Raw genomic sequence first — 54,598 nt, forward strand, 5'->3', positions numbered from 1 at the left:
TGGCGCGCGAGGGGGCGCACAGCGGTGTCGTCGCGTGCCCGCGGGTGAACTCGACGCCTCGGCCGCCCAGCCACGCGCGCGTCCTGGGCAGTGCCCACAGCGTCTCCTTGGGCTGGTCGTCGGTGACGATCACGAGGATGTTCGGCCGTTCCCCGGCCCGCCGCGCCGGGGCGGCCCCGGCTGCGGTGCCCGTGGCGGCCACGGCCGCCGCCCCGGTGAGGAACCCCCGCCGCCCCAAACGCCGTTCCATCCCCACAACGCCACCTCTCCGCGCGCGCCACCCTACCGGAAATCACACGAAGCATACTTTTCCGGTAGGAAAAGAACAAGGCGTGATCGCGCGGCCGGTGACGGCCGGGGGGAGGACGCGGGCGGGTCAGCCCTCCTTGCCGGTGAGCATCGGGACATTCGGCGAGAGCCACCCGGGAGGCGTCCAGCCCGTCCAGCCGTGGATCGCCTCGAATACCGCGCCGTGCCACTGGAGGAACCCGACCGCCGCCATGACCAGCAGGAAGACGGCCATCACCGCGTAGGAGCCCGCGTCGGTCGTGGTGTGCTCGGCCACGACGGTCCGCGGGTCGGACCGCAGATAGCGCACCGGCACGATGTCGGACGGCCCGACGGGTGCCTCCTGCCCCGCGACTGCCACGACCTCGGCGCCGTGGACCGTCGTGAACCTGACCCGGGTCCGGTAGGGCTCGGCCAGGGCGACGTCGGCAGGGGTCGGCTCGCACTCGAGCACCTCGCCCGACGTGTGGGAGACCTTCTCGCTCAGCCGTGCCCGCGCGACGGCCTGCAAGGCCGCGTAACCCGAGCACGCCAGGAGCGCGCCCACGACCACGACGCTGACCAGCACCAGAAGTACCTCGATGAACACCGCACACCTCCATGGGGGACCGCCTCACACGCTAAGCCCGCTCCCGCGCCCGTTCCAGGGACCGGGGTCCCCGTCGGGCGGCCGGAAGGGGACTTCCGTCCCGCCCGGCGATGACCGTCGTCCCGTGGGAGCCAGGTCCCACCGGGAAGGACCTCGTTCGGCAGAACCAGCCGTCGGCGCCCTGGGAGACGTGATGAGCACAGCGACCGAACGAGGCATCCTCCACCACGACACCGGACCGGTCCGGAGCACCGAGAGGGGGACCGTCCGGCTGGTGTGGGCCGCGCTTCGGCTCGCCCTCGGCTGGATCTTCCTGTGGGCCTTCCTCGACAAGGCCTTCGGACTCGGCCACGACACCGAGTGGGAGGCCGCCTGGACCAACGGAGGCAGCCCGACCGAGGGCTTCCTCGCACACGCCGCGTCAGGCCCGATGCAGGGCTTCTACCAGGGGCTCGCGGGCCACGCCGCCATCGACTGGCTCTTCATGGCGGCCCTGCTCGGCGTCGGCGCCGCGCTCGTCCTCGGCATCGCCCTCAGGCCCGCCGCGGCGGCCGGCGGCCTCCTGATGGTGATGATGTGGAGCGCCGTCCTGCCCCCCGCGAACAACCCCTTCATGGACGACCACCTCGTCTACGGCCTCGCCCTGGCCGCTCTCGCCCTCGCCGACGCGGGCGGCACGCTGGGCCTGGGCGCCTGGTGGGCCCGCCTCCCCGTGGTGAAGAAGCTGCCGCTCCTCCGGTAGGACGGCTCCTCGAAAGCAGGGCCGCCCCCGCATGGGGGCGGCCCTCTCCCGTCAGGCGAGACGGCCCGGGTCAGGGCAGGGAGATCTCCGCGGCCTCGGTCCAGAACAGGTGGGCGGAGGGGTTGGGGGAGCGGGGGAGCATGACGAGGCGGAGAGAGGTGGTCGAGGGGGAGGAGAGGGGGCGGATGACGGTGCCCCGGTAGCGGGTGCGCAGGGGCTCGGGGAACTCGCCGTAGGTGAGGAGCCCGCGTTCGGTGGCGAAGGCGCTGAGCGCGTCGGGCATGGCCTCCGGGCCGGTGACGAGGACGGCTCCGGCGTCCTGGAGCGCGGTGTAGCGGGCGTCGTAGAGCTCGGGGTTGAGGGCGCGGTCGAAGGTGGCGACGCGGTGGCCGGACAGGTCGGCGAGGGCGAGCGGGCCGGTGTCCGCGGCCAGGGGGTGGCCTTCGGGGGCGGAGACGGCGTGGACGAGGTGGTCGACGGCGAAGGAGCGCAGGCCCGAGGCGTCGAAGGGTTCCGAGGCGAAGGCGAGATCGAGCTCGCCTTCGCGCAGCAGGTCGAGGAGGCGCGGCGTCCAGTGGTAGTCGAGGTGGATCGGGATGTCGGGGTGCGCGGCGATGAACCGGGAGACCGCGCGCCGCCTCCCCGGGTACCGGGTGGTGTAGAAGGGCGCGCCGACGCGGAGGCCGTCGCCGCTGCGCCGTGCGGCCCGGGCCTCGGCGGCGAGGTCGCGCGCCGCCTCGACCAGGCGACGCGCCGCCGGCAGCAGCCGGGTGCCCGCGTCGGTGAGGCGGACGCGGCGGCGCGAGCGGTCGAACAGGACCACGCCGAGGTCCTTCTCCAGGCTGCGGACCTGGGTCGAGACCCACGGCTGAGCGAGCCGCAGGTGCTCGGCGGCCTCGATGAAGGAGCCGCGCTCGGCCACCGCGAGGAAGCAGGTGACCCGCGAAAGGCTGAGCTGGAGACCGGCCTCTGACGCCATGACCAGAGCGTATACGAGATCGCTATAGGTCGGGCGCGAACCCGTATTGGACGGGAGGCCCCCCGGCGCGCTGGACTCGTCTTCCCACCCCCGACCCCACGCACGAGGAGGACGCCCCATGACCGCAGGCGGCAGGCCCCTTGAGGGCCTCCTGGTCCTCGACTTCACCCAGGTCGTCGCCGGCCCCCTGGCCGCGATGCTCCTCGCCGATTACGGCGCCCGCGTCATCAAGATCGAGCCGCCGCAGGGCGACGCCGCCCGCCAACTCGGCCCCAACCCCAAGCGCGGCTACCTCGGCGGCATGTTCGAGACCTACAACCGGGACAAGGAGTCCATCGTCCTCGACCTGACCGACGAGGAGGACCGCGCCCGCGCGCTGGATCTCGTCAAGCGGGCGGACGTGCTCCTCGAGTCGTCCCGCGTCGGCGCCATGGACCGGCTCGGGCTCGGCGCCGCGGCGATGACCGAGCTGAACCCCGGCCTGGTGTACGCGTCGATCACCGGGTACGGCGAGCGGGGCCCGAACGCGCTGCGCGGCGGGGTCGACATGTCGCTCCAGGGCGAGACGGGCTGGATGTCGATCACCGGCGAGCCCGACGGCCCGCCCACCAAGCTCGGCGCGGTGCCGATCGACGTGTCCACTGGCCACGTCGCGGCCCAGGCGATCCTCGCGGCGCTGCTCGGCCGGACCCGGCACGGCAGGGGCGACATCGTCCGGGTGTCCCTGTTCGACGTCGGCTGCCACCTGCACGCCCACGACTTCACCGACTACCTGATGATGGGCTGGACCGCCCGCCGCACCGGCAACTTCCCCGCGGTCACCGCGCCCGCGGGCGTCTACGAGACCGCCGACGGCTCCCTGGTGCTCGCCGCGTACATGCCGCACCACTGGAAGGCGGCTCTCGCGGTGTTCGACGACTCCCGCCTGGAGGACCCGGCCTTCGCCACGATGCGCGACCGGGTCGCGAACCGGGCGACGCTCGTGCCGATCCTCCAGTCCGTCCTGAAGACCCGCACGACGGCCGAGTGGGTATCCCGCTTCGACGCGGCCCGCCTCACCACCGGCGAGGTCCGCGACACCGCGCAGGCCGCCGAGTCCGACCAGTTCGCCGCGGCGGAGATGGCGCTGGAGTTCGGCGGCGACGAGGGCAAGGACGTCCGCACCGTGCGCGCCCCCGCCCGCTTCGCCTCCTTCGGCCCGCGCGAGCACACCCGCGCCCCGCGCCTCGACGGCGACCGCGCGGGCGTCCTCACCTGGCTCGCCGACTGAGACGCCCCGCGGGGACGGGCGGCGCGCGCCCGTCCCCGCCGGGTCAGCCCGTGATGGCGCGGGCCCGCTCGAACAGGCCCAGGGTCATCGAGTGCAGCAGGTCGCCGGTCTCCTTGGGGGCCTTGCCCGCGCAGGCGCGGGCATGGGTGCCCTCCAGGACGATGCCGAGCTTGAAGCAGGCCAGGACCTCGTACCAGTCGACCGCGTCCAGAGCGCGGGTGCTGCGCTCGGCGTAGGCCGCGATGAGCTCGTCGCGGGTGGCCAGGCCGCCGGCCGCGCCGAGCGGGCCGGCGATCGAGACCGCGTCGCCGACCGGCCACGTCGCCAGCAGCCAGCCGAGGTCGAGCAGCGGATCGCCGATCGTCGACATCTCCCAGTCGACGATCGCCGCGACCTCGGGCCCCGTGGGGGAGAACATCAGGTTCGCCAGGTGGTAGTCGCCGTGCATGATGCCCGGCCGCCACCGCGACGGCCGGTGGTCCTCCAGCCAGGACGCGACGCGCTCCAGGCCGGGGATCTCCGGTCCCGGGTAGCCGTCGAGCTTGCCGTAGCCCTCCAGCTCGCTCATCCAGCGCGGCACCTGGCGTTCCAGGAACCCCTCGGGCGAGCCGTAGCCGTCCAGCCCGACGGCCTCGTGGTCGACGGCGCCGAGCTTCGCCAGGGCGGCGACGGCCTCGATGCCCATCCGGTGCCGGATCGCGGCGTCCCCGGCATGGAGGTCGGGCAGGTAGGTGGTGGCGTTGAACCCGTCGACGGGCGTCATCAGGTAGAAGACCGCGCCGCCCATCACGTTCTCGTCCCCGCAGACGGCGATGATCCGCGGCGCGGGCACGTCGGTCCCGTCCAGGGCGGTGAGGACGCGGGCCTCGCGCCGCAGCACGTCGTTCGTGCGCGGGCGCAGGTGACGCGGGCCGCGGCGCAGCACATACGTCGTGCCGCCCCGCCGGAACCGCAGCAGGATGTTCTGGGTGCCGCCGCCCAGCTCCTTGAGGTCCTCGATGGGGCCGGGGGCGAGGCCCTCCTCGTCCATCCAGGAGGCGAGTACGGCGAGGTCGACGGCTTCCGGCTGGTTCTCCGGCGGGGTCATGAGCGGCTGCCTCAGGTCGGGGCCGGTCCGGCGTACTTGGCCCGGGCGGCTTCGCGCCGGTCGGGCAGGTACTGGGTCGGCCATTCGGTCGGGGACGGCTCGTGGTCGGCGAGCAGGCGCCGCGCGATCGAGCTCTGGTGCACCTCGGTGGGCCCGTCCATGATGCCCATCAAAGGCGCCTGCTGCCAGAGCCGTGCGAGCGGGGTGTCGCTGGAGACGCCCAGCGCGCCGTGCAGGTGCATCGCCTTGTAGACGACATCGTGGAACACGCGCGCGGCGGCGACCTTGCACATCGCGATCTGGGTGCGGGCGTCCTTGGTCGAGGACTGGTCGATGAGCCACGCGGTGTGCAGGATCATCAGCCGGAACTGCTGGATCTGGATGTGGCAGTCGGCGATCGTCGCCTGCACGAGCTGCTTGGAGGCCAGCGGGCGGCCGCCGTAGACCTCGCGGGACAGCGCCCGCTCGCACATCATGTCGAACGCGAGGTTGACCGCGGCGACCGTGCGCATCGCGTGGTGGATGCGCCCGCCGCCCAGCCGCGCCTGGGAGACCGCGAAGGCCCCGCCGCGCTCGCCGAGCAGCGCGTCGCCGCCGACCCGCACGTCGTTGTAGCGGAGGTGGGCGTGGTGGCCCTGCCCGGACCGCTCGCCCATGGTGGCGACGTTGCGCAGGATCTCGATGCCGGGCGTGTCGGTCGGCACGAGGAACATCGACATGCGCCTGCGGGGGTCGGCGTCGGGGTCGGTGACGGCCATGACGATGAGGAAGTCGGCGATGTCGGCGTTGGAGGTGAAGTACTTCTCGCCGCGGATGACCCAGCCGTCGCCGTCGGGGAACGCGGCGCACTTGAACATGCGCGGGTCGGCGCCGCCCTGCGGCTCGGTCATCGAGAAGGCGCTGAAGCAGCGGCCGTCCAGGAGGGGCTCCAGGTAGCGCTTCTTCTGGTCCTCGGTGCCGAACATGGCGATGATCTCGGCGTTGCCGGTGTCGGGGGCCTGGCAGCCGAAGACGAACGAGGCGAGGTGGGAGCGGCCGATCAGCTCGTTCATGAGGGCGAGCTTGAGCTGGCCGTAGCCCTGGCCGCCGAGCTCGGGGCCGAGGTGGCAGGCCCACAGGCCCTGCTCCTTCACCTTGTCCTTGAGCGGCTCGATGATCGGGCGCAGGTCGCCCTTGAGCCCCTGGTGGACCTTGCCTCCCCAGACGAGTTCGAGCGGCTCGACCTCGTCGCGGATGAACGCGTCCATCCAGTCGAGCTTCTGCTGGAACTCGGGGTCGGTCGAGAAGTCCCACATGGGCGCCTCCTGGGGGTGGATCACGGGCGGTTCACCGGGCTTCGCGAACGTATAATACGTCTGCATTAACGGTCAATGCGGTTGTAGGGAGAGGCCTGTGGAGGGCACCCGGGAACGGCTCATCACCGCCGCCGAGGAGCTGTTCGCCGCCCAGGGCGTCGACGCGGTGAGCCTGCGGGAGATCGTGCGCAGCTCGGGGGCGCGCAACGCGACGGCGTTGCACTACCACTTCGGCGACCGCGACGGCCTGGTGCGGGCCGTCCTGGCCAAGCACACCCCGGGCGTCGAGGCGCGGCGGCACATCCTCCTGGACGCCTACGAGGCCGCGGGGGAGCCCGACGTGCGCGCGCTGGCCGGGGCGCTGGTCCGCCCGCTCGCGGCCAAACTCGCCGATCCCGACGGCGGGCCGTCCTACCTGCGGCTGCTCGCCGACCTCGCCAACCGGCCGCGCCCCTGGATCGACCCCGCGGCGATGGAGGACCCCGCCAACAGCCTCTACCGGTGGCGCGCCCTGCTCACCCCGCTGCTGGACGAGACCTCCCTCCAGCTCCACCGCCGCTTCGTCGCCTACCGGTTCACCATCACCGAGCTGGCCCGCCGCGCCCAGGCCGCGCCGAGCGCCGACGCCCGCCTGTTCACCAGCCACACCGTCGATCTCGTCGCCGCGCTGTTGCGGGCGTCGCCGTCGCGGGAGACCGCCCGGCTCACCGAGGGCCGGCCCCGCCCCTGACCCGTACCGGCGTGCCGCGATCGCGGTCGTTGCCCGGATCGTCGCTCTACGTGATCATCGGATGATGAAGATCAACTACACCGTCCGCGGCGTGATCGGCATCGCCGTCGCGGGCGCGCTCGCCGCGGGGGCAGGCGGGATCGCGGTCGGCGCCGTGGGCGCGGCCCCCGCGGCGGCGCCCCGCGCGGCGGTCGAACCGCTGGCCGGGGCCCTGGGCTTCAACGTCGTCGTCGAACGGGACGCCCGCGTCACGAGCAACGAGAACGAGGCGACGCTCGCGATCGGCGGCGACCTCGTCATCGGCGGCACCTACAACGTCGGCAACGAGGGCAGGGGAGGCCACACGTTCACCGGCGACGCCGAGCCGACCGGCCTGCTCGTCGGCGGCGCGGTCGACTTCGACCACAGCCTCCAGAGCGGCGTCGTGCGGGTCCTGGACAACATGTACGTCAAGGTCGGCGCCGTGTCCAGCGCCGACGTGCTGATCAGCGACGCCAACAACGCCCGCGTGGACACCCGCGTCGTGGACGAGGGGGACGGCTACGACGGCACCCCGCACGTCGAGCTGACGACACGGCAGCCGGTCGATTCGGTCTCCCGGGCCACGGGCCTGGACTTCACCGCGCTGTTCGCGGGCTTCCGCGCCAAGTCCGACGAACTCGCCGCGTGCGAGAACACGGTGGTCCTGCGCGACTCCAGCGGCACGCCGCTGCCCGACCAGAGCGACGTGCCCGACGGGAGCGACGTCAGGATCGAACTGGCCGAGAACACCACGAACGTCCTCGACATCACCGCCGAGAACCTCTCCCACATCGCGAACATCGTCTACGACCCCGCCCCGTCGGCGGACACTCCCCTGCTGGTCAACGTCGACACCAGCGGCGTGGAGGACGAGTTCATCTGGTCGGTCGGCACCGACAACATCTCGAACACCAGCGCGCCCTACGTCCTCTGGAACTTCCCCACCGCCACCAGCATCACGATGCCGCAGGGCGGCGACAGCCTTGAAGGCACCCTCTACGCTCCGCGCGCGCACCTGACCGACCTCGACTCCTCCAACATCGAGGGCGACATCGTGGTGGCCGAGCTGACCCACGGATCAGCCATCGCGAACGGCGGCGAGTTCCACTACGCCCCGCTGGCGGCGACGTTCGACTGCGGGTCGATCACACCCCCTACGGACGATCCGACAGAGGAGCCCACCGACCGGCCCGCGGGCGGATCCGGGGGCGGCCTCATGGTCGAGAAGCGAGCCGACCGCACGCACGCCGACGTCGGGGACCTCATCGACTTCACCATCACCGCGACCAACGTCACCGATCGAACGAGGCAGGAGACCCTCACCGACGATCTGACCGATCTGCTCAGGTCCGCCACCGTCGTGGGCACCCCGACGGCGTCCCTGCCCGCGCTGACCTACGACCCGCCTCTGCTCGCGTGGAACGGCGAACTGGATCCGGGCGAGAGCGTCACCATCAACTACACCGTCCGGACGAGCAAGGAAGGGGAGATCCGCAACGTCGTCACCTGGCCTGGCGGCAGCGACTGCCTCGAGGTCTGGGTCTGGGACCGGGACCGGCCGGGACCCGACCCGACGGGCGGGCCCTGCTACGCCCACGGCAAGCCGCCCAAGAAGCCGGGGCACTGGCACCCCTCGGACCCCTCGCAGTAACGCACAAGGCACCGCGTCCAGGGCCGCGCATCCTCTTCGAGGAGGCGCGGCCCTGTCGCGTCACGGGTCAGCCGGGGAGGCCGGCCCGCTCGCCGAGCACGGCCAGCACCCGGCCGAGGGCCGCGCGCTCCCGCGCGGTGAGAGGCGCGGTCAGTTCGGCGTCGAGGGCCCGGGCCGTCTCGGCGCAGGCGGCGAGCAGCTCCCGGCCGCGCGAGGTGAGGGTGAGGACCTGCCGTCGCCTGTCGGCGGGGTCGCGGACGCGCTGGAGGGCGCCGAGGCCCTCCAGGTGGTCGGCGAGGGAGACGACGAGGCTGGGCGCCACCCCCATGGCGCGGGCCACGTCGAGCTGTGAGGCGCCGCAGCCCGCGTCGAGGAGTGCCAGCAGGCCTGCGTGCTTCGGCTTGAGGTCGAGGGGTGCCAGCGCCGCGGCGAAGCGGTCGGTGACGACGGAGCCGAGGGTGCCGAGCCGGAAGGCGACCGTCTCCGCCAGCGCGGAACCGCCCTTGACATCGTTCATGTCTGACATGGTAGCTTCCCAAATCATTTAGTGGCTGAATGATTTGGTATGTGAATGCCATGGTCGGCTCCGCGCGCGCGGCCCGACCCGAGGAGAACGCAGATGCTCACCGGACGTCCGCTCTACGACGCCAACGAAATCCTCGCCTTCCTCCTGGAGATCGTCTCCTTGGGCCTGCTCGCCTGGTGGGGCTTCACCAGGGAAGGCCCGGTCCTGCTGCGCGTGCTCCTCGGCGTCGGCGCGCCGCTGGTCGGCGCAGTCTTCTGGGGGCTGCTCGCCGCGCCCAAGGCGAGGTTCCGGCTTCCGATGCCTGCGGTGCTCGGTGTGAAGACCGTGTTCTTCCTCGCCGTCACGCTCGCCCTGGCCGCGGTGTGCGGCACCACGGCCGCCGTGGTCTTGGCGGTGGTCGTCGCGGCCAACCTCACCGTGGCGACCGCGCTGCGCTGAGCCGCCCGGCGGTGTCCCGGGTGACCCGGGAGGGCCCCGCCGGCGCCGGGACGCCGGGCGGGTTGTCCCAGGCGGGACGGGACACCGCTCCCGCGAGCGCGGGCCGCCGGGAGTGGGACGCTGGGCGGGTGCCTCCCGACAACCTCCCGGCGCCGAGTCCGGCCGACCGCGTGCTGCGCGCCGCCGCGGTGCTCGCCGCGGCCTCCTCGCTCGCCGCGGGCGCGGCCTCGGCGTGGCTGTCGGCGGCGAGGCCGCCCGGCCCGGTCCCGGGAGCACTGGACTGGGGCTACTGGAGCTCGCTGAGCGCGGGCCTCGCCTTGGTGGTTCCCGGGGTGCTCCTCGCGCTGCGGCTGCCGCGGCTGTGGCTGGGCTGGCTGCTCATCCTCGCGGGCGGCAGCTCCGTCGCCGCCGCCTTCGGCGGCGGGTATGCCGTCCACTCTCTCCTCGCGCACGGCGGAGACCTGCCGCTCACCGGCCTCGCGCTCTTCGCCGGGGGCAGGTTCGGGCCGATCATCCACATCGCCGTCCCCGCACTGCTCGTGCTCTACCCGACCGGACACCTCCCGCGCGGCCGGACCCGGTTGCTCGGCGCCGCCTCGCTGATCACGATCGTCGGCGCCGTCGGCATGATCCTCATGCTGCCGTGGGCGACCTACACCGCGCAGGACCCGCCGGGACCGGACCTCGGCCGCTACGACCTCGACCTGCTGACGCCGCCGTTCGTGCCCGACGCCGTCTGGGACTCGTACGCCTCGCCCGTCTTCGTCAGCGTCGCCACGGCCTCGCTGTTCGGCGGCATCGCGGTGTTCTTGGGCCGGTTCCGCGGCGCGGACGCCGAACTGCGCGCGCAGCTGCGGTGGATGCTCCTGGCCGGTGCGTTCGTGGTCGGCTCGATGGTCGGCACGATGCTGCTTCAGATCCACTTCCCCTATGACGGGAAGGACGGGTTCAGCGTCTTCGTCGACGCGGTGTTCGTCCTGGAGAACGGGCTGCTGGCGGGCGCGGTGCTCGTCGCCGTGACCCGGTTCCGGCTGTACGACGTCGACCTGCTCATCCGCTGGACGCTGCTGTACGGGGCGCTCGCCGCCGCCGTCGTCGGGATCGACCTCGCCGTCTTCGTCGGCGTCGGCGCCCTGGTGGAGGACAGGGTCGCCGGGGTTTTCGCCGCAGCCGTCGTGGCGGTCCTGTACTCACCGCTCCGGGTCCGGCTCCAGCGGCTGGTCCGGCGGATCCTCACCGGCCGCGAGGAGCCGTACGACGTGGTGTCGGCGCTGGCGCGGCGGCTGGAGGAGTCCGCGGGGCCGGACGACCTGCTGGAGGCGACGGCCCGGAGCGTCGGCGCGGCCTTCCGGTCCCCTTACGTCAGGGTCGAGCTGGACCGTCCGGACGGGGCCGCGGTCGTCGTCGAGGAGGGCGTACCGGGTCCTGGCATGGTCGTCCTGCCGTTCGCCTACCGGGACGTGCCCATCGGCCGGCTCACGCTGGTGCCTCGGCCTGGCTCGCCGCTGTCGGACGCCGACCAGCGGCTGCTCGCCGACGTCGTCCGGCAGGCGGCCGCCGCCGCGCGCGCGACGGCGCTCACCGAGGAGCTGCAGCGCAGCCGGGAGGAATTGGTGAAGGGGATCGCCGAGGAGCGGCGAAGGCTGCGGCGGGACCTGCACGACGGGCTCGGGCCGGCCCTCGCCGCGGCCGGACTGAAGATCCATGCGGCGCGCAACCTCGCACGGCGCGACGCCGCGGCGGCCGACCGGACCCTGCACGAGGTCGGCGGTGACCTCGGGACGGTCCTCGCCGACGTCCGGCGCCTCGTTCACGACCTGCGCCCGCCCGCGCTCGACCAGTTCGGCCTGGTGGGCGCGATCGAGCAGCAGGCCGCGCGCTTCACCGGGGGAGCGCTCGCGATCGGGGTGGTGGCCGAAGGGGACCTCGGGGCGCTGCCCGCCGCGGTGGAGGTCGCCTTGTTCCGGATCGCGGGAGAGGCGCTGAGCAATGTCGCGCGGCACTCGGGTGCGGGGCGCTGCACCGTAAGGCTGGACATGGAGGAGGGCACGGTGCGGGTGGAGGTCAGCGACGACGGCAGGGGCGTGCCCGAGCGCGCGCTGGCCGGGGTGGGCCTTGTCGCGATGCGCGAGCGGGCCGAGGAACTGGGCGGCAGGTGCGCGATCGCGCCGCGGCCCGGCGGAGGCACCCTGGTGCGCGCGGTCATCCCGGTCGGCGGTCCGGCATGACCCCACGCGTGCTCATCGCCGACGACCACCCCGTCTACCGCGACGGCCTGCGCCTGATGCTGTCCTCGACCGACGAGGTGGAGGTGGTCGGCACCGCGGCGGACGGCGCCGAGGCGCTCGCGCTCGCCGCCGAACTCGTCCCGGACGTGGTGGTGATGGACCTCCAGATGCCCGTCCTCGACGGTGTGGAGGCGACCCGCCGCCTGGTGGCGTCCGCGGACGCGCCGGGGGTGCTCGCGCTCACCATGCACGACGACGACGAGAGCGTCTTCGCGGCGATGCTCGCCGGAGCGCGCGGCTACCTGGTGAAGGGCGCCGACCAGGACGAGATCCTGCGCGCGATCACCTCGGTCGCGCACGGCGAGGTGATCTTCGGTCCGGCGCTCGCGGCCCGCGTCACCCGCTACTTCGCGCTGCTCGCGACGGCGCGCCCTCCGGAGGAGGAGCCGTTCCCGCAGCTCACCGCGCGGGAGCGGGAGGTGCTCGAGCTGATCGCGGCGGGGCTGGCGAATCCGCAGATCGCCGAGCGGCTGTTCCTGTCGCCCAAGACGGTGCGCAACAACGTCTCGGCGGTCTTCGCCAAGCTTCAGGTGGCCGACCGCGCCCAGGCGATCGTGCGGGCGCGCCAGGCGGGCTTCGGCCGCTGAAGCCGAACCTTACTGGGTAAAGGCGCGCAGCTCGGCACTTCGGCAGGAATCCCGCGCCTTGGGAGATCTTGACGGTGAAGTTCCCTCATGTTTCGATCCCGATTGCATGGTTTTCCTACTGGGATTGTGGGTGAGTCGCGGTGTCCGTGTTCCGTAAGCTCGTGGCCGGGGCGGCCGTCGTCCTGGCGACGGGACTGCTCAGTGCGGTGCCGGGGGCCGGCGCCTCCGCCGTGCTGCCGACGGCCGCGGTCGCGGTCGGCGACAGCTTCATCAGCGGCGAGGGCGCGGGGAACTACCAGAACGTGACCGATGTCCAGGGCGTCTCGCAGGCCTTCCCCGGATGGTCGGCGGCCAACTCCAACGCCTACTTCTGCCACCGGTCCGCGAACGCCTCGATCAACAAGGCGACCCTGCCGGGCATCCAGAACCGCTACAACATCGCGTGCTCGGGCGGCAAGCCCGCCGACATCGCCACGAACTCGATCGCCCGCGACAAGGGCCGCAACGTCACCGCGCAGCTCACCCAACTGCGGGCGATCGCGCAGACCAACGACATCGACGTCGTCCTGGTCGGCCTCGGCTCCAACAACAGCTCCTTCACCTTCGGCGACGTCGCCATCGGCTGCGCCACCCGGTTCGCCGCCGACGCCTGGACCGGCTGGTGGGAGTTCTGGGCCTACCTGAACGGCCCCGTCGAGCAGGAGCCCTGCACCGACGACGACCTCGCGACGACCGCCGAGTTCGCCTCCGCCACGTCCGAGACCACCGCGGCCTTGCGTCAGCTGCTCACCACGCTCGACGAGATCGACGCCGACGGCCAGCACCGCGTCGTCTTCCAGGACTACACCAACCCGCTGCCCTTCGACGTCGCGACCGACTACCTCACCGAGGCCGACGCGGTCGGCGACGAGCGCGACGACACCCGCGACAAGTTCCGCGCCCTCGGCTCCGAGCGCTACGAGGCGGGCTGCCCGATCCACCGGGCGAGCCTGGCTCCCGGCCACACCTTCTCCACCCGCCTGGGCGGCCTGGTCAACGCGGCGTTCACCACGCTGCGCGCCGAGTACCCGGGCGACGACCTGCAGTACCTGAACGTCCAGCAGGCCTTCGACGGCGCCCGCCTCTGCGAGAAGAACGGCAGCCCGGCCAACGCGCTGGCCAGCCCGATCCGCCTCCAGGACGGCGCGACCGGCACGTTCCTCACCACCCTCGACGGCTTCGACAAGATCGACATCCAGCGCATCGCCAACGCGTGCGTCTCCTACTACCAGACCTGCCAGGAGTCCTGGCACCCCAATGCCGCGGGCCACGCCGTCCTCGGCCAGTGCCTGAGCGCCGCCGTCGCCTCGACGACCCGCTCCGTCAAGTGCGTGCGCAACTCCACGACGGGAGCGCTCACTGTCTCCTGACCGTCCGCCTCCCGGACCCGGCCGACGCGATCGCGCGGCCGGGTCCCGGTGTCTCCGGGCCCTTCTGCGCTCGGAGTTCTCCTGGGCCGAAGGCCTGCCGCGCCTCAGGGGCCCTCGGCGGTGTCCCGCTGGGCGTGCCAGCGCGCGACGATGGTCGACAGCTCGGAGTCGAGGAAGAGGAAGAAGTCCTGCATGTCGGCGAGGCGGCGGCCGCCCGGGGTGTCGGGGCCCGCGGCCTTCACCCCGTCCTGGGTGAGCGTGGCCAGCACCGCGTAGAAGCCGCCCTTGGCCGTCACCTGGTACCAGGTGTCCTCGTAGAGGCTGTAGGCGTGCTCGCGGGAGCCGGGCAGGGGATGGCGCCGCAGCATCTGGATCTGGATGAGGTAGCGGACCGCGCCGGAGATGGCGCCCGCGCTCGCGTCGAGGATCTCGCGGAGCCGCGCCGCGGTGAGGACCTCCTCGTTCGAGGCCATGAACGTCATGAGCACACGGGCGGCCATCTTGGGGAAGCCCCAGTCGGCCCACACGAGCGCCATCCGTTCGACGAAATCCCTGACCGCCGCGTCATCCCGCTGTTCCATGCGGCCATTTTAGCTTGTTCAGAACATTCACAAGTTAGTGAAAGCAGAGTAGCTTGTGCATCATGAGCGATGTCATCGAGGTCTCCGGCCTCGTCAAGGACTTCGGCCCCACCCGGGCCCTCGACGGCCTCGACCTGGCCGTCGTCCCGGGCGAGGTCCACGGCTTCCTGGGCCCGAACGGCTCAGGGAAGTCGACGACCATTCGCGCCCTCCTCGGCCTCCTGCGCACCGACGGCGGCACCGCCCGCCTGCTCGGCGGCGACCCCTGGAAGGACGCGACCCGCCTGCACCGCAGGCTCGCCTACGTGCCCGGCGAGGTCACCCTGTGGCCGCACCTGTCGGGCGGCGAGACCATCGACCTGCTCGGAAGGCTGCGCGGGGGAGCCGACCCGGCCAAGCGCGCGGCCCTGCTCGACAGGTTCGAACTCGACCCGCGCAAGAAGGGCCGGGCCTACTCCAAGGGCAACCGCCAGAAGGTCGCGCTCGTCGCCGCCTTCGCCTCCGACGCCGAACTCCTCATCCTCGACGAGCCCACCTCCGGACTCGACCCGCTGATGGAGGAGGTCTTCCAGGAGTGCGTCCGCGAGGCCCGTGCCGCCGGGCGCACGGTCCTGCTGTCCAGCCACATCCTGTCCGAGGTGGAGCGGCTCTGCGACCGCGTCACCATCATCCGGTCGGGCCGGGCCGTCGAGTCCGGGACGCTCGCGTCCCTGCGCCATCTGACCCGGACCTCCGTCGAGGCCGACCTCGCCTCGCCGCCGGACGGGCTGGCGTCCCTGCCCGGGGTGCACGACCTCGTCATCGAGGGGAACCGGCTGCACTGCCAGGTCGACACCGACCGGCTCGGCGACCTCCTCGCCACCCTTGTCCCGCTCGGCGTGCGCGGGCTGGACAGCCGGCCGCCGACCCTGGAGGAGCTGTTCCTGCGGCACTACGAGAGCGCGGAGTCGTCGGCATGAGCGCGCTGGCGGGCACCGCCCCGCTGCTGCGGATGTGGCTGCGCCGTGACCGCGTCATGATCCCGCTGTGGGTCCTCGCCCTCACCGCCACGGCCTCCGGGACGGCGAGCAGCTTCGCGTCCCTGTACGGGACCCCTGAGGAACTGCACACCTTCGCCGCGGGCATCGCGGGCAACGCCGCCACGGTCGCGCTGTACGGGCAGGTCCACGCCGAGACCGTCGGCGGGCTCGTCGCCTGGCGCAACGGCGTCATCGGCGCGGTGCTGGTGGCGGTAATGAGCGTGCTGCTGGTCATCCGGCACACCCGCGCCGAGGAAGAGGAAGGCCGCCTCGAACTGGTCGGCGCGACGGCCGTCGGACGCCGCGCGCCGCTGACCTCGGGCGTGCTCACCGCGGTCCTCGCGGGCGCGGTACTGGCCCTGCTCACCTTCCTCGGCCTGCTCGGGACGGGCCTCGCCGCGACGGGGTCGGCGGCGTTCGCGCTCGCCTGGTTCGCCTCGGGCCTGGTGTTCACCGGTGTCGCCGCGGTCACCGCCCAGCTCAGTGAGAGCGCCCGCACCGCGCGCGGCATCGCCTTCGCCGTTCTCGGCGGGGTCTACCTGCTGAGGTCGGCCGGGGACGCCGCAGACGCGCCCTGGCTGAGCTGGCTGTCGCCGCTCGGGTGGGCCTCGCTGCTGCGGCCGTTCGCCGATGAGCGCTGGTGGGTGGCGGCCCTGTCGCCGCTGCTCGCCGCCGCGCTGCTCGCCGCCGCCTTCGTCCTCGCCGGACGCCGCGACGTCGGCGAGGGCGTCTTCCCGCCGCGCCTCGGCCCGGCCGCCGGGACGCTGTCGGGCTCCGGCGCGCTCGCGTGGCGGCTTCAGCGCGGGTCGTTCCTCGGCTGGCTCGCCGCGTTCGTCATCTACGGCGGCGTCATCGGCGGGATCGCGCCGAGCGTCGCCGACCTGGTGGGGGAGAGCGAGGCGACGCAGGAGATCTTCGCGGCGCTGGGCGGGGAGGGCGCGTTCACCGACGCCTTCCTCTCGGTGACGTTCGGCATGCTCGCGCTCATCGCCACGGTCTTCACGGTGCAGAGCGTGCTGCGGATGCGCGGTGAGGAGACCGGCGGACGGCTGGAGCCGCTCCTGGCGACCGGCCTGAACCGGATCCATTGGGCGGGCGGGCACGTCGTGATCGCCGCCGCCGGGACCCTCGTCCTGCTGACGGCCGGGGGCCTGACCACCGGTGTCGTCTACGGCCTGGCGAGCGACGACCTCGGCCAGATCGGCAGGCTCGCGGCAGCCGGCGCGGTGCAGGCCCCGCCCGCGTGGGTGGTCGGCGGTGTCGCGGTCCTGCTGTTCGGCGCGCTGCCCCGGCTGGCGTACGCGGTCTGGGGCGTCTTCGGCGCCTGCCTCCTGCTCACGCTGGTCGGCCCGATCCTCGACCTGCCCCGGTGGGTCCTGGACGCCTCGCCGTTCGCGCACGCCCCGGCACTGCCGGGCGGCGAGATCGAGCCGCTGCCGATGACGGTCCTGGTGCTGCTCGCCGCGGCGCTGGGCGCGGCCGGCCTCGCCGCCTGGCGGCGCCGCGACCTCACCCCCTGAGCCTTCCGTCGATGAAACGGCCCCGCCTTGGCGGGGCCGTTTCACTTGCGCGCGGTGATCTGCTGGACGGCCCAGCCGTTGCCGTCGGGGTCGGTGAAGAAGAGGAATCCGACGTTGTCCAGGTCGTCGCCGAGGTCGGAGGGCCGCTGGCCGTGCGGGCCCAGCACCATGATGTCGCTGGTCTCCACGCCGTTCGCCAGCAGTTCGGCGTGGGCGGCGCGGACGTCGTTCACGACGAGTTGCAGGCCCTGGAGCGTGCCCGGGGCCATCGGGCTGAGGCCTTTGGCGATCACGATCGAACAGCCTGATCCGGGCGGGGTGAGCTGGATCAGCGTGCGGCCGTCGGGGAGCGGCGTCTCGTGGTCGATGTGCCAGCCGAGGCGTCCCGCGTAGAACTCCTTGGCGCGGGCGGCGTCGGAGACGGGCACGACGACGACTTCGAGGGTCCAGTTCATCCGTCGCCCCTTCCCCGGGAGCGCCCACAGTAACCTTACTAGGTAAAGGCGCCGGATCGTGCGGCGTGGCGTATGTCTGGAATCGGGTTACTTGGGAATGCTGCGCACATGAGTGACGAGCAGATCCTGGACCGGATCAAGCGCATGATCGCCGAGGAGCACGAGCTGCGGGACTCCACCGAGCCCGGCCACGCCTCCCGCGTCAAGGCCATCGAGGAAGAACTCGACGTCTGCTGGGACCTGCTCCGCCAGCGGCGTGCCGCCCGCGAGTACGGCGCCAACCCCGGCGAGGCGCATGCCCGCCCCGCCCGCGAGGTCGAGGGCTACCAGCAGTGAGCCGCGCGGCCCGGCGGGCCGGCGGCCGGGGGAGGGCTTAGACGGCAGCGGGGCAGGCGAGTCACGGACTGCATGAGCGGGACCCCTCCCTGAAGCGAGCCGCCGCCGCGGGCCGGCTCGGCGGGGTGTCGCCGCGGGCCTCGTTCGGGGGCGCCTGTCCGGCCGGCCCCGGCAAGCTCCGCCGGCGACGCGCGAGTCCGTGAAGGCGGCCAGGAGGACCTCTGCCTCAGTGCTCGGACCGGCTCGGCCCGCGGGCGCGGGTCGCCTCCGGCAAGCGGTCGACCCGCGCCCCGATGCCTTAGGAGAGGACCTGCTGGTCCTCATGTACCACAGCATGTCCGGCCGCCCCAAGGACGTGCGGATCGGCGCTCAGCGGTAGGTGCGCAGGTTCTCCGCGTCGCCGGTGAAGTGCGCGTGGTCGTTGAGGGTGAGCAGGCTGAGGCCCCGCGACCCGGCGAGCAGCGTGGTGACCGAGGTGTTGACCATCACCCGGTTCACCGCGACGACCCCGGCCGGCGGCAGGTCGAGCAGCGCCCCGCAGATCGCCGCGATGACCCCGCCGGAGGTCACCGCGATGCCGTCGCGGCCCCTTCCGAGGCGCGCGGCGAACTCTGTGACGGCGGCCAGCGCACCGCCGGAGAAGGCCCGCCACCCGTCCGGCGCGTCCTGCTCGATCCAGGCGAGCAGAAGCCGATCGAGCGTCTTCTGCGGGTCCCCGCCGCTCGCGACCTGACCGCCGGACACCAGGGTGATGAACTCGTACTCGTTCAGCCGCTGGTCCTCGCCGACCGGCTCGGCGGCCCCGACCGCCTCCGCCACGGCGCGCGCGGTTTCCCGCTGCCGGGTGAGGGATCCGGCGACGACGAGCGGGTCGCGCGGCTTGCGCGCGGCGAGGGCGCGTCCGGCGGCTGCGGCCTGCTCGGGCCCGATGGGGGACAGGACGTCGTAGTCGGCGGCGCCGAACGACGCCTGGGCGTGCCGGACCAGGTGGATGACGGGCATGGCAGAGGACCCCCGGAAGATTGGGCGCGCGGCGGCGGAGCCTTCGACGTTACCGGCGCGGCCTGGGGAGACGGGAACCGGGGGCGTCAGGCCGCGCCGCGGGGATAACCGGCCTCCGCGTCCTTGGCGCGCAACTCGTCGAGTTCCGCCCGGTCGAGGTCCGCCAGGATCAGTCCGGGCGCGGTGCGGGTGGGGGAGAGGCGGCTTCCGTCGGGGTGCCACGCGCCGCTGCCTCCGCAGGACTCCCAGTCCGCGGCGAGGCCCGCGGGTCCGCTGGGGTAGTTGGCGGCGACGGCGTACATGCGGTGGTCCATGGCCCGGGCGGCGAGGTGCAAGTCGAAGCGGCGCGGGTTGTCGTAGAGCACGGACGCGGCGTACACCTCGGCGCCTTGGCCGGCGGCGGCAGCGGCGTGGGAGGGGACTCCGGCGTCGTAGCAGATGGGGAGCGCGACGCGCCATCCGTCGACGTCCAGGAGGGGCCCGACGGGGGCGGGGACGAAGAGGTCGTTCTCCGGCCCGTGCAGGTGCTGCTTGCCCTGGACGAGGAGGCCTCCGTCGGGAAGGGCGGCCAGGGAGGCGATCCAGAGGTTCTCGGTGGAATGCCGGTAGGCGGCGCCCACGACGGCGGTGACGCCTGTTGCTCGGGCGGCCTCCCGGACGGGGTCGAGGCGTGCGTCGTCAGCGGTGACGATCTGGGCGGGGTCGGTGAAGAGGCCGAGGTCGTAGCCGGTGAGTGCCAGTTCCGGGAAGAGCACGAGCCGGGCCCCGGCCGCTGAGGCCTCCCGCACGGCGGCGGCCGCGGCGCGGGCGTTCGCGGGGATGTCGCCCGGCGCGGACGGGTACTGCGCCAGCCCGACGCGCAACGTGTTCATGAAGCTCCTCGCCTGTGCCTTACTACGTAAAGGCGCCGGGGTGCGGACAGCTCCGACGCCCCCTGAACAACTTTAGAGGACTAAAGACTCATCAACCCGGAGAAGCCGGGTGCGGGCCCTGTGACGCCGGTGCGCCACGGCGACGCCAAGCCTCGTGCCGACATGACGTCACTTCTGGCTTGACGTGACGTCACTGTGGCGTCATAGTTGAGGCATGGACCTGATGCCGTATGTGGAGAACCTTCGCCGCGAGCTCGCCGTCGCCGCGGAGCCGGGAGGGCCTGAGGCCCGCGCGCTGGCCGAGAGTCTCGGCAGCGTTCTCGAATCGGCCGCCCGCCTCACCCTGCTCGAGGCGCTCTCCGCGGCGGCGGACGAGATCACCCGCGATCTCGCCCCGGGCTCGGTCGACGTGCGGCTGCGCGGCGGCGATCCGGCGTTCGTGGTGATGGCGCCGCCATCGGCGCCGTCCGCGGAGAGCGCGATGGGCGGTGAGGCGGAGACCGCGTGGGAAGCGGGGCCGCCGCCCGCCGAGGAAGGCGCCACCGCGCGCATGACGCTGCGGCTGCCCGAGCACCTCAAGTCCCGCGTGGAGGAGGCGGCCGGACGCCAGGGCATCTCGGTCAACGCCTGGTTGGTCCGCGCGGTCGCGGCGGCCTTCGAGTCCGGTCCGCGTCCCGCGGGCCGACCACAGCAGACGCAGTCCGGGCGCGGCTACACGGGCTGGGTGCGCTAGCCCCGCCGTCCCGCACCCGCCATCTCTCATCGCCCGGCGCAGTGGCCGGGATACTCCATCGAACCCGCGAGGAGGGCTTCGCCATGCCTACTTTCGACACTCCCGAGCCGATCACCGCCGACATCGACGTCTACGTCGGCCAGGTCCAGATCCACGCCGGCGACCGCGCCGACACCGTGGTGGAGGTGCGCGCCAGCGACCCCGCCAGCGAGGCGGGTGTGCAGGCGGCCGAGCAGACCGTCGTCGAGTTCTCTGACGGTCGGCTGCTGGTGAAGGGACCACGGCCCAAGGCGCTGGGGTACCTGCGGTCCTGGCGCGGCTCCATCGAGGTCACCGTGGAACTGCCGGCCGGCTCCCGGGTCAGCGGCGAGGGGGCCGTCACGAGCTTCATCGCCACCGGCACGCTCGGCCAGACCGTGCTGAAGAGCTCCAACGGCGATCTGCGCCTGGAGGAGGTCGGCTCGCTGGAGGCCCGGGCGGCCAATGGCGAGATCCGGGTAGACCGCGTGAGCGGACCCGTCGAGGTGACCTCCTCCGTCGGCGGGATCCGGATCGGCACCATCGACGGCGCGGGCAGCGTGAAGAACTCGACCGGCTCCGTCACCATCGGCGAGGTGACGGGCGACCTCCAGGTCAAGACCGGCGTCGGTGACATCACGGTCGGCCGGCTGCTGGCCGGCCTGACCGCCAAGACCGCGCACGGCCGGACCCGGATCGACGCGGCGGTCAGCGGCGCCGTCCATGTAGAGGGCGGCCACGGCAAGGTCGGCGTCGGCATCCCCGAAGGCACCGCCGCCTGGCTCGACCTGCACTCCAAGAACGGCGTGGTCCGCAACACCCTCGCCGGTACCGAAGGCCCCGAGGCCGCCGACTCGGTGGTCGAGGTGCACGTGCACACCAACTGGGGCGACATCGACGTCCACCGTTCCTGACCTCCCACCCCCTGCTAGGAGCCCCCTCATGAACGATGTGATCACCGCCGAAGGGCTGGTCAAGAAGTACGGCGGCGTGAACGCCCTGGACGACCTGAGCTTCGGCGTCCCTCAGGGGTCGGTGCTCGCGCTCCTCGGCCCGAACGGCGCCGGCAAGACCACGACAGTGCGCATCCTGACCACGCTGCTGCCCCCCGACGGCGGTCGCGCCACCGTCGCGGGACACGACGTCGTCCGCGACGCCCGGCTGCTGCGCGCGCACATCGGGCTGTCCGGCCAGTACGCGGCGGTCGACGAGCACCTGACCGGCGCGGAGAACCTGGAGATGGTCGGGCGCCTCTACCACCTGGGCGCCAAGCGCAGTAGGGCCCGAGCCCGCGAACTGCTGGAGCGGTTCGACCTCACCGAAGCAGCCGACCGGCCCGTCAAGGGCTATTCCGGCGGCATGCGCCGCCGCATCGACCTCGCGGGGGCGCTCGTCGCGGACCCGCCGGTGCTTTTCCTGGACGAGCCCACCACGGGCCTGGATCCCCGCGCCCGCGCGGCGCTGTGGGACACGATCTCCGAGCTCGTCGCCGGCGGCACCACGGTCCTGCTGACCACGCAGTACATGGAGGAGGCCGACCGCCTCGCCGACCGGATCCTGGTGGTCGACCAGGGCAGCGCCATCGCGAACGGCACGCCCGACGAGCTCAAGGACCAGGTCGGCGGCAACCGGATCGAGCTGACCGTGGGCGGCGCCGCCGAACTGGAGGCGGCGCAGCAGATCCTCGCCCGCTTCCCGGTCGGCACCGTCCGGGCGCAGCCGGAGGCGCTCCGGCTCGTCATCTCGGTCACCGACGGCCCCGAGTCGCTCCGTCTGGTCCTCGGCTGGCTGGCCGACGGAGGAGTCCGGGTCCGGGACGCCGGGCTGCGCAGGCCCACCCTCGACGACGTGTACCTCACGCTGACCGGCCGCCAGGCGGTCGGCACCGCCCCCCAGGTTCAGGAGGCCTCCTGATGAACGCGCTCACCCTTCCGGTCGTCGACGGCTGGACCATCACCAAGCGCAACGCCCTGAAGATCCGGCGGTCGCCGGATCTGCTGGTCGGCGCGATCTCGCTGCCGATCGTGCTGGTGCTGCTGTTCGCCTACGTCTTCGGCAGCGCGATCGACGTTCCGGGGGTGTCTTACAAGGAGTACCTCCTGCCCGGCATCTTCGTGCAGGCCGTGATCATCAGCGCGCAGATGACCGGCTACACGCTCACCCTCGACCTGCAGAAGGGCATCTTCGACAGGTTCCGCTCCCTGCCGATGGCGCCCTCCGCGGTCCTGATCGGCCAGACCGTCAGCGATCTGCTGCTCAACCTCGCCGGGCTCGTCGTCATGGCGGTGATGGGCCTGGTCGTCGGCTGGCGCGTCCACACCTCCCCAGGGGAGGCGGTCCTCGGCTTCGGGTTGCTGCTCCTGTTCGCCTATGCCTTCTCCTGGCTGACCGCCACCGTCGCGCTGGCCCTGCGGACTCCGGAGAGCTTCAGCAGCATCGCCAACATGGTCTCGCTGCCCCTGGTGTTCGTCTCCAGCGCCTTCATCGACAGCTCCAACCTGCCGGCTCCGCTGCGCGTGGTGGCGGAGTGGAACCCCGTCTCGACCTTCACCCAGGCCTCCCGCGAGCTCTTCGGCAACACCAGCACCGCCGCGCAGACCTCCGACGCCTGGCCGATGCGGCACGCCGTACCGGCCTCGCTCCTCTGGATAGCCGTCATGCTCCTCGTCTTCGTCCCGCTGGCGACCCGCCTCTACAAGAAGGCGGCCAACGCCTGACCCTCGCCCCGGCACGAGGCGCCCCACCCCGGGAGCGCCTCGTTCGCCTCGCCCCCGAAGCCGGAAGACCGGCACGGCGGCTGCGATCAGGACGTGGGCCGTCGAGGTCGCTCGTGTCGCCGCGGCCCAGGCGGTGCGCGGTGGCTCCCGCATCGTGATCCCGGTGCACATCAGCGGTGCGGCGGCGGCCGGTCGAGCCGCTCGGGCGGAAAACCGGTTGGCGCGGGGGAGGGCCTCCTGCTAGCTTTCCGGAGGCCGTGCGAGAGAACGAGGAGGTGGTACCCGTGGACGCTGTATCGACATGGGTGCTCCCCTCTGGGGTCACGGTCGGGCGGTAGGTCGTCCGGGAGCGCCGTTCAAGAGCACTCCCGAAAGGCACGATCCGTGCTATTCACTTCCGAGCGGCGCCACGATGACGGTGTCCTCGAACGCGACTTCACCCTCGGAGACATCCCCGGCGTCTTGTGGACGCCCGGCTCCCTCTCCGCGTCCGCCCCGGTGCCGCTGATCCTCGTCGGTCACCCCGGCGGGCTGGACATGATGCGCCCCCGTGTGGCGGGGCGGGCCCGGCGCTACGCGGCGGAGCACGGCTTCGCCGCCGCCACGATCGAGCTCCCCGGCAGCGGTGCGCGACCCCGTTCGGCCGCCGCCGAGCAGGCCCGAGCCGACCTGCGCCGCGCGATGGCGGTCGGCGAACCGGTCGGTGAGATCGTCGACCGGCTCGCCTTGCCGCTGGTCGACCAGGCGGTCCCGGAACACCGGAGGGTCCTCGACGCACTCCTTTCCCAGCCCGGGATAGGCGGCCCGGTGGGATGCGAAGGGGGAGTGATCTCCATCGGCATCCGGCTGGCGGCGGTCGAGCCGCGCATCTCCGCCGCCGGTTTCTTCGCCGGCACCTTCGTCCCCGCCGCCCTGGTCGAGGAGGCCCGTCAGATCACCGTCCCGCTCCAGGTCCTGCTGCAGTGGGACGACGAGGGAAACGACCGCCAGGCGACGCTGGACCTCTTCGACGCCTTCGGTTCCAGCGAGAAGACCCTGCACGCCAACCTGGGCGGCCACACCGGCGTCCCGCCCTTCGAACTGGACGCCATGGCCCGCTTCTTCACCCGCCACCTGAAGTAACCCGACCAAGGCGCGCCACTTGCCACGAACCGTATAGACGACCGGACGCCGCCCGCCGCAACGCGGGCGGCGTCCCCTCAACCCCAGACGACCTATTAGAACCTTACTGCGTAAAGGTGCCGGGGCGGTCAGAGCCCGCATAAACAAAACCGACCCCAAACACAAAAGGACTAAAGACTCATTTAACAGGGGAGTCCGCCCGATTCATGCCCTGGTGTCCGTCCCGCCCTCGGCGATAGCGAAGCCTGACCAGCGTGCGCCGCCGGCGCCGCTTACCTCCGGAGGGCCAGGGCCCGGTCCGGATCGCCGCCGCAGATGTGATCGTCGCCAGGACCTCACCCCCAGATCCCCCCGCTCCCCGTCCGGTCGGCCCGGAGGACATACTCGGCGATAAACTCCACCCGACGTAGAGCTCGAGATTCAGCCAATCGGGAGCCTCCTCCCCGGCTGTCCGCTGGGTCGAGAGCTCGTAGACCGCAGTCTCGCGGTCAAACGGCACGAGCCGCTCGCCACCCAGGGGGCCGACCCGGAGCAGCTCATCGAAAAGACGCTCCAGCGCCTCCTCGGTGGTCTCCGCCTCGTCTCCTGACCTACACAAGAAGCTGGGCTGATAGGTCATCGCGAACGCTCCCGCACCCTCGTCGTGATGCCGATCTCAGCTACGTGCTGACCCCCGCGATCAGGCAGAGGGTGTGAATCCGCGGTCGTTGCGCGGCTTGGGCACCTCAGGTGGGATCCCCGTTCCATCACCGCGGAGGGGTCATGGAACGGGGATTCCGTGGCGTGGCGGCGGCAGTCGAGGACCGTGGGGCCACCGCGGTCTTGCTGTCGATGGCGGGGTGGTAGCCCTTTCGTCCGGCATCCCGGACACGGCATACCGACGGCCGCTGGCGCCTCCTGGTGAGGGTCGACGCCGGCGCCCCGCGTCCCGGGCCCGCGAGCATGAGGTCGGGTGCGGGCGGGGCGGCTTCTCCTCGGCCGGCGTGTGCCAGGGAATTGCGGGGCGTCTCTCTGGGGAGGGTGCGGCTGCTGGTGTGCGGGGGTGCTCAGGTCTCGTTTGGGGCTTGGGTCGCGGGGTCGGGTTCTCGGGTTGGGGTGGTCAGGTGGTCGAGGAGGGTGTCGCGGGTGGTTTCGGTGAGGGTTTCGCCGGTGACGAGCCAGCGGGTGATATCGAGGGTGTCGAGGAAGGGGAGGTCGTGGGAGGCGATGAGGAGGGCGCCTTGGAAGGAGGTGAGGGCTTCGGTGAGTTGGCGGACGCTGGTGGTGTCGAGGTTGTTGGTGGGTTCGTCGAGGATGAGGAGTTGGGGGGCGGGTTCGGCGAGCATGGTGGCGGCGAGGGCGGCGCGGAAGCGTTCTCCGCCGGACAGGGTGCCGGCGGGCTGGTCGGCGCGGGCGCCGCGGAAGAGGAAGCGGGCGAGGCTGGAGCGGATCTGGTTGTCGGGGGCGTGGGGGGCGGCGCGTTTGACGTTGTCGTAGACGGTGAGGGCCGGGTCGAGGACGTCGAGGCGCTGGGTGAGGAAGCGGGTCGGGACGTGGGTGCGGGCCTCCCCTTCGGCGGGCTCCAGGTCGCCGGTGAGGGTGCGCAGGAGGGTGGTCTTGCCGGAGCCGTTGCGGCCGACGAGGGCGATGCGTTCGGGGCCGTGGATGTGGAGGTGGGCGTCGGTGAGCGCGCCGTGCAGGGGTCGGACGTGGTCGAGGGTGAGGACGGTGCGTCCGGTGGGGACTGCGGTGTGGGGCAGGTCGACGGTGATGCGGGTGTCTTCGCGCAGGGCGTCGGCGGCGGCGTCGCGGCGTTCGCGGGCCTCGGTGAGGCGGTCTTCGGCGAGGGTGCGGAGTTTGCCCGCGCTCTCTTGTGCGGAGCGCTTCTTGGCGCCGGCGACGATGCGTGAGGCGCGGCGCTGGTCGTCCATCTTCTTGTTGTGGCGTTCGCGACGGGCGTTCTTGGTCTGGGCGTCGCGGAGTTCGCGCTGTTGGCGGCGGACGTCGGCTTCGGCGGTGCGGAGGGTGCGGGTGGCGGCTTCTTCCTGGATGTCGAGGGTGTGCTGGTAGTCGGTCCAGGTGCCGCCGTAGAGGGTGATGGCGCCGGCGCGGAGTTCGGCGATGCGGTCGACGCGTTCGAGGAGGTCGGTGTCGTGGCTGACGATGAGGAGGGTGCCGGTGCGCCAGGTGTCGACGGCGTCGTAGAGGCGGCGGCGGGCGTGGAGGTCGAGGTTGTTGGTGGGTTCGTCGAGGATGAGGATGTCGGGGCGTTGCAGGAGGAGGGCGGCGAGGTGGAGGAGGATGGTTTCGCCGCCGGACATGGCGCCTACGGTGCGGTCGAGGTCGAGGTCGAGGCCCAGGGTGGCGAGGGTGGCTTGGGCGCGTTCTTCGACGTCCCAGTCGTCGGCGAGGGTGGTGTAGTGGCGTTCGTCGGGGTCGCCGGATTCGATGGCGGCGAGTGCGGCGCGTTTGGCGTGGATGCCGAGGGCTTCGTCGACGCGTGCTTCGGTGTCGAGGGTGAGGTCTTGCGGGAGGTAGGCGAGGGTGCCCGGGGCGGTGATGGTGCCTCGGGTGGGGGTGAGGTCGCCTGTGATGAGGCGTAGGAGGGTGGTCTTGCCGGTGCCGTTGGCTCCGACGAGGCCGGTGCGGCCGCGGGGGAAGGTGGCGGTGAGGGCGTCGAAGACGGGGGTGTCGTCGGGCCGGTGGTAGGTGAGGTCGGTGAGGGTGATGCCGGTGGGCTGCTGGGCCATGGTGGTCTCGCTCGTCGCTGCGCGGGTGTGCGGGTGGGCGGCGTATGGCGAGCATCACGCGGCGACCTGGCCGGTGAAAGGGTGGTGTGGGTCCTGTGCGGGACGTGGGTACACCGAGGTCGCTGTTCGCGCGGCCACTCGCCTCGACGGGCGATGGGTGGCGGCGTACGGCTCGGCCGTACCGCGCGATGGTCGCGGACCTCAGATGTACAACGTTGCTCCGATCGGAGACGACAGGACCCTTCCAGCATACCTGAGGGTGTCTAGTGGCTCCAGCGGTTCCAGTGGATCACGGTTTCGGGGTCGGGGCGGGTGACGGGGCGGAAGGTGTCGCCGGTGTAGTGGGCGACGGGGGTGAGCATGAGTTGGCTGGTGGTGTCGTAGGGGATGCCGAGGAGGTCGGCGGCTTCCTTTTCCTGCTGGAGGTGGACGGAGGTCCAGCAGGTGCCGAGGCCGTGGAGGCGGGCGGCGAGCATGAAGGACCAGAGGGCGGGCATGGCGCTGGCGTAGAGGGAGGCGGAGACCCAGCCGGGCATGTTCTCGGCGCGGGTGACGCCTTCGATGCAGCCGATGACGATGGCGGGCATCTGGGGCATTTTGGCGGCGAGGTCTTCGGCGGAGGCGGCGGTGCGGGCCTGCTGGGCGGCTTCGGCGGGGTCTTCCTTGTGGATGCTGCCGATGTAGATGCCGTCGAGGCTGCGGTAGACGTCGAATCCGGCCTGGTAGAGGGCGCCGAGCCGGGTGACGAGGTCGGGGTCGTCGACGATGAGGTAGCGGATGGAGATGTTGTTGGAGCCGGCGGGGGCTTGGAGTGCGATGCGGACGCATTCGCGGAGGGTGTCGCGGGAGACGGGCCGGGTGGTGTCGAGGCGTTTGCGGACGGCGCGAGTGGTGGTGAGGAGTTCCAGGCCGGTGAGTGGGAGGGCGGTGGTGGCGTCGAAGGTGGTCATGGTCGCTCCGGGGGGTTGGTGAGCGGTTCCGCCGCGGCGCGGGCGGTCGTGTTGATCTTAGGCGGCGGTGTCCGGGTGGGCGGGGTTATCCACAGCCTGGTCGGCGGGTTGCGGGGTGGTGTGGCATCGTGTGGGTCATGGAGCCGCGGTTGGTGTTGGTGGTGGTGTACACGGAGCGGTTGGCGGAGTGCCGGGCGTTCTATGCGGGGTTGGGGTTGGGTCTGGTGGTGGAGCGGCATGGGCGGGGTCCGGAGCATTTCGCGGCCGAGCTCGGTGCGGGTGTGGTGTGCGAGTGGTATCCGGTGTCGGGGCGTGTTCCGGCGACGGGTGCGGGGTTGCGGTTGGGTGTGGTGGTGGCGGCGGGTTCGTGCGGGTTGTCCGTGGGGCGGCATGTGGTGGTGGATCCGGATGGGCGGAAAGTGGAGGTGGAGGTGGTGTGAAAGGGGAAGGCCCCCGCGCGGGTGCGCGGAGGCCTGGGCTGGTGCGGGGTCAGGTGGTGCGGAGGCCGGGGTCGCTCTGGCTGGGGCGGCCGTCTTCGATGTGGCCGGCGAGGCGGCGGCGGTAGGCGGGGGCATCGGGGGTGGTGATGGTGAGGTCGTACCAGGAGGAGGTGCGGTCGAGGCGGATGCCCTTCTTCCCTTTGAACAGCAGGCTTCGCGTGTTTCCCGGGGCGGCGGGCCCCGGCTCGATCAGGGGGTGCGGGCGGTGAGGTGGGGGTTGGCGGGGTGCATGGTGTGGGCCTTTCAGGTGCGGACGGGCATGACGAGGGTGGTGAAGCTGCCCTGGTCGGCGGAGCGGACGATGACGGGCAGGTCGGGTGCGGAGATCTCCAGGAGGGTGTCGGGGCCGAGTCCGGTCTCCAGTGCGGGGAGCAGGACGCGCGGGTCGAACGCGAGCCGGAGGGGTGGTCCGGTGCACAGGGCGGGCAGGGTTTCGTCGGGGGTGCCGGGCCGGGTGAGGGTGAGGTGGCCGGGCTCGGTGGCGAGGGTGACGGGGCCGCTTCCTGAGGTGAGGGTGGTGCGCAGTGCGGCGCGGTCGGTGATGATGCGGGCGCGGGGTTCGGCGAGGTCGTCGAGGATGCGCCGGTAGTCGGGGAAGTCCTCGTGGAGGGTGGGCAGCGGCCGGGTGTCGTCGTCGTGGCGCAGGCGGCTGCCGGTGTCGTCGGTGTTGAGGTCGACCCAGGGGTGGTGCAGCGCCCAGTCGGCGGCGGCGCGCAGTTCCTCGACGGGTACGACGCGTCGCCAGGGTGTGCCGTGGCGGAGTGCGGCGGGCAGGGCGCGGACGGCGAGGCGGTAGCGGTCGGTGGCGGCGAGGCGGATCTCGGCGTGGTCGACTTCGATGAGGATGCCGCCGAGGACGGGGTGGGCGTCGCGGGTGTCGCCGGTGGCGGCGGAGGGGGCGACCTGGCGGACGGCGCTGGCGAGGGCGGCGCCGTCGAGGCGGGCGCTGCGGGCGGGGGGTGGCGTGTGGTCGGCCAGGAGGGCGTCGATGGCGGTCTGGACGTCTTGGGCGGTGGTGCGGGTGCGGTGGGCGTGTTCGTGCAGGAGGGTGCGGGCGGTTTCGGGTGGGCCGTCGAGGATGGCGGTGGCGTCGGGGAGGGGGATGGCGGCGTCGCGCAGGCGGCGGAGGGTGCGGGCGCGGGTCTCCTGGGCGGTGCTGTAGTAGCGGTAGCCGGTGGCGGTGTCGACGCGGGCGGGGTGCAGGATGCCGCAGTCGTCGTAGAAGCGCAGGGCGCTGGGGGTGAGGCCGACCGCGCGGGCGAAGGTCCCGATGCTCATGAGCTCGTCGTCGTGGTGCATGGGGGCCGATTGTGGGCCTTCGAGCGGGTCGAAGGTCAAAGCCGCGCCGGGTCAGAGGGCGGGCAGGAGGTCTGGCAGGTCGGCGAGGGTGGTGATGCGGTGGACGCCGGGCGGGAGTTCGGCGGGTGGGTGGGGGGTGCGGTCGATCCAGATGCCGTGCAGGCCGGCGGTGTGGGCGGCTTGGGCGTCGATGTCGAGGCGGTCGCCGATGTAGGCGACGTCGGCGGGCGGGAGGCCGAGGGTGGCGCAGGCGTGGTGGAAGGCTTCGGGGGCGGGTTTGGCGTGGCCGATCTGTTCGGAGCAGGCGAGGAATTCGAAGTGGTGGCGCAGGCCGAGGGTGGTGAGTTTGCGGTGCTGGAGGGGGGCGGTGGAGTTCGACAGGACGGCGTGGCGGTGGGCGATGAGGGTGGCGAGGGCGGGGGCGGCGTCGGGGAAGGCGGTCCAGGCGGCTTCGTAGTGGGCGAGGTAGCGGGCGAACCAGGCGTCGGCGGTGGTGGCGTCGGTGGCGGCGCCGAGGTAGGCGCGGACGCGTTCGCGGCGCTGTTCGAGGAAGGTGATCTCGCCGTCGGTGTAGCGGCCGTAGTGGTGGTCGGTGAGGGTGCGCCAGTGGGTGAGGGCGGCGGTGTCGGCGGGCAGGCCTTCGGCGGTGAGGTGGCGGGCGATGGCTGCCGTGTCGGCTCCGGAGTGGTCGAAGAGCGTGTCGTCGACGTCCCACAGGATGGCTTTGACCACCCTGTCAGGGTAGTGCCTGCCGTCGCCGGCCGCCGGGAGGGTAGCTGTGCCTGTCGGGTCCGGAGGGCGGTGAGGCGGCTGCGGTGGCGATGCTGTCGGAGGGCTGGGAGGTTCTGGTGGAGCGCTTGACCCGGCCCTGACCGTGACTCCGGACGTTGGCTCTGTTTATGATAGTGACCTGAACCACGCTGGACGAAGGGGCGCGCATGGGCGGAGTCGACGGGCCTGAAGGCACCGGGCGGGACACGGCGATCTTCGGGGTGCTCAGCGCGCTCGACCTCGCCGAGACCGGCCCGGACGCCTACCTCGCGCCCGCCTTCCACGGCATCGACGCCCCCCGCTCCTACGGCGGCCAGCTCTTGGCCCAGGGCCTCGTCGCGGCCGCGGGGACCGTGCCCGGCGCGGTCCCCGCGCACTCCCTGCACGCCTACTTCCTGCGCGGCGGCGACCCCCGCAAGGACACCGCGTTCACCGTCCGGAGGCTGCGCGACGGACGCCGCCTGTCCAGCCGCGCGGTGGAGATCAGTCAGGACGACCGGGTCCTGGCCACGATGACGGTGTCGTTCGCCGCCCCCGCTGAGGGCCTGTCCCACCAGGCGAAGGCGCCCGACGTCGCGCCGCCCGAGGCGCTGCCGACCCTGGTGGAGTGGAGCGGGAGCCACGGCGCCGATCCCGAGCACCTGTGGGACATGCCGACCGTCGACACGCGGGTGGCGCCCGACGTCCCGCCGCACGGCAGCCTGGCCTGGCACCGCATGGCCGGTTCCGCGCCCGACGACCCCGCCCTGCACCAGGCGCTGCTGGTGTACCTGTCGGATGTGACGACGCTGGCGGGCGTGCTGGTCCCGCACGGGATGCCGCTGGGGGTGGAGGTCGCCGACGGGCAGGTGTGGGACGCGGTGTCGCTGGACCACGCGGTGTGGTTCCACCGGGCGGCCCGCGCCGATGACTGGCTGCTGTTCGTGCAGGACTCGCCCGTTGCCGAGGGCGGCCGCGGCCTGGTCCGTGCCGATGTGTTCGCCGCCGACGGCCTCCTGGTCGCCTCGATCGCCCAGGAGGGCTTGTTCTACCCGCGCTGACGCGGTCCCGGCCCCCGCCGGACAGGAAAGTGAAGGAGACGCCCATGAGCACTCTGCCGTCGTTGGCGGTGTCGCTGGGGTTCTGGCAGGACCGGCCCCCGGCCGAGGCGCTGGACACCGCCCGGCACGCCGACGCGCTCGGCTACGAGCGGCTGTGGATCGGGGAGATGGCCACCTATGACGCGTTCGCGCTGGCCACCCGGATCGCGGCGGAGACCCGGTTGGCGCTGACCGTCGGGCCTTTGGCGGTCGCGGTGCGCGATCCGATGCTGATCGCCCGGGGCGCGGCGTCGGTCGCCGACCTGGCGGGGCGGGTGGTGGACGTGGCGGTCGGCACGTCGAGCCCGCTGGTGGTCGCGCACTGGCACGGCAGGTCCCGTGAGCGGTCGGCGACGGTCCTGCGCGAGTCGGTGCAGGCGCTGGGGCCGCTGCTGGCGGGCGAGAAGGCGGACTTCCGCGGTGAGGTCGTCTCCAGCCGCGGCTACCGGCTGCGCCTGCCCGCGCCCGGCTCGTCCCTGGCCGTCGCGGCGTTCGGCCCGTCGGCGGTGCGGACCGCGGCCCGGCACGCCGACCGGATGGTGCTGAACCTGCTCACCCCCGCCTCGGCCGCCGCGCTGACCGCGGCGATGCGCGCGGAGGCCGCTGAGGCGGGCCGGGTGGCTCCGGCGGTGACGGCGTGGGTGAGCGCCGCCGACGCGGGTGATCCCGAGGCCGTCGAGCAGGTCCGGCGCGGTGTCGTCGGCTATCTGGCGGCGCCCGGGTACGCCGAGATGTTCACCGAGGCAGGGTTCGGTGAGCTCGTCGCGTTCGCCCGGACCCGCCCGCACCCCGGGGAGCTGCTGGCCGCGGTGCCGCGTGAGCTCGTCGCGACGGTCGGGTTGGTCGGCTCCGATGAGGAGGTCCGCGCCCAGCTCGCCGCTTATGCCGCGGCGGGTGTGGACGAGGTTGCGGTCGTGCCGGCGAGCGTCGACGGGGACCCGGGCGGGCGCGCCGTCCTGGAGCGGCTGCGCCGCCTCGTCTGAGCTGTTTCTTTCGAGCCGTTTCTTTCGAAGAGCGGCCTCACCCGGCGGGCGCGGGAGCGTCCGCCGGGGCGAACGCGACCTGCGTGCGCTCCAGGGCCGTGCCGCAGCCTCGGCAGCGCAGGGCGGGTCGCAGCGGCTGGCCGCAGGCCTGGTGCAGCAGGCGTACGTCGCTGCCGGGTGGGCCGGTGTGCCAGCGCTGCGCCCAGTCGGCGAGCAGCGCGAAGACGCCGCTGAAGGCCGCGCCCTTGTCGGTGAGCAGGTAGCGGCGGGCCGCGCCGGCGCCTTCGGCGCGCAGGACGCCCAGGTCGGTGAAGCGGCGCAGCCGGTGCGCCAGGACCGACGGGGACACGCCAAGCTCCCGCTCGAAGTCGGCGAACCGCCGCACGCCGAGCAGCGCGGCGGCGAGCAGGACGGTCGCCCACCGGTCGCCGAGGATCTCGAACGTCTCGGGGAAGTACGACAGGGCGTCGGTGGGGGCGCGGCTGCTCCTGCGGTGCAGGCGCGGGACGGCGAGGCGGGCGAATGTGGCCGTGCCGCGCTCGGCGGTGATGTCGCGGGCGGTCACGGGGGCGCGGCCGCAGGCGGCGCAGGCGAGGTCGGCGTCGGTGGGGGCGCCGCAGCCGTGGTGCAGCAGCGCGGGCAGGGCGGTGCGGCGCGGCACCCAGGCGCGCTCCCACGACCACAGGGCGATGAGGAGCGGCCACAGGTCGAGTGATTTCTCGGTGAGGAGGTACTCGGTGCGGGTGCGGCCGTCGGTCCGGTAGGGGGAGGGCGCGAGGAGGCCGCCCGCCTGGAGTTCCCTCAGGCGGGCGGCCAGGACGGACTCCGAGACGCCCAGGGCGTCGCGCCAGTCGGCGAAGCGGCGGATCCGCTGGTGGAAAGCGCGCTGGAGGATGAGCAGGGTCCACTGGTCGCCGATGGCCAGCAGTGCCTGGCCGATCGCGCTCGGTCTCGCCTCGGCCGTCATGCCGTCCGCCTCCCGCTGGTCGCCTCGCCCGTTGATGCTACCCGCTGGCTTCGGCTACCGAAGTGGAGGCGGGCGGGGGTGTCAGGTGTCGAAGTCGGTGGTGGCGGTGCGGCCGAAGCCCGCCAGGAGTGTCGCCCGGTCGTAGTACTCCAGCCATTCGGCGACCAGTCCGGAGTCGTCGTAGGACAGGACGCCGACGACGGGCACCTCGGTGCGGCCGTGGTCGTTGGCGAACACGTCGCGGCGCTCCAGGAACACCCGTCCGTCGATCACGCCCAGCGCCCGGACTTGCAGATCCAGGTGGGTGAGGCCGACCGCCAGGTGGGCGAGCCGCTCGGCGATCGCCGCGCGGCCGCGTAGCGGCTCCTGCATGACGCTGTGCAGGACGCCGTCGGGGGCGAACAGCGCCACGATCGCCGTCCAGTCCCGGGCGTTCCACGCCGCGACCATCTCCCGCGCCGCGGTGATCTTGTCGTCGTCGGTCATCGGAGGTCCTTTCCGGACGTCAGGCCGGCGCGCAGGTCCCGCTTGAGGACCTTGCCGACGGGGTTGCGGGGCAGCTCGGCGCGGATTTCGAGGCGTTCGGGCAGCTTGTAGGAGGCGATCTTGCAGTTGCGCAGGAACTCCACGAGCCCTTCCAGCGACGGGTCCGCGCCGGGCCGGGGCACGACGACCGCGCAGGCCTTCTCGCCCAGGACGGGGTCGGGATAGCCGACGACGGCGACCTCCGCGACGTCCGGATGGCCCGCCAGCAGGCCCTCCAGCTCGGCTGGGGCGATGTTCATGCCGCCCCGGATGATGAGGTCCTTCGCCCGGTCCACGTACCGCAGGAACCTGCCGTCCCGGCCGGCGATGACGAACACGTCGCCGGTCCTGAGGTAGCCGTCGTCGTCGAACGGCGAGGGCAGCGCCTCCCCGCCCAGGTAGCCCGCGAAGACCATCGGGCCCTTGATGCGCAGCTCGCCCGGCACGCCCGGCTCGGTCACCTCCGCGCCGGTGTCGGGGTCGGTGAGCCGGATCGAGACCTGGCGCGAGATCCGCGACGACCACGGGACGCCCGGCGCGCCGAAGTGCGGGAAGTACAGGGCGCGCTCTTCGGGGTCGGGCACGTCGTGCGGGTCGGTGAGCAGCGCGATGCCCTCGTTGGAGCCGAAGAAGTTGATGATGCCGATGCCGTGCCGCTCCTGCCAGCCGCGCACCATCGACGGGGCGAGCGGCGCCGAGCCCGATCCGATGAGCCGCAGCGACGACAGGTCGGTGGCGGACAGGAGTTCCTCGCGGGCCAGCAGCATCGTCAGCAGTGCCGGGGGTGCGACGGTGTAGGTGGCCTTCTCGGTCTCGATCTGGGCCAGGAACGTCGGCAGGTCGAACGGGTGGTGCTGGACCAGGACGCCGCCGACGCGCAGCCACGGCAGGAACATCCCGTTGATGCCCGCCATGTTCACCATCGGGAACGGGTTCAGCAGCACGTCGGCGTCGGTGAGGCGGGGCGCGTCGACCGTCGCCCAGCTCATCGCCAGCCAGTCCAGATGGGTGCGCGGCACGCCCTTGGGGGTGCTCTCGGTGCCGGAGGTCCAGCAGATCGTCACGCAGTCGTTCGGATCGGCCGGATGCGCCGCGGTGTGGGCCGCGACCCGCGCGGCCGCGCCGGGTGCGGAGGTGACGGGCACGACGGCGCCGGGCAGCGGGCCGGAGCCGAACGCGAACACCGTCCGCAGCGCGGGCAGGGCGGCGCGCAGTGCGGCGATCTCCGCCGCCGGGCGCCGCTCGCCGACCCGTGCCGCGGTCAGGAACGCGGCGAAGCCCGCCAGCCGTCCCAGCTCGGTGATCTCCCGTTCGCGGTACTGGACGGGCAGCGGCGAGACGATCGCGCCGATTCGCCAGCACGCCAGGTAGGCGGCGACCAGTTCGACGGTGTTGGGCAGCTGGACGCCCACCACGTCGCCGGCGCCGACCCCGTGGGCGAGCAGCAGGTCGGCCAGGGCGTCGGTGTCGGCGTCGATCTGCCGCCAGGTCAGGCGGCGGGGCGGCTCGCCGGTCAGGCGCTCCTTGTCGGCCGGGTCGATCAGTGCGAGGCGGTCGGGTCCGGCCGCGACGCGCGCGCGGAACAGGGCGTCCATCGTCTCGTCGCCCCACCAGCCGCGCGCGGTGTAGTCGGCGACGCGGTCGGCCGGGTGCAGGCCGCGGTGCATGGGTGCTCCCTTGCTGTCGGAGAACGGGAGAAACGGGATGAAGGGGGCGCGGTCCGCGCCGACCGCGCCCCCGGGGAAGGGACGGCCGTGAGGCCGTCCCGGCTCATTGACCGGCGATGGAGATGACGTCGCCGGCGGGCTCGAACACCTTCTTGTCGGCGCTCCAGGTGAACGGGCGGAACGCGCCGATGCCGAGGGAGGTCTCCGGCGTCATCTCCCAGTCGATGCCGTCGATGAACATCGGCGGCGAGTACGTCTGGGTGCGGGCGACCTTGATGATGCCGAGCCTGCTGAGGCCGTCGTCGGAGGCGGCGGCCTTGGTGAACGCGTCGACCATCAGGTCACCGATGGCCCAGCCGTTGACGGTGTAGTTGTTCAGCGGCGCCTTGACGCCGTGCGCGGCGGCATCGGCCAGGTACTGCTTCACCCCGGCGTCCTCGGCGTAGATGGGGTTGGCCGGGTCCTTCAGCCACACCATCACCTGCTGGCCGTCGGCGGCGTCGCCGGCGGGCTCGTAGAGGCTCTTGCCGTCGACGCAGTTCGCGGGCTGCACGAACGTCTCGGGCTTCCAGCCGGAGCGGCCGACGGCCTGGCTGAGGGACAGGCAGTCGGTGGTGACGCCCGCGTCGATGAGGACGGGCGCGCCGCTCTCCTTCAGCGTGGTGACCGCCGCGTTCGGGTCGGTGAGGGGCGCTTCGGCCGCGATCGTGATGTCGGTGCCTTCGATGGCCTTCTTGAAGCCGTTCGCGTAGCTCTGCCCGGACTCGGTCTGGTTCGCGGCCAGCGCGACCTTCACCCCGTCCGGGTACTTCTTCTTCAGCTGCTCCACCACGACCGCCATCTCGGTCTCGCTGGAGGGCAGGTACTCCGTCGTCCACGGGAAGTTCACCGCGTCGCGGTACTCCGGCACGGCCGCCTGGGCGAACAGCAGCGGCACGCACGCCTCGTTCTGGTCGTCGGCCGCGGCGTTCAGCTGCCCGGACCCGAACACCTCCAGGACGTGCACGCCGTCCTTCTGGATCAGCTCGTTCACGTTGGCCTTGGCGCGCTCGGGGTTGAACGCGTCGTCCTTGGCGACGACCTCCAGTTTGACGCCGCCGATGCCGCCCGCGTCGTTGGCGACGGCGAACCGGGCGGTCATCCCGTCGATGACGGCGCCCGCGGCCGCGGCCAGCGGGCCCGACAGCGGCGCGCTCCACCCGACCTTCAGGGTGCCGGTGATCGCGGCGGTCGTGGCGTCGGGGTCGAGGCAGTCGTCGGCGGTGACGACGCCGCCCGCCGTGCCGGAGGCGGTCTCGTCCTCGGCTCCGGTGCCGCAGCCCGCGAGGAGCAGCACGGCGGTGGCGCCGACGGCGGCCAGTCGCATCGATCGCATGGTCGTACTCATTTCTGTGTCGTCTCGCGCTGGGGCGAGCCGGGGGTGGGGGTGGGGGGAAGGTCCGGTGCGGGGGCTTCGATCCGGACGAGGCGGCGGCCGAGCGTGCCGAGCCGTCCGGCGATGCCCTCAGGCATGAGGAACACGATCGCGATGAGCACGGCGCCGAACAGGATGCCCGAGACGTGCCCGGACACCAGGTCGGCGGTGTAGTAGGGCAGGAACACCACGGCCAGGGCGCCGGCGACGGGCCCGTAGAGGGTGGCGGCGCCGCCGAGGAACAGGCCGGTGATGAGCTCGATCGACTTCAGGAGGGTGAAGGAGCCGTCCGGGGACAGCGCGCCGACGTACATGGCGAACAGGCCGCCCGCCAGGCCCGTGACGGCGCCGGACAGGCCGAACGCGAGCGTCTTGACCGAGGCGATGTGCACGCCGGACGCCGCCGCCGACAGCTCGTTGTCGCGCACGGCGACCATCGCCTTGCCCAGGCGGCTGCGGGTCAGGTTGCGGATCAGGAGGATCACGACGATGAGGACGACGGCGCACACCCAGTACAGCCACAGGTACCGCTGCCCCGCGCCCAGGCCCGTCCACTCGGGCGGGGCGAGCTGCCGGGAGCGGATCACCAGGCCGGCCGCGCCGCCGGTCAGGTCGGCGAACCGCTTGACCAGCTCGGGGAACGCCACCCCGACCGCGAGCGTCACCAGCGCCAGGTACAGGCCGCGGATGCGCAGGGCGGGCAGGCCGACGACGAAGCCGAGCGCGAAGCACAGGACCGCGGCGACCGGCAGGGTCAGCAGCGGCTCCACCCGGTAGGAGACGATCATGACGCCGGTGGTGTAGGCGCCGAGGCCGAAGAACGCCGAGTGGCCGATCGACAGCAGTCCGGTGTAGCCGGTGACGAGGTTGAGGCCGCTGATCGCGATCGCGAAGATCAGGACGCTGGTGAGCTGGCCGACCCGGAACGGCTCCAGTCCCGAGCCCAGGTAGAGGGCGGCGAGCGCGAGGACGGGTCCGGCGGCGACGGCGGCGCGGTGCGCCGTGCTGCCGCGGACCAGGGTGAGCAGGGGTCCGCGCGGGCTCTTGGCGGGGGCGGGGGCGGGGGCCGCGGGTTCGGCGCTGGTGGTGGTCACAGCCGCTCCATCTGTCGGGTGCCGAACAGGCCGGTCGGCCGGAACAGCAGGATCAGGACGATGACGACGAGCGCGGCGGTCTGCTGGAGGGTGCCGCCGATGAAGTCGACGTAGCCGGTGATCATCGCCTCCAGCAGGCCGATGGCCAGGCCGCCGACGACCGCGCCGCCGGGGCTGTCGAGGCCGCCGAACAGGGCGGCGGCCGAGGCGTAGATGAGGATGGGGAACATCGTCGTCAGGGACAGCTGCTGCGCCGACAGGGGGGCGATGAGGACGCCGGCCAGGGAGCCGATGACGCCGGCCAGGCCCCAGCCGAGCATGAGGATCCGGCTCGTGGGCACGCCGGCCAGGGCCGCCGATTCGGGGTTGTCGGCGACGGCGCGCATGTGCAGGCCGAGGCGGGTGCGGTTGAACAGGGCGAAGACCAGGCCGATGAGGACGGCGACGACCAGCCAGACGCCGAGCGCGTCGAAGTACAGGCGGGCGCCGCCGACGGCCAGGTAGTCGTCCTGTCCGCCGGGCAGCAGGCCGGGCATCGTCTTGGTCTCGGCGTCGAACAGCAGCCCGGCGAGTGCGTTGAAGCCGGTGAACAGGCCGAGCGCGACGATGAGGGTCGCCATGTCGTTGCGGCGCCGTACGGGCCGGATGAGGGTGCGCTCGACGGTCGCGCCGAGCACGAACCCGACCGCGCAGGCGGCCAGTGCCGCCGCCCATACGGGGATGCCCTGGGTGGTGAGGGCCCAGGCGATGTAGGTGGTGAACAGCGCCATCTCGCCTTGGGCGAAGTTGATGGTGCCGGTGCCGCGGAACACCACGACCAGGGCGAGCGCCATGATGGCGTAGACGGTGCCGTTGGTGACGCCGTCGAACAGGCGCTCCAGGAAGATGTCCATCGTCGTCTCCTGTCTCAGAGGCCGAGGTAGGCGCGGCGGATGGACTCATCGCCCCGGAAGCGGTCGGCGTCGCCTTCGGCGACGACCCGGCCGACCTCCAGGAGGTAGACGCGCGAGGCGAGGCGCAGTGCGAGGTCGGCGTTCTGCTCGACCAGCAGCAGTGCGGTGCCCCGCTCGCGGTTGACCTCGGCGAGCACGTCGAACAGCTCGCCGACGATCTTGGGGGCGAGGCCGAGGCTGGGCTCGTCGCACAGCAGCAGTCTCGGGCGGCTCATCAGGGCGCGGGCGACGGCGAGCATCTGCTGCTCGCCGCCCGACAGCGTTCCGGCCTCCTGCTTGGCGCGCTGGGCGAGGATCGGGAAGACCGCGCACCACTGGTCGATGTCGGCGGCGATCTCGTCGGCGTCCTTGCGCAGGGCGGCGCCGACGCGCAGGTTGTCCAGGACCGACAGGTGCGAGAACGTGCCGCGGCCCTGCGGGACGAGGCTGATGCCCGCCGCGACGATCTGGGGCGCGGCCAGGCCGTCCAGCGGCGTGCCGTCGAGGGTGATCGTGCCGGTGTGCGGGATGAGGCCGGACAGGGCGCGCATCGTGGTGGTCTTGCCGGCGCCGTTGGCGCCCAGGATGACGGCGACCTCGCCGGCCTCGACGCTCAGGTCGAGGCCGTGCAGGACGCGTGCGGGTCCGTATCCGGCGCACAGGCCGGTGACCTCCAGCAGGCTCATGCGGTCCTCCCCAGGTAGGCGGCGAGCACGCGCTCGTCGCCGCGGACGTCCTCGGGGGAGCCTTCGGCGATGTCGCGGCCGGACTCCATCGCCACGACGTGGTCGCTGATGCCCATGACCAGGCCCATGTGGTGCTCGACGAGCAGGGCACCCAGGCCGCGCTCGGCGCGCAGGCGCAGGATCAGCTCGCCGAGTTCGTCGACCTCGGCGTGGGTGAGGCCGCCTGCGGGTTCGTCGAGCAGGAGCAGGCGGGGCCGGCCGGCGAGGGCGCGGGCGAGTTCCACGCGCTTGAGGGTGCCGAACGGCAGGCCCGCGGCCTCCTGGTGGGCGACGTCGGCCAGGCCCAGGTCGTCGAGGATGTCCATGGCCTCGGCGGCCAGCGCGCGGTGCGCCCTGCGGGGGCGGGGCAGGCCGAGCACGGAGGCGGTGAAGCCGGAGGCGTCGCGGGAGTGCGCGCCGAGCAGGGTGTTGTCCAGGACGCTCAGGGAGGGGAACAGGGCGAGGTTCTGGAACGTGCGGGCGATGCCGAGCCGGATGATCCGGTCGGGGCGGGTGCGCAGCAGGTCGTGCCCGGCGAAGGTGATGGTGCCCGCGTCGGGCCGGTACAGGCGGGTGACGCAGTTGAACAGGGTGGTCTTGCCCGCTCCGTTGGGGCCGATGAGCCCGCGGATCTCGCCGGGGGCCACGGTCAGGGACACCCGGTCGAGGGCGGTCACTCCGCCGAAGCTGAGCGTCAGGTCGCCGACCCTCAGTTCGGGGGGCGGATCGTGGGACATGGGCGGCGGGCTCCTCTCGCCGTTTTCACACTTCAGTTGTGAGTGTGCTTCCGGTCACATGATTGCTACAACAAAGAGAGTGACCACGTCAACGCCTCGATGCGAGACCGGTATGACGATCTTGGAGGTCGGGTGAAGAGACCCCTTGGCCGATTCACTCTCTTAGTTGTAGCGTGATGGAGACGGGAGTCACGTCCCGCTAGAGGAGGAAGTCCCATGCCCAACGACCGTGACAGCGCCGTGCGATCCCTGCTCGACAAGCAGGAGATCACCGAGGTCCTCACGCGCTACCTGCGCTCGGCCGACCGCGGCGACGCCGCAGGCATCGCCGCCTGCTACCTGCCCGGCGCCACCGAGGACCACGGCGGCGTCTTCACCGGCACCGCCGCCGACTACGTCGCGAGCATCACCCCGGTCCTCACCCACCCCCGCGGCCGGACCATGCACTGCATGACCAACGTCCTCATCGACCTCGACGGAGACACCGCCGCGGCCGAGTCCTACGTCGTCACCTTCAGCGCCGTCCGCACCCCCGACGGCCCCGGCAGCAGCTTCGTCGGCGCCCGCATCCTCGACCGCTTCGAGCGCCGCGACGGCCGCTGGGGCATCGCCCACCGCGCCCTGCTGTGGGAGTGGAGCCACGACGCGGCCGCCGCCGAGACCTGGCTGTTCGGCATGCTCGTCGGCGACACCGGCGCCCTCAAGCGCGGCGGCAAGTACCCCACCGACCCCGTCTACGCGGCCAACGGCACCGCCGGGGAGGGCAAGTGAGGACCCTCAGCGACCACACCGCCCTGATCACCGGCGCCAACCGCGGCATCGGCGCCGCGTTCGCCGCCGAACTCCTCGCCGCCGGCGCCAAGGTCTACGCCGGGGCGCGCGACCCCGGCTCGGTCCCCGCCGAACTCACCGAGGCCGGCGCGGTGCCCGTCGAGATCGACGTCACCGACCGCGAGCAGGTCGCCAAGGCCGCCGCCGCCTGCGCGGACGTGTCCCTGCTGATCAACAACGCCGGCTACCACGCCGGGCAGCGCCTGGTCATGGCCGACGACCCGGATGCCGCCCGGCGCGAGATGGAGGTCAACTACTTCGGCCCCCTCAACACCACCCGCGCCTTCGCCTCCGTCCTGGGCGCCAACGGCGGCGGGGCCATCGTCAACGTCCTGTCCGTCGCCGCGATCGCGCCCACCCCCTTCATGGGCGGGTACTCGCCGTCGAAGGCCGCGACCCTCTACCTGAGCGGCATCACCCGCGCCGAACTGGAGCCGCAGGGCACCCGCGTCACCGCCCTCATCGTCGGATCCGTCGACACCCGCATGGCCGACCACGTCGACGGCGCCAAGGAGAAGCCGTCCGACATCGCCAAGGCCGGGCTCAAGGCCATGCTGCGCGGCGAGCACGTCTGCGACACCGACTGGATGGCCGTGGACTCCCGCGCCCGCATGGCCCGCGACCCCGCCCGCTACGAGCGCGGCCTGGCCAAGCTGCTGCACGCCACCGAACTGCGGACCGGCCGATGAGCGGGCCCCGCCTCATCCAGGCCACCGTCGCCGCCGCCGACCTCGCCCCCGCCGCGGCCGCCGCCCGCGCCCTCCTCGGCCTGCCCCCCGGCTTCGGCGACCCGGAACTGGCGTCCTGGGGCATCGTCAACGAGATCCTCGGCCTCGGCGGCGGCACCTACCTGGAGATCGTCGCCCCCTGCACCCCGCAGTCGGCCCTGCACGGCTTCCTCGAGCGCGGCGAAGGCGGCTACGTCGTCGGCGTCAAGGTCGCCGACACCGACGCCGTCGTCGAGCGCGCCGCGAGACTCGGCGTGCAGGTCGCGCACCGGCAGGCCTTCCACGGCGCCGACATCGTCCAGTTCAAACCCGGCAGGCTCGGCGCGATGCTGGAGGCCGACCGGATGCCCGACGGCATCGACTGGCACTACGACACCTGGGACACCCCCGCCCGCCCCCAGAACGCCCCCACCGGAGCGCTCCTGGCCGTCGACATCGCCGTCGCGGCACCGCGCGAGACCGCCGCGCTGTGGGCCGAACTCCTGGACGCCGAACCCACCGGCCCCGCGCGGATCGACGCCGGAGGCGGCGCGATCCGGTTCGTGCCGGCGCAGGGGCGGCGCGGCCTCGTCGCCGTCGACATCGCCGCCCCCCGCGCGGCCGAGCACACCCTCGCCGGGCTGCTCGTGCGCTTCACCGAGGAGACCGCATGACGCTGCGCGTGATCCAGTGGGCCACCGGCGCGATCGGCAAGACCACCCTGCGCGCCGTCCTGGACACCCCCGGCCTGGAACTCGCCGGACTGTTCGTCTACGGCGAGCGCAAGGCCGGACGCGACGCCGGCGACATCGCCCGCCGCGAGCCGACCGGCGTCCTCGCCACCCGCGACCGCGCCGAGATCCTCGCCACCGAAGCCGACGTCGTCATCCACGCCCCCCGCCTCCAGGTCCCCTACGAGACCCACGACGCCGACCTGTGCGCCCTGCTGCGCTCGGGCAAGAACGTCATCACCACCGCGGGCCACCACTTCCCGCGCGCCCACGGAACGAAGCGCGAACGCATGTTCCTCGACGCGTGCGAGGAGGGCGGGACGACGCTGTACGGGGTCGGGATCAGCCCCGGCGTCATCGGCGAACGCCTCGCCCTCGCCCTCACCGGAGCCTGCCTCGACGTCACCGGCGTGCAGATCGACGAGGTCCTCGACGCCAGCCGCGTGCCCGACCCGAACTTCGTGTTCGACGTCATGGGCATGGGCGCCGACCCCGCCTCCGTCGACCTCACCGGCGGGGAACTGCCCGTCATGTACGGGATGCTGTACGGCGAGACGCTCGCGTTCATGGCCGAGCGGATGAGGCTGCCCGTCGACCGGATCGAATCCGACCACAAGGTCCGCGCCTCCGTCCGCGACCTGGAGGTGCCCGCCGGGACCATCAGGCAAGGCACCGTCGCCGCCACCGAGTGGCGCTGGCACGTCGTCAGCGCGGGCCGCCGCGTCCTGTCCCTCGCGATCATCTGGACGATGGACCCCGACCTGCCCGAATACGCCGGACGCGACCACTGGACCATCACCGTCCAGGGCAGGCCCGGCATGACGATGACCCTCAACCTCATCGAACCCGACGACCCCGCCAGCCGCACCACCGCAGGCCAGTTCGTCACCTCCGGACCCGTCATCCGGGCGCTGCACGAGGTCGTCGCCGCACCCCCCGGCATCTTCGAGCCGCCCGTCTTCGCCCCGTTCGACTTCAAGGGAGGCACCCGGTGAGCCAGACCGCGACCCAGACCGCGATCCAGGAGGCCAGCCCCCACCCCCACTACGCGCTGCACGCCGACGGCACCCGCGTGGAGCGCTTCGCCGACCTGCTGCGCCGCCGCGCCGCCGCCACCCCCGACCTGCCCGCCGTGCTGGAACCCGGCAGGACCACCACGTTCGGGCAGATGCAGGCACGCGCCTCCCGCGTCGCGCGGGCCCTGCTCGCCGACGGCGTCCGCCCCGGAGACCGCGTCGCCTACATCGGCGTGAACTCGGCGGCGTTCCTCGAAGTGCTGCACGGCACCGCCAAGATCGGCGCGATCGCCACCGCCGTCAACAACCGGCTCCACCCGCGTGAGGTCCTGCAGATCCTCACCGACGCCGAACCCGCCGTCGTGGTGTTCGGCGCCGGGGACTCGGGCCTCGCCCCCGCGCCGGGGGCCGTCGCGTCCCTCGCCCGGATCGTCACCGCCGACGCCGCCCCCGGCACCACCGGCTACGAGGCCTGGCTGCAGGACGCACCGGACGGCGGCGACCCCGGCCACGACGCCGACCCCGAGGACACCGCCCTCATCTTCTACACCTCCGGCACCACCGGACTGCCCAAGGGCATCATGCTGTCCGGCCGCAACCTCGGCCAGGCACTGGCGACCATGCACTACGGCATCGAACTCGACACCACCTCCGTGGCGATGGCGCCGATCCCGTACTTCCACGTCTCCGGCTTCGGCCTGGCCATGGTCGCCATGGTCAACGGCGCGGCCCTGCTGCTGGAACTCGCCGCCGACCCCGAGGAGCTGCGCGACCTGCTCATCGCCCGGCGCGTCTCGCACGCCGCGCTCGTGCCCACCCTCATCCAGCGGCTCATCGCCCTGCCGGAGGTCGACAAGGCCGACTGGAGCGCGCTCAAGTACGTCGTGTACGGGGCGTCGCCCATCCCGCTGCCCGTCATCCACGACGCCACCCGCAAGATCGGCTGCAAGTTCCTGCAGTCCTACGGGCTCACCGAGTCCACCGGCGGCGTGACGATGCTCGCCCCCGCCGACCACCTGCCAGAGCCGGGACAGGAGCGGCGGCTGCTGTCGGCCGGGCGGCCCATGCTGGGCGTGCCGATCCAGATCGTCGACCCCGAGACCCTGCGGGAACTGCCCGCCGGGGAGCGCGGCGAGGTCGTCATCGGCGGCGGGCACGTCATGCAGGGCTACTGGCGGCGGCCCGAGGCCACCGCCGAGGCCCTCCTGCCCGACGGGAGGCTGCGCACCGGCGACGGCGGCTCGTTCGACGCCGACGGCTTCCTCTACCTGCACGACCGCCTCAAGGACATGATCGTCTCCGGCGGGGAGAACGTGTACCCGGCCGAGGTCGAGAGCGTCCTCACCGAGCATCCGTCCGTCCTGGAGGCCGCCGTGATCGGGATCCCGTCGCAGCGGTGGGGCGAGAGCGCGTACGCGGTGATCGTCCGGCGGCCCGGCGCCGCGCTGGAGGAGCGGGAGCTGATCGCGTTCGCCCGCGAACGCCTCGCCCACTTCAAATGCCCCGCCGGCGTCGCCTTCACCGACGCGCTGCCCCGCAACGCCTCGGGCAAGCTCCTGAAGAACCGGCTGCGCGAGGCCTACCGGTGAGCACGGAGGGGGACGGCGCGGCGCCGTCCCCCTCCGGAAGCAGAAAAAGAGGAGCAGCCGCTCCTCTCCACTCCCAACGTATAGCAGACAGGGGGGCTTGCCACAAGACCCCGGTCATGCCGCACAATCGACCCTTCGAACACGACGAACCGGGGGATCGACACACATGCGTGCGCTGCCTGACCAGCCGACCGCGGCCGAGCCGGCGATCGCGAGCGCCTTCGCGCTGCCCGGCCACCTCGCCGCCAAGGCCGCCCCGGAGCTGATCGCCGCCGACGAGGCCCACTTCACCGCCATCACCGCCAGCCTGCGGCGGTCGATCACCGAGCTGTCCGGCCGGCTCGACGAGCTGCGCAAGGCGCCCGGCGGCAAGGGCCAGGCGGCCCTCGACCGCGACCTGGAGATCCACAAGCTCGCCTCCCGCCTGCGCACCCTGCGCCGCTTCGGCCTCGACCTGTGCCTGGGCCACATGGTCCCCGACGGCTCCGGCGAAGCCGTCTACGTCGGGCGGCTCGGCCTCACCGACGCGGACGGGCGCCGCCTCCTGCTCGACTGGCGCTCGCCCGCCGCCGCGCCCTTCTTCGGCGCCACCCACGCCCGCCCCGACGGCCTGGCCAGCCGCCGCCGCTACCGCTGGACCCGCGGGAAGATCAGCGACTACTGGGACGAGGTCTTCACTCCCGACGGCTTCGACGGCCACCGCGCCTCCCTCGACGACCAGTCCGCGTTCATCGCCACCCTCGGCGGCCACCGCTCCGCCAAGATGCGCGACGTCCTCGGCACCATCCAGGCCGACCAGGACACGATCATCCGCGCCGGGTCCGCCGGCACCCTCGTCGTCGACGGCGGACCCGGCACGGGCAAGACCGTCGTCGCCCTCCACCGCGCCGCCTACCTGCTGTACGCCGACCCGCGTCTGGGCCCCAGCCGCGGCGGAATCCTGTTCGTCGGCCCTCACCAGCCCTACCTCGCCTATGTCGCGGACGTCCTGCCGAGCCTCGGCGAGGACGGCGTGCAGACCTGCACCCTGCGCGACCTCGTCCCCGAAGGCGCCGCCGCGCGCGAGGAGAGCGACGCCGAGGCCGCCCGGCTGAAGGCGACGGCCGAGCTGGTGAAGGCCGTCGACGCCGCCGTCCGGTTCTATGAGAAGCCGCCCACGCAGGGCATGACCGTCGAGACGCACTGGTCGGACATCGAACTGACCGCCTCGGACTGGGTCGAGGCGTTCCTGGCGCCCGACCCCGGCACCCCGCACAACGAGGCGCGCGAGCGGATCTGGGAGGAACTGCTCACCATCTGCGTCGACAAGCACGAGGGCGACGTCCCCGACGCGCAGCTGCGCCGCTCCCTGGACCGCAACCGCGACCTGCACATGGCCCTGAACCGGGCCTGGCCGATCCTGGAGCCCACCGACGTCATCGGCGACCTGTGGTCGGTGCCCGCCTACCTGCGGCTGTGCGCGCCGTGGCTCACCACCGAGGAGATCCGTGCGCTCCAGCGCACCGAAGCGCACGCCTGGACCGTCGCGGACCTGCCCCTGCTGGACGCCGCCCGCCGGCGGCTCGGCGACCCCGAGTCCTCCCGCCGCAAGCGCCGCCGCGACGCGGCCCTGGCCGCCCAGCGCGACCACATGGCCCAGGTCGTGGACTCCCTCATCGAGGCCGCGGGGCGCAGCGACCCCGAAGAGGACGGCGACGGCCTGGTCACGATGCTCGTCCACCAGGACGCGCAGGTCAGCCTCGTCGACGAGACCGCCCTTCCCGACACCGTCGACCCCGACGCGCTCGCCGGGCCGTTCGCCCACATCGTCGTCGACGAGGCCCAGGAGCTCACCGACGCGCAGTGGCAGATGCTGCTGGCCCGCAACCCCTCCCGCAGCTTCACCATCGTCGGCGACCGCGCCCAGGCCCGCCACGGCTTCACCGACCCCTGGCGCGACCGCCTGGAGCGCGCCGGACTCGACCGCATCACCCTGGCGTCCCTCACCGTTAACTACCGCACCCCCGAGGAGGTCATGGCCGAGGCGGCCCCCGTCATCCGCGCCGCCCTCCCCGACGCCAACGTGCCCACCTCCATCCGTGCGGGCGGCGTCCCCGTCCACCACGGGTCCGTGTCGGAGCGGGACGCGATCTTGGAGGAGTGGCTCGCCGACCACACCGAAGGCATCGCCTGCGTCATCGGAGACCCGGCCTTCGCCGAACGCCCCCGCGTCCGCTCCCTGTCCCCGGAGCTGTCCAAGGGCCTGGAGTTCGACCTCGTCGTCCTCATCGACCCGCAGGACTTCGGCGAAGGCATCACCGGCGCCGTCGACCGCTACGTCGCCATGACCCGCGCCACCCAGCGCCTGGCCGTCCTCACCTCCACCTGACCCGCCCCGGGCCCGTGCCCCTCTGCGGGACACGGGCCTTGAGCAGCAACCGAACGGCCAGTCACGTTAAGGAGCCCGGCGGGCTTGTCTTGTCGTGACCGGCTGTTCTGATGCGTCGATGCGGTGAGATCGACGTGGTCAGGACTGAGGTTCCCCCTTCTCGGTGGTCAGGTGATGTTCCCCACGTCCAACGGGGGGAACATCACCTGTTGGTGCGCAATTCGGCCGGCGAGCACGTCGTGGCCAAGCAGGTGCTGCGGGCCGTACGGGAGCAGAGCATCGCTGCTTACCTGCAGGTGACCCCTGACGCGTTCAACAAGGCCATCGCCGATGAGGCGGCCCGCCGGTTCGGCCCGAACGTGGAGTGCCGCACCGCCCGTTCCCTGACCTTCCGTGCGGTCGGCCGTTCCTATCGGCACGGGCTGGATGACGCGCCGCGCATTCCGGCCAAGCAGACCGCGGCGATGCTCGGGATCATCCGGGAGCTGGACTTCGGCGGTGATAGGAAGATCACCGTGTCGCACCAGGCCAGGTTGGCGATGGGGATGGTCCGCCGGTTCTGTTACTCCACCGACCGGCAGGTGAATGCCCGCCACATGGAGCCGGTCAACGGCCTGCCGCTGCGGAGGTCGTGGCCGGCGCCGGGCGCGGCGAATTCCAGCAGCCGGGCGCCTTCGGTCTCGACCTCGGCCCGCTCGGTGGCGGTCAGCGGCCGGAACGGGTCGATCTCCAGAGTCGCTGACGCTTTGCCCGGGTGGAGTTTCCAGGCGCCCGTCACCTGCCCGTCCACCAGGAAGGTGGCGCGCATCCCGTTGCGTGTCATGACTCGTTTGCGGGCCTCCTCCGAGATCACGCGGGTGCGGTCGGCGTGGGAGGCCAGCAGGTTGTCGTATTCGGGCAGGAAGCGAACCGGCGCGGGGGCGTCGGCGTCGGGGCGCGGCGCATCCGGCAGGTCGAACAGCTCGATCCCGTGCTCGTCGCGGAAGACCGCCAGTCGCGGTCGCAGCCTCTCCAGGACGGGACGCAGCCGGGTTCGGCCGGCCCATGCCTGCACGTCGATGACCGAGGCCGGGCCGAACGCGGCGAGGTAGCGCAGCACCACGTGTCCGGAGTCGGCGGCGGGGGCGGGCTCGGCTCCGGTCCAGTCGGCCGCCGTCGCGTACCGGGTGGTGCCACCGACGCCCCAGACGGCGCGTGGTGGCACCTGCACCAGCGGCACCAGGTTGCGTACCACGGTGGCGAGCGCGCGGGGCTCGCGATCGGGCCACCGCTCGTGCAGCGCTGCCCCGAGCTCCTTGGGGGTGAGGTGCCGTGCGTCGAGCAGCGCCCGGCCCGACTCCGCCACGGCCGCACGGTCCAGGCCGGTGAGCATCGTCTTGAACGCGGTGTCCAGCTCACGGTCGAGCACGGGCTGTGCCCATGGCCGCAACGAGCGGCAGTCCGCCGTGGTGACCAGATGGATGGTGCTGCGCATCAGCGCGACCCGCACCAGGCGGCGCTCGGTCAGCGCGCCCGCCAGGTCGGCGGTGCCGAACTTCTGCAATCTGCTCCAGAGCCCGAAGTAGGGTGCGTACGGCGCCTGCGCCTGCATGCCGACCAGCCGGGTGACCGCCTCCTCGGTGGTCGCGTCGGCCCGTTCTAGCAGCCACTGCCGGGCCAGCAGTGCTCGTCCCAACTCGCGTCGCCTCAGCACCCGTGCCACCGTGCCGTCCTTCCCGTCCATAGGGCAGGGGCGGCGGATACCGCCCCTGCCTCCTTGATCAACCGCCGAAGTCGGCCCGATGATCGGCGGCCCACCGGGCGTAGGTGCGCGCGGGGTGCCCCGTGATCTGCTCGATGACGTCGTTGACCGGCGCGGGCTTGCCGACCGCCTGCGCCATGAGACCGAACAGCGCCGCCAGGAACTCAGGGTCCATGAACCGGCTCATCTGCTCCAGCACCGGCTCCGGAGGCAGGTCCTCGACGGTGAGCGGGCGCCCCAGCATCTCGCCGAGGATGCGGACCTGCTGTGCCTGGGTCAGCGACTCGGGACCGGTCAGGTCGTAGGCCCGCCCCGCGTGCCCGCCGTCGGTCAACATCCGTGCGGCCACCTCGGCGACGTCCCTCTCGTGCACGGCGCTGAAGGCCGCTTCGGCGTACGGCGCGCGAATGACGTCACCGCCCTGGAGCTGCATCGCGAACGTCAGCGAGTTGATGGCGGGGAAGAGCAGCCGCAGGAACGTCCACTCGATCCCGGACGCCTCGATGGCTTGCTCGACATCGCGGTGGTACCGGGCGATCACGTCGGGCTGCCGCTCGGCGCCCGGGACGACCGCCCCCGAGGACAGGAACACCAGCCGCCGCACCCCGGCCCGGCCCGCGGCCGCCAGGAGCGGAGCGACATCCATCCCGTACTGCAGAACCAGGAAAGCGGCCTCGACCCCGGCCAGCACCGCCGGCAGCGTCTCGGGCTTGGTCAGATCGCCCCGGACGACGTCGACCTCCTGTGGGAGGCCGGCCCGCTCCGGAGTACGGGTCAGCGCCCGCACCGGCGCACCCGCGGCGACCAGCTCCTCGACCGCCTGACGTCCGAAGTGGGCCGTGGCACCGACGACGAGATACATGAGTGTTTCCTTTCGCGAAGACATGGGGGTCCAAGGAGGTCCGCCGACACCGCGGCGGCGGTCAGCGAACCTTGCGGAAGAACTGCCGGATGTCGTGGACGAGCAAATCGGGGGCGTCGTGCGCGGCGAAGTGGCTGCCCCGGTCGTAAACGTTCCAAGAGAGGATGTTCTTGTGGTCGCGGTCGGCGAACGTCCGGATCGACGGAAAGTCCCAGGCGAAATTGGCCAGGCCGAGGGGCACGGTGGTCGGTTCGGGCACGAAGGTGCCCCGGCCGTTCGACTTCTGCTGGACCGGGGCCGACGCCGCGTCCTCGTAGTAGAACCGGGCGGCTGAAGCGGCCGTGTTGGTCAGCCAGTAGATCATCACGTTCGTGAGCACGAAATCCGGGTCGAGCGAAGCACCGAGCAGCTGCGCGTGCCAGCCCAGCAGGCCGGCCGGTGAATCGGCCAGAGCGTGCGCCAGATTCTGCGGCTCAGTGGACTGGAGCTTGTCGTACGCGCCCCGATTCTGGGTGAACCACTCGGCGAACGCGAGCTTGCCGCGCTCCTCCTCAGACAGACCAGTCAGCTCGGCGGGGTCGCCCGACGGGAACGAGAAGACCTGCGTCACGTGCACACCGCAGACGTGCCCGGGGTCGACCCGGCCCACCTCGGGCGAGATCAGCGATCCGCCGTCATTGCCGGCCGCGCCGTACCGGTCGTATCCGAGTCGGCGCATCAGCTCGGCCCAGGCCCGGGCCACCCGGTACCGGTCCCAGCCGCGTTCCCGGGTCGGCCCTGAGAAGCCGAAGCCCGGCACCGACGGAATGACCAGATGGAACGCGTCCGCCGGGTCGCCGCCATGGGCCCGCGGGTCGGTGAGGGGGCCGATCACGTCCAGCCACTCCACCACGGAGGTCGGCCAGCCGTGGGTCAGGATCAGCGGCGTCGCGTCCGGCTCCGGCGACAGCACGTGCAGGAAGTGGATGTTCTGGCCGTCGATCTCAGCGGTGAACTGGGGGTAGGCGTTCAGTTTCCCCTCCCAGGCCCGCCAGTCGTACCCGGTGCGCCACCGCTCGACCAACTGCTTGACGTAGCCCACCGGGACGCCGTACTCCCAACCGGGCGGCACCGGGCCGGCCGGCGCCGACTCGCTCGCGGGCAACTCCTCCGCCCACCGGGTCCGGGCCAGCCGCTGCTGAAGATCGTCGAGCTCGGCCTGGGGGATGGCGATCCGGAACGGGGCGATCGTGCTGTCGTTCGTCATGGTCATCAGCGTAGGAACCGATTAGGAAGAGTCTGTTCCTAAGGAACGGGCAGACTCGAAGAATGTTGGAAACCTCGGCGCGCCTGCTGCGCCTGCTCTCGCTGCTCCAGACGCCTCGCGAGTGGACCGGCACCGAGCTGGCCGAACGGTTGTCGGTCAGCACCCGCACCGTCCGCAACGACGTGGAACGCCTGCGAAAACTCGGCTATCCGGTACACGGCAGCCGAGGCACGCCCGGCTACCGGCTCGGTGCCGGGGCCGCGCTGCCGCCGCTCCTCCTCGACGACGAAGAGGCGGTCGCGGTGGCGATCGGACTGCGCACCGCCGCGGGGGGAACGATCACCGGAGTTGAGGAGACCTCGCTACGCGCACTGGCCAAACTGGAGCAGGTGCTACCGGCCCGACTCCGGCGCCGTGTCAACGCCCTCCAGCAGTACGCCGTCGCGGTGCCCCGCGACGACCTGGGCCCACGGGTGGACGCGGACACGCTGAGCGCCCTCGCCGCCGCCTGCCGGGACCACGAGCGCCTGCGATTCGACTACCGAAGCCACGACGGCTCCGAGAGCCGGCGCGAGGTGGAACCATACCGGCTGGTCAACTGGGGACGACGGTGGTACCTCGTCGGGTTCGACGTCGAGCGGGCCGACTGGCGGACGTTCCGGGTGGACCGGCTCCACCCACGCACACCGACGGGTCCCCGATTCACCCCCCGCGATCTCCCAGAGGAAGCCGTCGACCAGGTACGCCGGGGCGTGTCGTCGGCCGGCTGGCGATACCGGGCCCAGGTCGTCGTACACGCACCGGCCGAACAGCTCGCCGAACGGATCAACACAGCCATCGGCACCATCACGCCGATCGACGACACCCGCTGCCTGCTGGACACCGGCGCGGACAGCATCGAGGCGCTCGCCGTCCACCTCGGCCTGCTCGGCCTCGATTTCACCGTGACCAAACCCGCGGAACTCGTCGAACTCGTGCGTGCACTCGCCGACCGCTACCACCGCGCCACCGAGCCACGGCCGCAGGACACCTGAGCCACGCGGACGAGGCCGCCCCGCCGCGGCTCCTGCCTCCATTGCCTCCATGCCGTCCCCGAACACGCCCAGCAGCCGCTCGGACTCGGGGGCTGAGCAGCAATGGAACGGCCAGTCACGTTAAGGAGCCCCGGCAGACACCCGTTCAGGTGATTGGCCGTTGCGATGTGGGCTGGCGCTCCGACGGTCCGGAAACTGCCTCGATCCGGGGTGATGGCGTCTGCTCGTCGCCGGTCCGGTCAGTCATCGGCTGCCACCATCAGGGTGAGTCTTCTGTTCTCCGGGTTGATGAGGACGAGTTCGTGAAACTCGTTGTGAACGCCTCCCCAGTCGTGGAAGGCGGCTGTGCCGAGGTCTCGGAGCCGGTAGAGCCTCCCTTCCGACAGCGGGGTGTACAGCTCGCGGTCGAGGTCGGCACGAATCTGCTCCGGCAGCCCGGCGTACTGCTCGGCCCACTCCTTCAGTCGGTGAAGCTCGGCGGCCGCTTCTGTCGGCTCGAAGGCCTCGGGAGTGATCCGGTCTCGCCAGTACGGCCCGTGCCGGGCGGGATCGGCTCCGGCTTCGCCTCCGGCGTAGTCGCGGCCGTACATGTCGTGCCCGATCAGCATGGCCAGGGCTTGCTGATCGGTGACGGCGGCGGCCAGCCGGAAGCGTTGGATGTCGACCCACTGGTAGGTGCCGTTCTTGAAGTTGATGAAAACGCTGCCCTCGTGGTGAAGGTGGCCGGTGGGGTGGCCGTCTGCATTACGGGAAACGTTCATGGGTTGCTCCTGTCATCGACGCGCACGCAGGAGAGTGTCCAACGCCTGGTCGCACCAGACACGTGAATGGGTGTCTGCCCGGCCCCTTAACGTGACTGGCCGTTCGGTTGTTACTCAGCACCCGACTCCACCCGGTGCTGTTCACGCAGCCGCTCCAGATGGTCACGGCCCTTCTTGTGGATCGCGGCCATCCGCTTGCAGAACATCGTCACCACGTCGTCACGGACCCCCGTCCGCACCGCGTGCACCAGAGACACGATCAGCGTCAGACGCTTGTCCTCATCGAGGACCTTCTTCATGTCCGCGATGTCGGTGACCCGCGCCTCCCCGGCGAAATGCGCGACCTTCCCCGGCGGTACCCCCTCCAGCCACACCTCGGTCGGGCCGATCGCGTCCATCGCCGCCAGCAACTCCAGCCGCTCCCGGAACCTGTTCAGCGACGCCGCCTTCGCCACGTCCTTCATCCGGTCGAACTCGCTGCGCCGGGTCAGCGGATCCACCACCAGCATCCTCAGCAGCCGCGCCCGTTTCGCCCCATCCAACCGGCCCGAAACCGTCCCGTGGAACCCCTTGTTCACCTCGGTCCGGATCGCCGAGGCCATCGCATCCAGCGTCGTGTAACCCGAAATCTCGCAGCGCGCCCGGACCAACTCCTCCAACGCCACATTGATCAGATCGGCCGGGTTGTCCTTCGTCTGCACCGCCTTGCGGATCGCGTCCTCCGCGATCTTCCGGACACCTGCCCCGTCATAGACGACCCTCATCCGCTTGCGGACGAACTCCCGATGCCGCTTCGCCGACCGCACCGCCGCCCGCTCGAACTCCACGTCCTCGCCCAGACCCAACGCCTCACGCACATGCCCCACCACGACCACCGGAACATCCTCGACCTTCGGGAAATACCCCAGCCGCTGATAGGACTTCAACCACACCACCAACACCAGCAGATGCTGCTGATCCTGCGTCTTCGTCCGCGCCCACTCCACCTCGGCCACCGTCGGCGAGAACGACTCGACCAGCTCCCGCCCCGACACCACCCGACCGAACCGCGGATACGCCGTCCGA

At 72.2% G+C, this 54,598-nt stretch carries 54 protein-coding genes (2 of these 54 only partly in view); 26 read left to right on the top strand and 28 right to left on the bottom strand.

The genetic code is table 11. The features are described from left to right. Positions 1-250, bottom strand: partial view of a sulfatase family protein gene (locus ACYVOM_RS15140; protein WP_460303985.1) — the beginning only. It extends 1,130 nt beyond the left edge of the window; 250 of the gene's 1,380 nt are visible here — the first part of the coding sequence; its start codon is at positions 248-250; its stop codon lies off the left edge, out of view. Between the two features lie 126 nt (positions 251-376). Continuing rightward, positions 377-877, bottom strand: coding sequence for a DUF3592 domain-containing protein (locus tag ACYVOM_RS15145; RefSeq protein ID WP_460303986.1), 501 nt, complete (start codon positions 875-877; stop codon positions 377-379). A gap of 193 nt (positions 878-1,070) precedes the next feature. Between ACYVOM_RS15145 and ACYVOM_RS15150 the strand changes: the two genes are divergently transcribed. Then, a complete protein-coding gene (locus ACYVOM_RS15150) occupies positions 1,071-1,619 on the top strand; it encodes a hypothetical protein (RefSeq protein ID WP_460303987.1) in 549 nt (182 codons plus the stop codon). Positions 1,620-1,689: 70 nt separating this feature from the next. Here the strand turns inward: ACYVOM_RS15150 and ACYVOM_RS15155 are convergent, their stop codons facing one another. Beyond that, positions 1,690-2,598, bottom strand: coding sequence for a LysR family transcriptional regulator (locus ACYVOM_RS15155; protein WP_460303988.1), 909 nt, complete (start codon positions 2,596-2,598; stop codon positions 1,690-1,692). Between the two features lie 118 nt (positions 2,599-2,716). On the opposite strand from ACYVOM_RS15155, the gene ACYVOM_RS15160 reads away from it, so the two are divergent. Further along, positions 2,717-3,868 (top strand): CaiB/BaiF CoA transferase family protein, encoded by a 1,152-nt coding sequence (locus ACYVOM_RS15160; RefSeq protein WP_460303989.1) that lies wholly within the window; start codon positions 2,717-2,719, stop codon positions 3,866-3,868. Positions 3,869-3,911: 43 nt separating this feature from the next. Here ACYVOM_RS15160 and ACYVOM_RS15165 read toward each other — a convergent pair whose 3' ends face one another. Together ACYVOM_RS15165 and ACYVOM_RS15170 are read right to left on the bottom strand one after the other, a co-directional pair. Continuing rightward, positions 3,912-4,955 carry a phosphotransferase family protein gene (locus tag ACYVOM_RS15165; RefSeq protein ID WP_460303990.1) on the bottom strand — a complete coding sequence of 348 codons (1,044 nt, stop codon included), beginning with the start codon at positions 4,953-4,955 and terminating at the stop codon, positions 3,912-3,914. Between the two features lie 11 nt (positions 4,956-4,966). Beyond that, positions 4,967-6,250, bottom strand: coding sequence for an acyl-CoA dehydrogenase family protein (locus ACYVOM_RS15170; protein ID WP_460303991.1), 1,284 nt, complete (start codon positions 6,248-6,250; stop codon positions 4,967-4,969). A 97-nt stretch (positions 6,251-6,347) separates the two neighbouring features. On the opposite strand from ACYVOM_RS15170, the gene ACYVOM_RS15175 reads away from it, so the two are divergent. Both ACYVOM_RS15175 and ACYVOM_RS15180 read left to right on the top strand, forming a co-directional pair. Further along, positions 6,348-6,980 (top strand): helix-turn-helix domain-containing protein, encoded by a 633-nt coding sequence (locus ACYVOM_RS15175; protein WP_460303992.1) that lies wholly within the window; start codon positions 6,348-6,350, stop codon positions 6,978-6,980. Positions 6,981-7,044: 64 nt separating this feature from the next. Next, the gene (locus tag ACYVOM_RS15180) at positions 7,045-8,652 is read left to right on the top strand and encodes a collagen-binding domain-containing protein (protein WP_460303993.1); all 1,608 of its coding nucleotides are present in this window, start codon (positions 7,045-7,047) and stop codon (positions 8,650-8,652) included. Between the two features lie 67 nt (positions 8,653-8,719). On the opposite strand, the gene ACYVOM_RS15185 is transcribed toward ACYVOM_RS15180, so the two are convergent. Continuing rightward, positions 8,720-9,169 carry a MarR family winged helix-turn-helix transcriptional regulator gene (locus tag ACYVOM_RS15185; RefSeq protein ID WP_460303994.1) on the bottom strand — a complete coding sequence of 150 codons (450 nt, stop codon included), beginning with the start codon at positions 9,167-9,169 and terminating at the stop codon, positions 8,720-8,722. Positions 9,170-9,271: 102 nt separating this feature from the next. Between ACYVOM_RS15185 and ACYVOM_RS15190 the strand changes: the two genes are divergently transcribed. The 4 genes from ACYVOM_RS15190 (at position 9,272) to ACYVOM_RS15205 (ending at position 13,900) form a co-directional block, all read left to right on the top strand. Continuing rightward, positions 9,272-9,616 (top strand): YrdB family protein, encoded by a 345-nt coding sequence (locus ACYVOM_RS15190; protein WP_460303995.1) that lies wholly within the window; start codon positions 9,272-9,274, stop codon positions 9,614-9,616. A gap of 128 nt (positions 9,617-9,744) precedes the next feature. Beyond that, positions 9,745-11,844: a sensor histidine kinase gene (locus ACYVOM_RS15195; RefSeq protein WP_460303996.1), complete on the top strand. Its 2,100-nt coding sequence runs from the start codon at positions 9,745-9,747 to the stop codon at positions 11,842-11,844. Beyond that, on the top strand, positions 11,841-12,491 hold the full coding sequence (locus ACYVOM_RS15200) for a response regulator (RefSeq protein WP_460303997.1): 651 nt from the start codon (positions 11,841-11,843) through the stop codon (positions 12,489-12,491). The genes ACYVOM_RS15195 and ACYVOM_RS15200 overlap by 4 nt, the downstream gene beginning before the upstream one ends. A gap of 140 nt (positions 12,492-12,631) precedes the next feature. Next, the gene (locus ACYVOM_RS15205) at positions 12,632-13,900 is read left to right on the top strand and encodes a hypothetical protein (protein WP_460303998.1); all 1,269 of its coding nucleotides are present in this window, start codon (positions 12,632-12,634) and stop codon (positions 13,898-13,900) included. Between the two features lie 104 nt (positions 13,901-14,004). On the opposite strand, the gene ACYVOM_RS15210 is transcribed toward ACYVOM_RS15205, so the two are convergent. After that, a complete protein-coding gene (locus ACYVOM_RS15210) occupies positions 14,005-14,481 on the bottom strand; it encodes a GbsR/MarR family transcriptional regulator (protein ID WP_460303999.1) in 477 nt (158 codons plus the stop codon). Positions 14,482-14,543: 62 nt separating this feature from the next. Between ACYVOM_RS15210 and ACYVOM_RS15215 the strand changes: the two genes are divergently transcribed. Continuing rightward, complete coding sequence (locus ACYVOM_RS15215) at positions 14,544-15,440, top strand: ABC transporter ATP-binding protein (protein ID WP_460304000.1); 897 nt, start codon at positions 14,544-14,546, stop codon at positions 15,438-15,440. Then, positions 15,437-17,020, top strand: a complete 1,584-nt coding sequence (locus ACYVOM_RS15220) for an ABC transporter permease (RefSeq protein ID WP_460304001.1) — start codon at positions 15,437-15,439, stop codon at positions 17,018-17,020. Before ACYVOM_RS15215 ends, ACYVOM_RS15220 begins: the two co-directional genes overlap by 4 nt. Before the next feature lie 41 nt (positions 17,021-17,061). Here the strand turns inward: ACYVOM_RS15220 and ACYVOM_RS15225 are convergent, their stop codons facing one another. After that, positions 17,062-17,475, bottom strand: a complete 414-nt coding sequence (locus tag ACYVOM_RS15225; RefSeq protein ID WP_460304002.1) for a VOC family protein — start codon at positions 17,473-17,475, stop codon at positions 17,062-17,064. A gap of 108 nt (positions 17,476-17,583) precedes the next feature. On the opposite strand from ACYVOM_RS15225, the gene ACYVOM_RS15230 reads away from it, so the two are divergent. Beyond that, the gene (locus ACYVOM_RS15230; RefSeq protein ID WP_460304003.1) at positions 17,584-17,811 is read left to right on the top strand and encodes a DUF2630 family protein; all 228 of its coding nucleotides are present in this window, start codon (positions 17,584-17,586) and stop codon (positions 17,809-17,811) included. A 369-nt stretch (positions 17,812-18,180) separates the two neighbouring features. On the opposite strand, the gene ACYVOM_RS15235 is transcribed toward ACYVOM_RS15230, so the two are convergent. Next, entirely contained in the window at positions 18,181-18,813 is a 633-nt protein-coding gene (locus tag ACYVOM_RS15235) for a histidine phosphatase family protein (RefSeq protein WP_460304004.1), read from the bottom strand. 86 nt (positions 18,814-18,899) lie between these two features. Further along, a complete protein-coding gene (locus tag ACYVOM_RS15240) occupies positions 18,900-19,685 on the bottom strand; it encodes a carbon-nitrogen hydrolase family protein (RefSeq protein WP_460304005.1) in 786 nt (261 codons plus the stop codon). A 214-nt stretch (positions 19,686-19,899) separates the two neighbouring features. On the opposite strand from ACYVOM_RS15240, the gene ACYVOM_RS15245 reads away from it, so the two are divergent. The 5 genes from ACYVOM_RS15245 (at position 19,900) to ACYVOM_RS15265 (ending at position 24,275) form a co-directional block, all read left to right on the top strand. Further along, positions 19,900-20,418 (top strand): toxin-antitoxin system HicB family antitoxin, encoded by a 519-nt coding sequence (locus ACYVOM_RS15245; protein ID WP_460304006.1) that lies wholly within the window; start codon positions 19,900-19,902, stop codon positions 20,416-20,418. An 83-nt stretch (positions 20,419-20,501) separates the two neighbouring features. Then, positions 20,502-21,350 carry a DUF4097 family beta strand repeat-containing protein gene (locus tag ACYVOM_RS15250; protein WP_460304007.1) on the top strand — a complete coding sequence of 283 codons (849 nt, stop codon included), beginning with the start codon at positions 20,502-20,504 and terminating at the stop codon, positions 21,348-21,350. A 28-nt stretch (positions 21,351-21,378) separates the two neighbouring features. Beyond that, positions 21,379-22,350 (top strand): ATP-binding cassette domain-containing protein, encoded by a 972-nt coding sequence (locus ACYVOM_RS15255; protein WP_460304008.1) that lies wholly within the window; start codon positions 21,379-21,381, stop codon positions 22,348-22,350. After that, positions 22,350-23,153 (top strand): ABC transporter permease, encoded by an 804-nt coding sequence (locus ACYVOM_RS15260; protein ID WP_460304009.1) that lies wholly within the window; start codon positions 22,350-22,352, stop codon positions 23,151-23,153. The genes ACYVOM_RS15255 and ACYVOM_RS15260 overlap by 1 nt, the downstream gene beginning before the upstream one ends. A 384-nt stretch (positions 23,154-23,537) precedes the next feature. After that, positions 23,538-24,275, top strand: a complete 738-nt coding sequence (locus ACYVOM_RS15265) for a dienelactone hydrolase family protein (RefSeq protein WP_460304010.1) — start codon at positions 23,538-23,540, stop codon at positions 24,273-24,275. Between the two features lie 1,046 nt (positions 24,276-25,321). Here the strand turns inward: ACYVOM_RS15265 and ACYVOM_RS15270 are convergent. Together ACYVOM_RS15270 and ACYVOM_RS15275 are read right to left on the bottom strand one after the other, a co-directional pair. After that, complete coding sequence (locus ACYVOM_RS15270) at positions 25,322-27,004, bottom strand: ABC-F family ATP-binding cassette domain-containing protein (RefSeq protein WP_460304011.1); 1,683 nt, start codon at positions 27,002-27,004, stop codon at positions 25,322-25,324. Positions 27,005-27,267: 263 nt separating this feature from the next. After that, positions 27,268-27,954, bottom strand: coding sequence for a nitroreductase family protein (locus ACYVOM_RS15275; RefSeq protein WP_460304012.1), 687 nt, complete (start codon positions 27,952-27,954; stop codon positions 27,268-27,270). A 152-nt stretch (positions 27,955-28,106) separates the two neighbouring features. Here ACYVOM_RS15275 and ACYVOM_RS15280 point away from each other — a divergent pair, with 152 nt between their 5' ends. Then, positions 28,107-28,394 carry a glyoxalase/bleomycin resistance/dioxygenase family protein gene (locus ACYVOM_RS15280; protein ID WP_460304367.1) on the top strand — a complete coding sequence of 96 codons (288 nt, stop codon included), beginning with the start codon at positions 28,107-28,109 and terminating at the stop codon, positions 28,392-28,394. Between the two features lie 303 nt (positions 28,395-28,697). Here ACYVOM_RS15280 and ACYVOM_RS15285 read toward each other — a convergent pair whose 3' ends face one another. Together ACYVOM_RS15285 and ACYVOM_RS15290 are read right to left on the bottom strand one after the other, a co-directional pair. Continuing rightward, positions 28,698-29,753: a DNA polymerase III subunit beta family protein gene (locus ACYVOM_RS15285; RefSeq protein ID WP_460304013.1), complete on the bottom strand. Its 1,056-nt coding sequence runs from the start codon at positions 29,751-29,753 to the stop codon at positions 28,698-28,700. A 51-nt stretch (positions 29,754-29,804) separates the two neighbouring features. Next, a complete protein-coding gene (locus ACYVOM_RS15290; RefSeq protein ID WP_460304014.1) occupies positions 29,805-30,485 on the bottom strand; it encodes an HAD family hydrolase in 681 nt (226 codons plus the stop codon). Positions 30,486-30,691: 206 nt separating this feature from the next. Between ACYVOM_RS15290 and ACYVOM_RS15295 the strand changes: the two genes are divergently transcribed. Then, positions 30,692-31,564: an acyl-CoA thioesterase gene (locus ACYVOM_RS15295; protein WP_460304015.1), complete on the top strand. Its 873-nt coding sequence runs from the start codon at positions 30,692-30,694 to the stop codon at positions 31,562-31,564. Positions 31,565-31,608: 44 nt separating this feature from the next. Beyond that, positions 31,609-32,586 carry an LLM class F420-dependent oxidoreductase gene (locus ACYVOM_RS15300; RefSeq protein ID WP_460304016.1) on the top strand — a complete coding sequence of 326 codons (978 nt, stop codon included), beginning with the start codon at positions 31,609-31,611 and terminating at the stop codon, positions 32,584-32,586. 37 nt (positions 32,587-32,623) lie between these two features. Here the strand turns inward: ACYVOM_RS15300 and ACYVOM_RS15305 are convergent, their stop codons facing one another. From ACYVOM_RS15305 to ACYVOM_RS15340, 8 genes are all read right to left on the bottom strand, one after another. Then, entirely contained in the window at positions 32,624-33,553 is a 930-nt protein-coding gene (locus ACYVOM_RS15305; RefSeq protein WP_460304017.1) for a winged helix-turn-helix transcriptional regulator, read from the bottom strand. An 81-nt stretch (positions 33,554-33,634) separates the two neighbouring features. Continuing rightward, positions 33,635-34,039 (bottom strand): nuclear transport factor 2 family protein, encoded by a 405-nt coding sequence (locus ACYVOM_RS15310; RefSeq protein WP_460304018.1) that lies wholly within the window; start codon positions 34,037-34,039, stop codon positions 33,635-33,637. Then, positions 34,036-35,745: a class I adenylate-forming enzyme family protein gene (locus ACYVOM_RS15315; RefSeq protein ID WP_460304019.1), complete on the bottom strand. Its 1,710-nt coding sequence runs from the start codon at positions 35,743-35,745 to the stop codon at positions 34,036-34,038. The genes ACYVOM_RS15310 and ACYVOM_RS15315 overlap by 4 nt, the downstream gene beginning before the upstream one ends. A gap of 103 nt (positions 35,746-35,848) precedes the next feature. After that, positions 35,849-37,120 carry an ABC transporter substrate-binding protein gene (locus tag ACYVOM_RS15320; protein WP_460304020.1) on the bottom strand — a complete coding sequence of 424 codons (1,272 nt, stop codon included), beginning with the start codon at positions 37,118-37,120 and terminating at the stop codon, positions 35,849-35,851. An 8-nt stretch (positions 37,121-37,128) separates the two neighbouring features. Beyond that, entirely contained in the window at positions 37,129-38,253 is a 1,125-nt protein-coding gene (locus tag ACYVOM_RS15325; RefSeq protein ID WP_460304021.1) for a branched-chain amino acid ABC transporter permease, read from the bottom strand. Continuing rightward, a complete protein-coding gene (locus ACYVOM_RS15330) occupies positions 38,250-39,146 on the bottom strand; it encodes a branched-chain amino acid ABC transporter permease (RefSeq protein WP_460304022.1) in 897 nt (298 codons plus the stop codon). The genes ACYVOM_RS15325 and ACYVOM_RS15330 overlap by 4 nt, the downstream gene beginning before the upstream one ends. A 14-nt stretch (positions 39,147-39,160) precedes the next feature. Next, complete coding sequence (locus ACYVOM_RS15335; RefSeq protein WP_460304023.1) at positions 39,161-39,871, bottom strand: ABC transporter ATP-binding protein; 711 nt, start codon at positions 39,869-39,871, stop codon at positions 39,161-39,163. Continuing rightward, a complete protein-coding gene (locus tag ACYVOM_RS15340) occupies positions 39,868-40,647 on the bottom strand; it encodes an ABC transporter ATP-binding protein (RefSeq protein ID WP_460304024.1) in 780 nt (259 codons plus the stop codon). Before ACYVOM_RS15340 ends, ACYVOM_RS15335 begins: the two co-directional genes overlap by 4 nt. A gap of 216 nt (positions 40,648-40,863) precedes the next feature. Between ACYVOM_RS15340 and ACYVOM_RS15345 the strand changes: the two genes are divergently transcribed. The 6 genes from ACYVOM_RS15345 to helR all read left to right on the top strand — a co-directional run bounded on the left by ACYVOM_RS15345 (position 40,864) and on the right by helR (position 47,889). Further along, on the top strand, positions 40,864-41,418 hold the full coding sequence (locus ACYVOM_RS15345; protein WP_460304025.1) for a nuclear transport factor 2 family protein: 555 nt from the start codon (positions 40,864-40,866) through the stop codon (positions 41,416-41,418). Next, positions 41,415-42,167 carry an SDR family oxidoreductase gene (locus ACYVOM_RS15350; RefSeq protein ID WP_460304026.1) on the top strand — a complete coding sequence of 251 codons (753 nt, stop codon included), beginning with the start codon at positions 41,415-41,417 and terminating at the stop codon, positions 42,165-42,167. The genes ACYVOM_RS15345 and ACYVOM_RS15350 overlap by 4 nt, the downstream gene beginning before the upstream one ends. Further along, positions 42,164-42,859: a VOC family protein gene (locus ACYVOM_RS15355; RefSeq protein ID WP_460304027.1), complete on the top strand. Its 696-nt coding sequence runs from the start codon at positions 42,164-42,166 to the stop codon at positions 42,857-42,859. The genes ACYVOM_RS15350 and ACYVOM_RS15355 overlap by 4 nt, the downstream gene beginning before the upstream one ends. Continuing rightward, positions 42,856-43,911, top strand: coding sequence for an NAD(P)H-dependent amine dehydrogenase family protein (locus tag ACYVOM_RS15360; protein WP_460304028.1), 1,056 nt, complete (start codon positions 42,856-42,858; stop codon positions 43,909-43,911). Before ACYVOM_RS15355 ends, ACYVOM_RS15360 begins: the two co-directional genes overlap by 4 nt. Continuing rightward, entirely contained in the window at positions 43,908-45,521 is a 1,614-nt protein-coding gene (locus ACYVOM_RS15365; RefSeq protein ID WP_460304029.1) for a long-chain-fatty-acid--CoA ligase, read from the top strand. Before ACYVOM_RS15360 ends, ACYVOM_RS15365 begins: the two co-directional genes overlap by 4 nt. A gap of 166 nt (positions 45,522-45,687) precedes the next feature. Then, positions 45,688-47,889 carry an RNA polymerase recycling motor ATPase HelR gene (gene helR / locus ACYVOM_RS15370; protein ID WP_460304030.1) on the top strand — a complete coding sequence of 734 codons (2,202 nt, stop codon included), beginning with the start codon at positions 45,688-45,690 and terminating at the stop codon, positions 47,887-47,889. Between the two features lie 167 nt (positions 47,890-48,056). On the opposite strand, the gene ACYVOM_RS15375 is transcribed toward helR, so the two are convergent. The 4 genes from ACYVOM_RS15375 to ACYVOM_RS15390 all read right to left on the bottom strand — a co-directional run bounded on the left by ACYVOM_RS15375 (position 48,057) and on the right by ACYVOM_RS15390 (position 51,744). Next, positions 48,057-48,413: a hypothetical protein gene (locus ACYVOM_RS15375; protein WP_460304031.1), complete on the bottom strand. Its 357-nt coding sequence runs from the start codon at positions 48,411-48,413 to the stop codon at positions 48,057-48,059. A gap of 38 nt (positions 48,414-48,451) precedes the next feature. Continuing rightward, on the bottom strand, positions 48,452-49,591 hold the full coding sequence (locus ACYVOM_RS15380; protein WP_460304032.1) for a winged helix DNA-binding domain-containing protein: 1,140 nt from the start codon (positions 49,589-49,591) through the stop codon (positions 48,452-48,454). 58 nt (positions 49,592-49,649) lie between these two features. Next, positions 49,650-50,492 (bottom strand): NAD(P)H-binding protein, encoded by an 843-nt coding sequence (locus ACYVOM_RS15385; protein ID WP_460304033.1) that lies wholly within the window; start codon positions 50,490-50,492, stop codon positions 49,650-49,652. Positions 50,493-50,553: 61 nt separating this feature from the next. Then, positions 50,554-51,744: an epoxide hydrolase family protein gene (locus tag ACYVOM_RS15390; RefSeq protein ID WP_344247119.1), complete on the bottom strand. Its 1,191-nt coding sequence runs from the start codon at positions 51,742-51,744 to the stop codon at positions 50,554-50,556. Between the two features lie 56 nt (positions 51,745-51,800). On the opposite strand from ACYVOM_RS15390, the gene ACYVOM_RS15395 reads away from it, so the two are divergent. Beyond that, positions 51,801-52,772 carry a helix-turn-helix transcriptional regulator gene (locus tag ACYVOM_RS15395; RefSeq protein ID WP_460304034.1) on the top strand — a complete coding sequence of 324 codons (972 nt, stop codon included), beginning with the start codon at positions 51,801-51,803 and terminating at the stop codon, positions 52,770-52,772. Between the two features lie 239 nt (positions 52,773-53,011). Here the strand turns inward: ACYVOM_RS15395 and ACYVOM_RS15400 are convergent, their stop codons facing one another. Both ACYVOM_RS15400 and ACYVOM_RS15405 read right to left on the bottom strand, forming a co-directional pair. Next, entirely contained in the window at positions 53,012-53,533 is a 522-nt protein-coding gene (locus tag ACYVOM_RS15400; protein WP_460304035.1) for a hypothetical protein, read from the bottom strand. A gap of 110 nt (positions 53,534-53,643) precedes the next feature. Beyond that, positions 53,644-54,598, bottom strand: partial view of a DUF4158 domain-containing protein gene (locus ACYVOM_RS15405; protein WP_460304036.1) — the 3' portion only. The gene runs 14 nt beyond the window's last position; only the last 955 of its 969 coding nucleotides appear in the window; its start codon lies off the right edge, out of view — the gene reads right to left on this strand; the stop codon is at positions 53,644-53,646.

This window comes from Actinocorallia aurea, from assembly GCF_054783995.1.

Coding starts and splice junctions, on each gene's coding strand:
- ACYVOM_RS15315 (WP_460304019.1), bottom strand. CDS start 35,745: ATGCACCGCGGCCTGCACCCGGCCGACCGCGTCGCCGACTACACCGCG.
- ACYVOM_RS15155 (WP_460303988.1), bottom strand. CDS start 2,598: ATGGCGTCAGAGGCCGGTCTCCAGCTCAGCCTTTCGCGGGTCACCTGC.
- ACYVOM_RS15250 (WP_460304007.1), top strand. CDS start 20,502: ATGCCTACTTTCGACACTCCCGAGCCGATCACCGCCGACATCGACGTC.
- ACYVOM_RS15235 (WP_460304004.1), bottom strand. CDS start 18,813: ATGCCCGTCATCCACCTGGTCCGGCACGCCCAGGCGTCGTTCGGCGCC.
- ACYVOM_RS15220 (WP_460304001.1), top strand. CDS start 15,437: ATGAGCGCGCTGGCGGGCACCGCCCCGCTGCTGCGGATGTGGCTGCGC.
- ACYVOM_RS15255 (WP_460304008.1), top strand. CDS start 21,379: ATGAACGATGTGATCACCGCCGAAGGGCTGGTCAAGAAGTACGGCGGC.
- ACYVOM_RS15345 (WP_460304025.1), top strand. CDS start 40,864: ATGCCCAACGACCGTGACAGCGCCGTGCGATCCCTGCTCGACAAGCAG.
- ACYVOM_RS15295 (WP_460304015.1), top strand. CDS start 30,692: ATGGGCGGAGTCGACGGGCCTGAAGGCACCGGGCGGGACACGGCGATC.
- ACYVOM_RS15230 (WP_460304003.1), top strand. CDS start 17,584: ATGAGTGACGAGCAGATCCTGGACCGGATCAAGCGCATGATCGCCGAG.
- ACYVOM_RS15390 (WP_344247119.1), bottom strand. CDS start 51,744: ATGACCATGACGAACGACAGCACGATCGCCCCGTTCCGGATCGCCATC.
- ACYVOM_RS15360 (WP_460304028.1), top strand. CDS start 42,856: ATGACGCTGCGCGTGATCCAGTGGGCCACCGGCGCGATCGGCAAGACC.
- ACYVOM_RS15305 (WP_460304017.1), bottom strand. CDS start 33,553: ATGACGGCCGAGGCGAGACCGAGCGCGATCGGCCAGGCACTGCTGGCC.
- ACYVOM_RS15270 (WP_460304011.1), bottom strand. CDS start 27,004: ATGGCCCAGCAGCCCACCGGCATCACCCTCACCGACCTCACCTACCAC.
- ACYVOM_RS15200 (WP_460303997.1), top strand. CDS start 11,841: ATGACCCCACGCGTGCTCATCGCCGACGACCACCCCGTCTACCGCGAC.
- ACYVOM_RS15150 (WP_460303987.1), top strand. CDS start 1,071: ATGAGCACAGCGACCGAACGAGGCATCCTCCACCACGACACCGGACCG.
- ACYVOM_RS15180 (WP_460303993.1), top strand. CDS start 7,045: ATGAAGATCAACTACACCGTCCGCGGCGTGATCGGCATCGCCGTCGCG.
- ACYVOM_RS15160 (WP_460303989.1), top strand. CDS start 2,717: ATGACCGCAGGCGGCAGGCCCCTTGAGGGCCTCCTGGTCCTCGACTTC.
- ACYVOM_RS15215 (WP_460304000.1), top strand. CDS start 14,544: ATGAGCGATGTCATCGAGGTCTCCGGCCTCGTCAAGGACTTCGGCCCC.
- ACYVOM_RS15340 (WP_460304024.1), bottom strand. CDS start 40,647: ATGTCCCACGATCCGCCCCCCGAACTGAGGGTCGGCGACCTGACGCTC.
- ACYVOM_RS15185 (WP_460303994.1), bottom strand. CDS start 9,169: ATGAACGATGTCAAGGGCGGTTCCGCGCTGGCGGAGACGGTCGCCTTC.
- ACYVOM_RS15355 (WP_460304027.1), top strand. CDS start 42,164: ATGAGCGGGCCCCGCCTCATCCAGGCCACCGTCGCCGCCGCCGACCTC.
- ACYVOM_RS15170 (WP_460303991.1), bottom strand. CDS start 6,250: ATGTGGGACTTCTCGACCGACCCCGAGTTCCAGCAGAAGCTCGACTGG.
- ACYVOM_RS15275 (WP_460304012.1), bottom strand. CDS start 27,954: ATGACCACCTTCGACGCCACCACCGCCCTCCCACTCACCGGCCTGGAA.
- ACYVOM_RS15245 (WP_460304006.1), top strand. CDS start 19,900: ATGGACCTGATGCCGTATGTGGAGAACCTTCGCCGCGAGCTCGCCGTC.
- ACYVOM_RS15320 (WP_460304020.1), bottom strand. CDS start 37,120: ATGCGATCGATGCGACTGGCCGCCGTCGGCGCCACCGCCGTGCTGCTC.
- ACYVOM_RS15330 (WP_460304022.1), bottom strand. CDS start 39,146: ATGGACATCTTCCTGGAGCGCCTGTTCGACGGCGTCACCAACGGCACC.
- ACYVOM_RS15190 (WP_460303995.1), top strand. CDS start 9,272: ATGCTCACCGGACGTCCGCTCTACGACGCCAACGAAATCCTCGCCTTC.
- ACYVOM_RS15385 (WP_460304033.1), bottom strand. CDS start 50,492: ATGTATCTCGTCGTCGGTGCCACGGCCCACTTCGGACGTCAGGCGGTC.
- ACYVOM_RS15260 (WP_460304009.1), top strand. CDS start 22,350: ATGAACGCGCTCACCCTTCCGGTCGTCGACGGCTGGACCATCACCAAG.
- ACYVOM_RS15285 (WP_460304013.1), bottom strand. CDS start 29,753: ATGCACCACGACGACGAGCTCATGAGCATCGGGACCTTCGCCCGCGCG.
- ACYVOM_RS15310 (WP_460304018.1), bottom strand. CDS start 34,039: ATGACCGACGACGACAAGATCACCGCGGCGCGGGAGATGGTCGCGGCG.
- ACYVOM_RS15240 (WP_460304005.1), bottom strand. CDS start 19,685: ATGAACACGTTGCGCGTCGGGCTGGCGCAGTACCCGTCCGCGCCGGGC.
- ACYVOM_RS15400 (WP_460304035.1), bottom strand. CDS start 53,533: ATGAACGTTTCCCGTAATGCAGACGGCCACCCCACCGGCCACCTTCAC.
- ACYVOM_RS15225 (WP_460304002.1), bottom strand. CDS start 17,475: ATGAACTGGACCCTCGAAGTCGTCGTCGTGCCCGTCTCCGACGCCGCC.
- ACYVOM_RS15165 (WP_460303990.1), bottom strand. CDS start 4,955: ATGACCCCGCCGGAGAACCAGCCGGAAGCCGTCGACCTCGCCGTACTC.
- ACYVOM_RS15300 (WP_460304016.1), top strand. CDS start 31,609: ATGAGCACTCTGCCGTCGTTGGCGGTGTCGCTGGGGTTCTGGCAGGAC.
- ACYVOM_RS15395 (WP_460304034.1), top strand. CDS start 51,801: ATGTTGGAAACCTCGGCGCGCCTGCTGCGCCTGCTCTCGCTGCTCCAG.
- ACYVOM_RS15210 (WP_460303999.1), bottom strand. CDS start 14,481: ATGGAACAGCGGGATGACGCGGCGGTCAGGGATTTCGTCGAACGGATG.
- ACYVOM_RS15335 (WP_460304023.1), bottom strand. CDS start 39,871: ATGAGCCTGCTGGAGGTCACCGGCCTGTGCGCCGGATACGGACCCGCA.
- helR (WP_460304030.1), top strand. CDS start 45,688: ATGCGTGCGCTGCCTGACCAGCCGACCGCGGCCGAGCCGGCGATCGCG.